The sequence below is a fragment of the Kitasatospora sp. NRRL B-11411 genome, from assembly GCF_000721345.1.
GTDB classification, from domain to species: domain Bacteria; phylum Actinomycetota; class Actinomycetes; order Streptomycetales; family Streptomycetaceae; genus Kitasatospora; species Kitasatospora cineracea.
Map to the genome: position 1 here is coordinate 57,672 of NZ_JOGH01000024.1, position 50,298 is coordinate 107,969.

39 protein-coding genes and 2 pseudogenes (1 of these 41 cut by a window edge) are annotated in these 50,298 nt (G+C 75.4%); 24 read left to right on the plus strand and 17 right to left on the minus strand.

Annotated features, from left to right (window positions below; all coding sequences use genetic code 11):
* Window positions 1–74 carry the beginning of a hypothetical protein gene (locus tag IH44_RS0114525; protein ID WP_030459944.1) on the minus strand. The gene continues 460 nt to the left of window position 1, outside the view, so 74 of the gene's 534 nt are visible here — the first part of the coding sequence; its start codon is at window positions 72–74; its stop codon lies off the left edge, out of view.
* 119 nt (window positions 75–193) lie between these two features.
* Here IH44_RS0114525 and IH44_RS0114530 point away from each other — a divergent pair, with 119 nt between their 5' ends.
* Window positions 194–1,114 (plus strand): DMT family transporter, encoded by a 921-nt coding sequence (locus tag IH44_RS0114530; RefSeq protein ID WP_030459945.1) that lies wholly within the window; start codon window positions 194–196, stop codon window positions 1,112–1,114.
* 61 nt (window positions 1,115–1,175) lie between these two features.
* Here IH44_RS0114530 and corA read toward each other — a convergent pair whose 3' ends face one another.
* On the minus strand, window positions 1,176–2,291 hold the full coding sequence (gene corA / locus IH44_RS0114535; protein ID WP_030459946.1) for a magnesium/cobalt transporter CorA: 1,116 nt from the start codon (window positions 2,289–2,291) through the stop codon (window positions 1,176–1,178).
* Between the two features lie 436 nt (window positions 2,292–2,727).
* Between corA and IH44_RS0114540 the strand changes: the two genes are divergently transcribed.
* On the plus strand, window positions 2,728–3,372 hold the full coding sequence (locus IH44_RS0114540; protein WP_232794943.1) for a suppressor of fused domain protein: 645 nt from the start codon (window positions 2,728–2,730) through the stop codon (window positions 3,370–3,372).
* Window positions 3,373–3,393: 21 nt separating this feature from the next.
* Here the strand turns inward: IH44_RS0114540 and IH44_RS0114545 are convergent, their stop codons facing one another.
* The 5 genes from IH44_RS0114545 to IH44_RS0114565 form a co-directional block, all read right to left on the minus strand.
* Complete coding sequence (locus IH44_RS0114545; protein WP_030459948.1) at window positions 3,394–4,242, minus strand: PHP domain-containing protein; 849 nt, start codon at window positions 4,240–4,242, stop codon at window positions 3,394–3,396.
* Window positions 4,243–4,336: 94 nt separating this feature from the next.
* Window positions 4,337–4,975 carry a DUF6758 family protein gene (locus IH44_RS0114550; RefSeq protein WP_014137947.1) on the minus strand — a complete coding sequence of 213 codons (639 nt, stop codon included), beginning with the start codon at window positions 4,973–4,975 and terminating at the stop codon, window positions 4,337–4,339.
* A gap of 248 nt (window positions 4,976–5,223) precedes the next feature.
* Window positions 5,224–5,367 (minus strand): hypothetical protein, encoded by a 144-nt coding sequence (locus tag IH44_RS47240; RefSeq protein WP_162869915.1) that lies wholly within the window; start codon window positions 5,365–5,367, stop codon window positions 5,224–5,226.
* Between the two features lie 429 nt (window positions 5,368–5,796).
* Complete coding sequence (locus IH44_RS0114560) at window positions 5,797–6,639, minus strand: alpha/beta fold hydrolase (RefSeq protein WP_030459949.1); 843 nt, start codon at window positions 6,637–6,639, stop codon at window positions 5,797–5,799.
* Between the two features lie 169 nt (window positions 6,640–6,808).
* Window positions 6,809–9,712: a DEAD/DEAH box helicase gene (locus IH44_RS0114565; RefSeq protein WP_030459950.1), complete on the minus strand. Its 2,904-nt coding sequence runs from the start codon at window positions 9,710–9,712 to the stop codon at window positions 6,809–6,811.
* A gap of 657 nt (window positions 9,713–10,369) precedes the next feature.
* On the opposite strand from IH44_RS0114565, the gene IH44_RS0114570 reads away from it, so the two are divergent.
* Window positions 10,370–11,095 carry a ferritin-like fold-containing protein gene (locus tag IH44_RS0114570; RefSeq protein WP_030459951.1) on the plus strand — a complete coding sequence of 242 codons (726 nt, stop codon included), beginning with the start codon at window positions 10,370–10,372 and terminating at the stop codon, window positions 11,093–11,095.
* 40 nt (window positions 11,096–11,135) lie between these two features.
* Here IH44_RS0114570 and IH44_RS0114575 read toward each other — a convergent pair whose 3' ends face one another.
* The 3 genes from IH44_RS0114575 to IH44_RS0114585 all read right to left on the minus strand — a co-directional run bounded on the left by IH44_RS0114575 (window position 11,136) and on the right by IH44_RS0114585 (window position 12,542).
* Entirely contained in the window at window positions 11,136–11,405 is a 270-nt protein-coding gene (locus tag IH44_RS0114575) for a hypothetical protein (RefSeq protein WP_030459952.1), read from the minus strand.
* A gap of 119 nt (window positions 11,406–11,524) precedes the next feature.
* Window positions 11,525–11,752, minus strand: coding sequence for a DUF3107 domain-containing protein (locus tag IH44_RS0114580; protein ID WP_030459953.1), 228 nt, complete (start codon window positions 11,750–11,752; stop codon window positions 11,525–11,527).
* Between the two features lie 142 nt (window positions 11,753–11,894).
* Window positions 11,895–12,542 carry a TetR/AcrR family transcriptional regulator gene (locus IH44_RS0114585; protein ID WP_035955088.1) on the minus strand — a complete coding sequence of 216 codons (648 nt, stop codon included), beginning with the start codon at window positions 12,540–12,542 and terminating at the stop codon, window positions 11,895–11,897.
* 240 nt (window positions 12,543–12,782) lie between these two features.
* Here IH44_RS0114585 and IH44_RS0114590 point away from each other — a divergent pair, with 240 nt between their 5' ends.
* The 5 genes from IH44_RS0114590 to moeZ all read left to right on the plus strand — a co-directional run bounded on the left by IH44_RS0114590 (window position 12,783) and on the right by moeZ (window position 19,446).
* Window positions 12,783–13,697, plus strand: a complete 915-nt coding sequence (locus IH44_RS0114590) for an alpha/beta fold hydrolase (protein WP_030459955.1) — start codon at window positions 12,783–12,785, stop codon at window positions 13,695–13,697.
* 309 nt (window positions 13,698–14,006) lie between these two features.
* On the plus strand, window positions 14,007–15,653 hold the full coding sequence (locus IH44_RS0114595; RefSeq protein ID WP_051816897.1) for a DUF3492 domain-containing protein: 1,647 nt from the start codon (window positions 14,007–14,009) through the stop codon (window positions 15,651–15,653).
* On the plus strand, window positions 15,650–16,750 hold the full coding sequence (locus tag IH44_RS42795) for a hypothetical protein (RefSeq protein WP_030459957.1): 1,101 nt from the start codon (window positions 15,650–15,652) through the stop codon (window positions 16,748–16,750). Before IH44_RS0114595 ends, IH44_RS42795 begins: the two co-directional genes overlap by 4 nt.
* Before the next feature lie 412 nt (window positions 16,751–17,162).
* Complete coding sequence (locus IH44_RS0114605) at window positions 17,163–18,107, plus strand: NAD(P)-dependent oxidoreductase (RefSeq protein ID WP_030459958.1); 945 nt, start codon at window positions 17,163–17,165, stop codon at window positions 18,105–18,107.
* Window positions 18,108–18,267: 160 nt separating this feature from the next.
* Entirely contained in the window at window positions 18,268–19,446 is a 1,179-nt protein-coding gene (gene moeZ / locus IH44_RS0114610; RefSeq protein ID WP_030459959.1) for an adenylyltransferase/sulfurtransferase MoeZ, read from the plus strand.
* A gap of 61 nt (window positions 19,447–19,507) precedes the next feature.
* On the opposite strand, the gene IH44_RS0114615 is transcribed toward moeZ, so the two are convergent.
* A complete protein-coding gene (locus IH44_RS0114615; RefSeq protein WP_035955090.1) occupies window positions 19,508–20,227 on the minus strand; it encodes a TetR/AcrR family transcriptional regulator in 720 nt (239 codons plus the stop codon).
* 153 nt (window positions 20,228–20,380) lie between these two features.
* On the opposite strand from IH44_RS0114615, the gene IH44_RS0114620 reads away from it, so the two are divergent.
* Entirely contained in the window at window positions 20,381–21,292 is a 912-nt protein-coding gene (locus IH44_RS0114620; protein WP_030459961.1) for an NAD-dependent epimerase/dehydratase family protein, read from the plus strand.
* A gap of 9 nt (window positions 21,293–21,301) precedes the next feature.
* On the opposite strand, the gene IH44_RS0114625 is transcribed toward IH44_RS0114620, so the two are convergent.
* A complete protein-coding gene (locus IH44_RS0114625) occupies window positions 21,302–24,004 on the minus strand; it encodes a lysylphosphatidylglycerol synthase transmembrane domain-containing protein (protein ID WP_081966894.1) in 2,703 nt (900 codons plus the stop codon).
* Window positions 24,005–24,146: 142 nt separating this feature from the next.
* On the opposite strand from IH44_RS0114625, the gene IH44_RS0114630 reads away from it, so the two are divergent.
* The 4 genes from IH44_RS0114630 (at window position 24,147) to IH44_RS0114645 (ending at window position 32,432) form a co-directional block, all read left to right on the plus strand.
* Window positions 24,147–24,476: an MGMT family protein gene (locus IH44_RS0114630; protein WP_030459963.1), complete on the plus strand. Its 330-nt coding sequence runs from the start codon at window positions 24,147–24,149 to the stop codon at window positions 24,474–24,476.
* A 107-nt stretch (window positions 24,477–24,583) separates the two neighbouring features.
* Window positions 24,584–27,856: an ATP-dependent DNA helicase gene (locus tag IH44_RS0114635; RefSeq protein WP_030459964.1), complete on the plus strand. Its 3,273-nt coding sequence runs from the start codon at window positions 24,584–24,586 to the stop codon at window positions 27,854–27,856.
* Window positions 27,843–31,034: an ATP-dependent DNA helicase gene (locus IH44_RS0114640; protein WP_030459965.1), complete on the plus strand. Its 3,192-nt coding sequence runs from the start codon at window positions 27,843–27,845 to the stop codon at window positions 31,032–31,034. Before IH44_RS0114635 ends, IH44_RS0114640 begins: the two co-directional genes overlap by 14 nt.
* A 198-nt stretch (window positions 31,035–31,232) precedes the next feature.
* Window positions 31,233–32,432 carry a PP2C family protein-serine/threonine phosphatase gene (locus tag IH44_RS0114645; RefSeq protein ID WP_051816898.1) on the plus strand — a complete coding sequence of 400 codons (1,200 nt, stop codon included), beginning with the start codon at window positions 31,233–31,235 and terminating at the stop codon, window positions 32,430–32,432.
* A 126-nt stretch (window positions 32,433–32,558) separates the two neighbouring features.
* Here the strand turns inward: IH44_RS0114645 and IH44_RS44260 are convergent.
* Window positions 32,559–33,404: pseudogene (locus IH44_RS44260) on the minus strand (endonuclease/exonuclease/phosphatase family protein); the annotation flags it as partial.
* 20 nt (window positions 33,405–33,424) lie between these two features.
* On the opposite strand from IH44_RS44260, the gene IH44_RS0114665 reads away from it, so the two are divergent.
* From IH44_RS0114665 to IH44_RS0114690, 6 genes are all read left to right on the plus strand, one after another.
* A complete protein-coding gene (locus tag IH44_RS0114665; protein ID WP_030459970.1) occupies window positions 33,425–34,039 on the plus strand; it encodes a PadR family transcriptional regulator in 615 nt (204 codons plus the stop codon).
* A gap of 16 nt (window positions 34,040–34,055) precedes the next feature.
* Complete coding sequence (locus tag IH44_RS0114670; RefSeq protein WP_030459971.1) at window positions 34,056–34,820, plus strand: ABC transporter ATP-binding protein; 765 nt, start codon at window positions 34,056–34,058, stop codon at window positions 34,818–34,820.
* Window positions 34,817–37,642, plus strand: a complete 2,826-nt coding sequence (locus tag IH44_RS0114675) for an FtsX-like permease family protein (RefSeq protein WP_030459972.1) — start codon at window positions 34,817–34,819, stop codon at window positions 37,640–37,642. Before IH44_RS0114670 ends, IH44_RS0114675 begins: the two co-directional genes overlap by 4 nt.
* A gap of 88 nt (window positions 37,643–37,730) precedes the next feature.
* Window positions 37,731–39,128 (plus strand): dipeptidase, encoded by a 1,398-nt coding sequence (locus IH44_RS0114680; protein ID WP_030459973.1) that lies wholly within the window; start codon window positions 37,731–37,733, stop codon window positions 39,126–39,128.
* Between the two features lie 43 nt (window positions 39,129–39,171).
* A complete protein-coding gene (gene nudC, locus IH44_RS0114685) occupies window positions 39,172–40,113 on the plus strand; it encodes an NAD(+) diphosphatase (RefSeq protein ID WP_030459974.1) in 942 nt (313 codons plus the stop codon).
* Between the two features lie 213 nt (window positions 40,114–40,326).
* Window positions 40,327–41,115, plus strand: coding sequence for a GntR family transcriptional regulator (locus IH44_RS0114690; protein WP_030459975.1), 789 nt, complete (start codon window positions 40,327–40,329; stop codon window positions 41,113–41,115).
* Window positions 41,116–41,392: 277 nt separating this feature from the next.
* Here the strand turns inward: IH44_RS0114690 and IH44_RS0114695 are convergent, their stop codons facing one another.
* Complete coding sequence (locus IH44_RS0114695; protein WP_030459976.1) at window positions 41,393–41,644, minus strand: mycoredoxin; 252 nt, start codon at window positions 41,642–41,644, stop codon at window positions 41,393–41,395.
* A gap of 169 nt (window positions 41,645–41,813) precedes the next feature.
* Here IH44_RS0114695 and IH44_RS0114700 point away from each other — a divergent pair, with 169 nt between their 5' ends.
* The 5 genes from IH44_RS0114700 to IH44_RS0114720 all read left to right on the plus strand — a co-directional run bounded on the left by IH44_RS0114700 (window position 41,814) and on the right by IH44_RS0114720 (window position 46,920).
* Window positions 41,814–44,090, plus strand: coding sequence for an ATP-dependent DNA helicase UvrD2 (locus IH44_RS0114700; RefSeq protein WP_369794947.1), 2,277 nt, complete (start codon window positions 41,814–41,816; stop codon window positions 44,088–44,090).
* A gap of 158 nt (window positions 44,091–44,248) precedes the next feature.
* Window positions 44,249–44,665, plus strand: coding sequence for a hypothetical protein (locus IH44_RS0114705; protein ID WP_030459978.1), 417 nt, complete (start codon window positions 44,249–44,251; stop codon window positions 44,663–44,665).
* A gap of 171 nt (window positions 44,666–44,836) precedes the next feature.
* Window positions 44,837–45,205 carry a WhiB family transcriptional regulator gene (locus tag IH44_RS0114710; RefSeq protein ID WP_030459979.1) on the plus strand — a complete coding sequence of 123 codons (369 nt, stop codon included), beginning with the start codon at window positions 44,837–44,839 and terminating at the stop codon, window positions 45,203–45,205.
* 164 nt (window positions 45,206–45,369) lie between these two features.
* Window positions 45,370–45,615, plus strand: coding sequence for a hypothetical protein (locus IH44_RS0114715; protein WP_030459980.1), 246 nt, complete (start codon window positions 45,370–45,372; stop codon window positions 45,613–45,615).
* Between the two features lie 234 nt (window positions 45,616–45,849).
* The gene (locus tag IH44_RS0114720) at window positions 45,850–46,920 is read left to right on the plus strand and encodes an aminoglycoside phosphotransferase family protein (protein WP_035955096.1); all 1,071 of its coding nucleotides are present in this window, start codon (window positions 45,850–45,852) and stop codon (window positions 46,918–46,920) included.
* A gap of 26 nt (window positions 46,921–46,946) precedes the next feature.
* On the opposite strand, the gene IH44_RS0114725 is transcribed toward IH44_RS0114720, so the two are convergent.
* The 3 genes and pseudogenes from IH44_RS0114725 to IH44_RS0114735 all read right to left on the minus strand — a co-directional run.
* Complete coding sequence (locus IH44_RS0114725; protein ID WP_051816900.1) at window positions 46,947–48,080, minus strand: barstar family protein; 1,134 nt, start codon at window positions 48,078–48,080, stop codon at window positions 46,947–46,949.
* 90 nt (window positions 48,081–48,170) lie between these two features.
* A complete protein-coding gene (locus IH44_RS0114730; RefSeq protein ID WP_030459983.1) occupies window positions 48,171–49,520 on the minus strand; it encodes an AarF/ABC1/UbiB kinase family protein in 1,350 nt (449 codons plus the stop codon).
* 290 nt (window positions 49,521–49,810) lie between these two features.
* Window positions 49,811–50,298: pseudogene (locus tag IH44_RS0114735) on the minus strand (ThiF family adenylyltransferase); the annotation flags it as partial.

The window sequence follows — 50,298 nt, forward strand, 5'->3', positions numbered from 1 at the left end:
GACTTCTTGGCGGCTTCCTCCACCAGGGCCCGGTCGAGGAAGTCCGTCGGGCTCGCGGTCGTCGTACGCTCCATGCCGCACAGCGTACGGCCTGGGGTGTCCGCGGCCGGTCCCATCCCCCGGACGACAGTGCCGTAACTGCCGGACAGCCCTTACCGTATAGGCCGTCCACCCCACTGCCCGAAGGAGCGCCGTGACCGCCGTCAGCACCACCGCCCCCGCCGCACCCCCGGCGCTCGGGGAACGACGGCACCTGCCGCGCACCGACCTGCTGCTGCTGGCGGTGTCGATCGCGGGCATCTCGCTGTCCGCGCCGCTGATCAGCGCGACGGCCGCGCCCGCGCTGGCGATCGCGTTCTGGCGCAACGGCATGTCGGTGGCGGTGCTCGGCCCGTACGCGCTGTGGCGGCACCGGGCCGAGCTGCGCGGCATCCCGCGGCGGGCGCTGCTGCTGGCGGTGGCGGCGGGCGCGCTGCTGGCGCTGCACTTCGCGCTGTGGATGCCCAGCCTGCGGATGACCTCGGTGGCCTCGGCGACCGCGCTGGTGACCACGACCCCGCTGTGGACGATCCTGCTGATGCGGCTGTTCGGGGTGCGGGCGCCGCGGCTGGTGTGGCTGGGCACGGGCCTGGCGTTCGCGGGCGTGCTGGTGCTGACCGGCGTCGACCTGGCGGTCTCGACGCGGGCCCTGCTGGGCGACGGCCTGGCGCTGGCGGCGGGCGCGGCGGCGGCCGGGTACATGCTGCTGGGCGCGGAGGTGCGGCGCACCGTGTCGACCACCGCGTACACCCTGGTCTGCTACGCGACCTGCGCCCTCGTGCTGCTGGCCCTCTGCCTGCTGACCGGCGTCCGGATGGGCGGCTGGTCGGCGGGCGCGTGGTGGCAGATCTTCCTGCTGATGGTGGCGGCGCAGCTGCTCGGGCACTCGCTGAGCAACCGGGTGGTGCGCACCCTGGGCCCGTCGATCACCTCGACGGCGATCCTGCTGGAGACCCCGGGCGCGGCGCTGATCGCCGCGGTGTGGCTGGGCCAGTGGCCGCCGGCCGCGGCCTACCCGGCGGTGGGGCTGATCCTGCTGGGCCTGGTGCTGGTGGCCCGGGCGGAGCGCCGCTGACGCCCCGCCCGCCCCGGGCCCGCCGCGCGCCCCGCCCGCTGCGGGCTCCCCGCCGGGCCGGTCACAGCCAGCCGTTGCGGCGGAAGCCCCGGTACATGCCCACGCAGATCAGCGCGATCGCGCCGAGCACGCTCGGGTAGCCGTACGTCCACTTCAGCTCGGGCATGTTGTCGAAGTTCATCCCGTACACGCCGGTGATCATGGTCGGCACGGCGAAGATCGCCGCCCAGGCGGTGATCTTGCGCATGTCCTCGTTCTGGGCGACCGAGACCTGCGCCAGGTTGGCCTGCAGCAGCGAGTTGAGCAGCTCGTCGAAGCCGTGCACCTGCTCGCTGACCCGGGCCAGGTGGTCGGCGACGTCCCGGAAGTACTTCTGCATGTCGAGGTCGACCAGCCGCGCGGTGGGCTCGGACAGTTGCTGCATCGGCCGCAGCAGCGGGGTCACGGCGCGCTTGAACTCCAGCACCTCGCGCTTGAGTTGGTAGACCCGGCCGACGTCCGCGCCGCGGCCGCCCTTGTTGGCGAACACGTCGTACTCGATCTCGTCGACGTCGTTCTGCAGCCGCTCGGCGACCAGCAGGTAGTTGTCCACCACGTGGTCGGCGATGGCGTGCAGCACGGCGGCCGGGCCCTTGGCGAGCAGGCCGGTGCCCTCGGCGTCGGCCTCCAGGCGGTGCCGCAGGGCGCGCAGCGAGGAGTGCGCGCCGTGCCGGACGGTGATCACGAAGTCCTGGCCGGCGAAGACCATCAGCTCGCCGGTCTCGACCACCTCGCTGGTCGGGGTGAGCTGCTCGTGCTCGACGTAGCGGACGGTCTTGAAGACCGCGAACAGCATGCCGTCGTACCGCTCGACCTTCGGGCGCTGGTGCGCGTGCACCGCGTCCTCGACGGCCAGCGGGTGCAGGCCGAAGCGCTGCGCGATGCCCTCGAACTCGGCCTCGGTGGGCTCGTGCAGCCCGATCCAGCTGAACGAGCCGGGCCCCGTCTGGTGCGCCGCCTTCACCTGCCGGGCCGCCTCGCGCGGGCTGCACGTCTCGCCCGTGCGCTTGCCCTGCTGGTAGACGGCGCAGTCCACCACGGCGGACGGGGTGTCGCCGGGCTTCGACTCGAACGCGTCGCCGACCCGGCGGCGGGCTGGACGGACGACGGCGGCGCGCAGGTTGTGCATCATCGACATGGCACGGGCTCCCTAGGGCCGGACCGGCGCGCCCCGGGGCGTACCGGGGGACACGACGGCGGAAAACACCGGTGGACACGCCGGGGCTGAGGAAGTGTCAGAAAGCCGTTCGCTGGGCGGGTTTCATCGGATCGGCCCCGGGGAAGGTGCTCTCTCGGCCGCGCGCGACGCTGCGGGGTGGTCCTGGTCAGCCGCGAGGGCGGCGGGCGAGGGTGGGCCGGAGAGAGCTGCCGGTACTGCATGGTCGACTGCTGTCCATCGTGACCACCTCCTCCACGCCGGGGCCCGCGCTGGGGCCGTGGCGGCCCTGGTTCGCATCCACAAGGCCGACCGCTCACATTAACAGCTCTTCCCGGTGCCGTGCCCGGCATTCGCCGTCCGCCGGGTAAAGCTCGCGCCAAGGTTCGACGCGGCGCGCCCGCGCTAAGGTCGCGGCATGGCGCACGACTTCCCTCACTTCGGCGACTTCTCGCAACCGGGCGGCGACCCGGGCCCGACCCGGCAGACCGTCCTCACCCTGGTCGAGGCCCGGCTGACCGGCACCTTCGGCGAACCCACCGGCCGGGCCGCCGTCACCTTCGTCGGCGCGGACCGGATCGAGGTGCTGCGGTTCGGCCCCGACGCCGACGGCCTGGTCCGGTACGCGACGCTCGGCATGGCGGCCGCCCCGATGGCCGACCCGACCTCCGCGGTCGTCGACCCGGTGCGCGGCCCGCGCGCCGAACTGGTGCTGACCGTCCGCGGCGGCCGCGACGAGGCGCACAAGGCGCTCGCGGTGTTCGCGGCCAGCCCGCAGGTCGAGGGCCTGGTGGTGGCTCCCGGCGGCTCGCTCGACCTGGGCTCCCCGCTGTGGACCGGCGCCCCGTTCACCTCGGTGCTGGCCGCCGAGCCCGGCGGCCTGGTCGAGGACCTCGAACTCCCCGAGCCCGCCGACCCGGTGCGCTTCCTGCCGCTGCTGCCGATGACCCCCAACGAGGCCGCCTTCAAGCGCGTCCAGGGCGCCGAGGCCCTCCAGGAGCGCTGGCTCCAGCACGGCACCGACCTGCGCGACCCCGGTCGCCGCGGCGTCCCGCTGGACTGACCGCCCGCCGGGCGGCGGGGGTCAGCCGGTGACCGGCGCCGCCCCCGTCGCCTGCGCCAGCAGCTCCTCGTACGCGGCCGGGTCGGTGGTGTGCTCGCCCAGCCGGACGGTCTTGCGGCTGCCGTGGTAGTCGCTGGAGCCGGTGGTGAACAGCCCCAACTCGGCCGCCAGGCCGCGCAGTCGGGCCCGCGCCCGGTCGTCGTGGTCGACGTGGTCGACCTCCAGGCCGCCCAGCCCGGCCGCCGCCAGCTCGGCGATCACCGCGTCCGGCACCGTCCGCCCGCGCTTGTCCGCCGCCGGGTGCGCGAACACCGGCACCCCGCCCGCCGCCCGGACCAGCCGCACCGCCACCGCCGGGTCGGTCTCGTGCTTGCGGACGTCCGCCCGCCCGCCGTTGGCCAGCCACTCGGGCGTGAACGCGTCCGAGACGCTCGCCACCACACCCGCCTCCACCAGCGCCGAGGCGATGTGCGGACGGCCCACCGAACCGTCGCCCGCGATCCGCTGCACCTGCTCCCAGCTGATCGGCGCGCCCAGCTCCCGGCAGCGCTCCACGATCGCCCGCCCGCGCCGGAACCGGTCGGTGCGCACCAGTTCCCGCTCGGCCGCGAAGGCCGGCTCCGCCGGGTCGAACAGGTACGCCAGCAGGTGCATGCTGATGCCGTCCACCTGGCAGGACAGCTCCGCGCCCGGCACCAGCACCAGCCCCGTCCCGGCCACCGCGGCCGCCGCCTCCCCGTACCCGGCCACCGTGTCGTGGTCGGTCAGCGCCACCACGTCCAGCCCGGCGGCCACCGCGTTGGCCACCAGTTCGGCGGGGGAGTCGGTGCCGTCCGAGGCATTGCTGTGGGCGTGCAGATCGATGCGCATGCCGCCAAGGATAGGGAGCCGCCGCGGCCCGGGCGCCGGACGGCCCGTCAGGGCGGGCCCGAGGCCGGCGAACTCGACTGCGGGACGGGGGAGTTCAGCCCAGCAGGCGGGGAGTGAGCGCCCCGCAGGGCAGCAGGCCGAGTTCGGCGCCCGCGTCCCGCAGGTCGGTCAGCACCAGTTCGTCGTGCATCAGCAGCGCCGACTGCTCGGGCCAGGCGATCGCCCACAGCCACAGGCCGCGCGCCTCGCCGACGTACACCGCGCGGTCGTCCGGCGCGCCCGGCACGTGGAACATCGGGGTGGGGCGGCCCGCCGCCATCAGCTTGGCGTCGGCCGGCTTGTACAGCGCCACCGAGTCGCCCGGGTCCGGCCCGTCCAGCCCGGCGTAGCGGGCGCCCAGGCCGATGCCCAGCTCCTCGGCCACCAGCACCAGTTCGCCGAACCCGCCGAGCGGCGCCGGACCGGAGCAGGCGACGGCGGTGGCCCGGGCGCCGGACAGGTCGTCCCCCGCGTGCGCGATGCCGGTGAACAGCCAGCCCACCGGCAGCGGCCAGGGCAGCCAGACCGGTACCTGGGAGCGGTTCACCGCCACGTTCAGCGCCTCGATGCTGGGGGGCAGCACCGGCTGCATCGGGTGCACGGCACCGTGCAGGTCGCACTGCCAGGTGTCGGAGAAGAGACCGGGGGCGCGGACCCGACCGGCGCACCTCGGGCAGCTTGGCTCGCCCCTCATAACCGACAACGGTCCTCCCTCCGGACTGCTGCGTCAAGGACGATCACCCGTAAGGAGTGCGTCACGAGTCGCCCCGGCAACGGCCCGGGTCCGGCAGAGGTGATGTCCCGGGCGGAGCACCGTCAAACCCCCGCAGGTCGGGGTGCCCGAACACACTGACGCCCCGTCCTCCCAGGGGTCTCCTGCGGTGACGGGGCGTCAGCCGGGTATCGGAACGTCGGACGACTCGGAGGTCGGTCCGCGTCCGCTCACACGGCCTTGCACGGCCGGATGTACAGGCGTTCGCCGGTCTGTGCGGCGGCCTTCAGGTACTCGGAGACGGTCTCCGCGTCGGCGATCAGCCGGTCGGTCTCCGTTCCCGCGTGATCCAGGCGGAGGATCTCGAAACGCATGGGCCTCTCCCTTCCCGTCCTCGGGCTCCGAGGCGGACTCGGCCGACGGTCGGCCACCGGCAGGTGGCTCGTCGGCGTTGACTGGGTCGGACGTCCGGCAGGTGCAGTCACCCGTCGTTCCCCCCACTCTCAAGCAGGACTAGTTCAGCGGCACTTTCCCTAGCGGCACTGGAGGGGGGCTGTAGTGCCCCGTTGACCCACCGTGCCGCGACGCTGCTACCCGGCGGTTGCCCGCGGGTAAATCCGTGGTTTCGGCAGCCGGAGGAGGGTGCGGCCGCCGGAGGGTGTTGATCCCGGACGAAATCAAATATTACCCGAGCTAACGATTCTTGTCGCGTGAAAACCGGGGCCGACTTCTGAATGGACGTCAGGAGACCCGCCCGTGGCCCGGATCCGGCCGGAAACTCCCGCCGGCCCCGGCCGGGCCGCTCAGGCGGACCAGAACGCGGCCAGCGCCGCCGCCGTCTCGGCCGGCCGCTCCGCGTTCGGGGAGTGGCCCGCACCGGCCACCGTCCGCCGCACCGCGCCCAGCCGCTCCGCCATCAGCGACTGCTCCGGGACCGGCCAGGCGTAGTCCCGCTCGCCGGACAGCACCAGCTTCGGCAGGCCGACCGCCGCCAGCTCGTCCACCCGGTCCGGCGCCGACACCAGGTGCGCGGCCATCGCCTTCAGCGCCAGCGGGTGGTTCGCCAGCCAGCGGCGGTGCAGGAAGTCCGCGACCTCCGGGTCCAGCGGCGGCACCCGCTCGCCCTCCATCTGCCGCATCACCTGCCAGATCGACTCCAGGTCCATCGAGTCCAGCGCCTCCAGCAGCAGCGCCGTCCGGGCCGCCTCCGCCGGGTCGATCGCCCCCGGGCCGGTCGACATCAGCGTCAACGACTCCCACGGCAGGTCGTCCGGGTCCGCGAGGACCGCCTCGCGCGCCACCTGCCCCCCGAACGAGTGCCCCAGCAGGTGCACCGGCCCGGACGCCCCCAGCCCGGCCGTCACCGCCCGCACGTCCGCCCCCAGCGCCGCCACCGCGTACGCGGCCGGGTCGTCCGGGCCGTCGGACTCGTACTGGCCGCGCTGGTCCACCGCGACGGTCCGGAAACCGGCCTCCGCGAGCGGCTCCAGCAGCGCGATGAAGTCCTCCTTGCTGCCGGTGAACCCCGGCACCAGCACCGCCGTCCCCCGCACCGCCCCCGCGGGCTCCCCGCACAGCGCGGCCAGCCCCGCCACCCGGACCGTCCGCACGCACGACGGCAACTTCAAGAACGGCGGCGTACTCATCCGCTGCGGCCCCTCGTCTCTCCAGGTCGACCCGACACCGGCGCTCAGCCTACGGCCGCGGCACGGGCACCGGCGCCGACGCGCGAAGCGGGCCGCCCGGAGAGCCGCCCGAACGCCGCAGGGGAGGGACGACACGTGCGGTCGTCCCTCCCCTGCGGTGCGGTGCGGGTTACTTCTCGACGGCCTTGCGGGTCCGGCGCGGGGCCGGGATCTCCTCGGCCGTGGCGGCCGTGGCCTTCTTGACGGCCCGCTTGCGCGGCGCCGGGGCGGTCGCCTCCTCGACGGCCGGGGCCTCGGCGGCAGCGGCAGCCTTCTTGGTGACCCGCTTGCGCGGCGCCGGAGCGGTAACGGCCTCCTCGACGGCGGGCGCCTCGGCGGCGACGGCCTTCTTGGTGGCCCGCTTGCGCGGAGCCGGGGCCTCCTCGGCCGTGGCCTTCTTGACGGCCCGCTTGCGCGGCGCCGGGGCGGCCGCCTCCTCGACGGCCGGGGCCTCGGCGGCAGCGGCAGCCTTCTTGGTGACCCGCTTACGAGGCGCCGGGGCCTCCTCGGCAGCGGGCGCCTCGACGGCGACGGCGGCAGCCTTCTTGGTGGCCCGCTTGCGCGGTGCCGGGGCGGCGGCGGTCTCCTCGACGGCGGCGGGGGTCTCGACGGCGGCGGCCGGGGTCTCGACGGTGGTGGCGGCCTTCCTGACGACCCGCCGACGCGGCGCCGGGGTGGCAGCGGTCTCCTCGACGGTGGCCGGGGCTTCGACGGCGGCGGCCGGGGTCTCGACGGTGGTGGCGGCCTTCCTGACGACCCGCCGACGCGGCGCCGGAGCGGCAGCGGTCTCCTCGACGGCGGCCGGAGCCTTGGCAGCGACCGGGGCCTCCACGACAGCCGGGGCCTCGGCGGCGACGGCGGCAGCCTTCTTGGTGGCCCGCTTGCGCGGTGCCGGGGTGGCAGCGGTCTCCTCGATGGCGGCGGGGGTCTCGATGGCGGCCGGGGTCTCGACGGTGGTGGCGGCCTTCCTGACGACCCGCCGACGCGGTGCCGGGGTGGCAGCGGTCTCCTCGACGGCGGCCGGGGCTTCGACGGCGGCGGCCGGGGTCTCGACGGTGGTGGCGGCCTTCCTGACGACCCGCCGACGCGGCGCCAGAGCGGCAGCGGCCTCCTCGACGGCGGCCGGAGCCTTGGCAGCGACCGGGGCCTCCACGACAGCCGGGGCCTCGGCGGCGACGGCGGCAGCCTTCTTGGTGGTCCGCTTGCGCGGCGCCGGCGCGGCCGGGGCCTCCTCGACCGGGGCCACCAGGGACAGCACCGGCTTGCGGACGGCCCGTCGCTGCGGCGTCCGGGAGCGGATCACCGGCTCGGCGGCGTCCACCACCGGCTCCGCGACGGCCGCCACGGGGGCAGCAGCCTCGGCCATCGGCTCGGTCACCGGCTCGGCGACCGTCTCCACGGCCGGGGCGGCCGCCTTGCGGGTGCGCTTGCGCGGGGTGCGGGCGGGGGCCTCGGCGGTCGGAGCCTCGGTGACCGGGGCCTCCACCACGGCCGCGGCGGCCTCGACCGTCTCCACGGCCTCCACCGCGGCGGCGGCGCCGCCCCGGCGGTTGCGGTTGCGGCGGCGCGAGCTGCGGCCCTCCACCGGGGCGGCCGCGGGGCCGGTACCGGTGGCGGCGGGCTGCTGCTCGACGGCCGGGGTCCGGGTCTCGGGGGCGACGGTGCCCGCCGTGCCGACCGCGCTGCTGCCGCCACGGGTGCGGCGGCGCTCGCGGGAGCGGCGGGACGGACGCTCGGCGGGAGCCGGGGTCTCGGGGGCGACGCCCCGTCCACCGCGGCTGTCCCGACCGTCCCGGCTGTCCCGACCGTCCCGGCCGCCGCGCCCGCGCTGGCCGCGGCCGCCGGTCTCGCCGAGGTCCTCGACCTCTTCGGCGGCCAGGCCGGCCCGGGTGCGCTCGGAGCGGGGCAGGACGCCCTTGGTGCCGGGGGCGATCCGCAGCAGCTCGTAGAGGTGCGGCGAGCTGGAGTAGGTCTCCTCCGGGTCGTTGAACGGCAGGTCCAGCGCCTTGTTGATGAGCTGCCAGCGCGGGATGTCGTCCCAGTCGACCAGGGTGACGGCGGTGCCCGAGGCGCCGGCCCGGCCGGTGCGGCCGATCCGGTGCAGGTAGGTCTTCTCGTCGTCGGTGCACTGGTAGTTGATGACGTGCGTGACGCCCTCGACGTCGATGCCGCGGGCGGCGACGTCGGTGCAGACCAGGACGTCGACCTTGCCGTTGCGGAAGGCGCGCAGCGCCTGCTCGCGGGCGCCCTGGCCGAGGTCGCCGTGCACCGCGCCGGCCGCGAAGCCGCGCTTGGTGAGCTGTTCGGCGACGTCGGCGGTGGTGCGCTTGGTGCGGCAGAAGATCATCGCCAGGCCGCGGCCCTCGGCCTGCAGGATCCGGGAGACCATCTCGACCTTGTCGAGCGAGTGCGCACGGAAGATGTGCTGCTCGATGTTGGCGACGGTGGTGCCGGTGTCGTCCGGGGCGGCGGCGCGGATGTGGGTGGGCTGGCTCATGTACCGGCGGGCCAGCGAGATGACCTGGCCGGGCATGGTGGCGGAGAAGAGCAGGGTCTGCCGCTTGGCGGGCAGCATGGTGATGATCTTCTCGACGTCCGGCAGGAAGCCCAGGTCGAGCATCTCGTCGGCCTCGTCCAGGACCAGCGCGCGGACCTTGGACAGGTCGAGCTTGCGCTGCCCGGCCAGGTCGAGCAGGCGGCCGGGGGTGCCGACCACGATGTCGACGCCCTTCTTCAGGGCCTCGACCTGCGGCTCGTACGCGCGGCCGCCGTAGACGGCCAGCACCCGCACGTTGCGGACCTTGCCGGCGGTCTGCAGGTCGTTGGTGACCTGGGTGCACAGCTCGCGGGTGGGGACGACGATCAGTGCCTGCGGGCTCTCGGAGAGCTGCTCGGCGGTGGCCCGGCCGGCGGCGACGTCGGCCTGGACCACGACCCGCTCGATCAGCGGGAGGCCGAAGCCGAGGGTCTTGCCGGTGCCGGTCTTGGCCTGGCCGATGACGTCGTGGCCGGTCAGTGCGACCGGCAGGGTCATCTCCTGGATCGGGAACGGGTGGACGATGCCGACGGCCTCCAGGGCCTCGGCGGTCTCCGCGAGGATCCCGAGTTCGCGGAAGGTCGTCTTGAGGGGTTCGGCGGTGGTGGACAGGGTGCTGCCTCTTCCGTGTGGAGGGGCCGAGTGAACGCGTCCTGCCGTGCCCGGGCAGCCCCGTGGGGGGCGTGTCGGGCGGGCGGCGCGGGGGAGGGCGTCCCGTTGACGGGTCGTGCGGCGCGCTGTCGGCGCGGTCCGCGGCGGCCCTCGCTCGGCCTGATGCGGTGCCTGGGCCCGAGGCTCGGGCCAGGTCGGAGCCGATCGGGTCTCCGACCGGGCATCCGCGTACGTGAGCGCCGGGTGCCGCACCGGGCGGCCGAACGCCGCCGGGCACGACTGCGCGGCCTGCCGTTGGAAGGACGGGCCGCGCGGGTTCACACCTGGCCTCACTACCTACCATACAGTCAAGCGACGACTCGAACACGTGACGGCGGCTACTCCGACCGGCCGCGCCCGGGTGGCGGGGCGCCCGGAGGGCGGATCCGGCGGGCGGACGGGAGCTCGGACCGGCCGGCGGACGGAGGTCGGCGCCGCGTGCCGACGGCTCTCGCCCGCTCCTTCTCCCGTCCTCCGTTCGCCGGTCGGTCTAAGGTCGTCGGCATGGAGACTCAGGAACCCACCGACGGCCGCACCGACTCGATCGGGCCCTGGACGGCCCGGGCCGCCGACCCGCAGTACCGGGCGGCCGTGCTGGACCTGCTCGGCGCCCTCGCGTACGGCGAACTGAGCGCCTTCGAGCGGCTGGCCGAGGACGCCAAGTTCGCGCCCGGCCTCACGGAGAAGGCCGCGCTGGCCCGGATGGCCTCCGCCGAGTACCAGCACTTCCAGCTGCTGCACGACCGGCTGGTCGAGGTCGGCGCCGACCCGGTCGCGGTGATGGAGCCGTTCGTCGAGCCGCTGGAGAACTTCCACCGGATGACCGCCCCGGCCGACTGGCTGGAGGGCCTGGTCAAGGCGTACGTCGGCGACGCGATCGCCACCGACTTCTACCGCGAGGTGGCCGTCCGGCTCGACGACGACACCCGGGACCTGGTGCTGCGGGTGATGTCCGACACCGGGCACGCCGAGTTCGCGGTCGAACGGGTGCGGCAGGCGATCGCCGAGGACCCGCGGGTCGGCGGGCGGCTGGCGCTGTGGGGGCGGCGGCTGATGGGCGAGGCGCTCAGCCAGGCGCAGCGGGTGGTCGCCGAGCGCGACGCGCTGTCCAACCTGCTGGTCGGCGGGGCCGAGGTGCAGGGCTTCGACCTGGTCGAGGTCGGCAAGATGTTCAACCGGATCACCGAGACCCACACCAAGCGGATGGCGGCGCTGGGCCTGGCCTCCTGAGGCCGCCGGCGCCCCGGCCGGGCCGCGCCGGCCCGGCCGCTCAGCCGTGCCGGTGCCGCCCGCGCGGCAGCAGGTCGGGCCGGGCCGGCACCGTCACCAGCAGGACCGCCGCCACCACGGAGACCGCCAGCTGCACCGGCGGCAGCTGCCCGTCCAGCACGTAGCGGCTGATCCGGCCCGCCAGCACCGCCGCCACCAGGGCGGTGCCCACCGGCAGCGACCGCGGGCCGGGGAACAGCTCCGGCCGGGCCAGCAGGGCGCCGAACCCGACGGCCAGCCCGATCAGCACGAACGCGGTCGTCTCCCACACGGCTGCCTCCCGGGGCGTGCGCTGCTGCGACAGCAGTCCGCCTACCCGCCCGGGCCCGCCGGTACGCACAGCGCGGCGCCCCGCCCCCCGGGCGGGGGACGGGGCGCCGCGGCACGGGCTCAGAGCGTGCCGAAACCGACCTTGCGGACGGACGGCTCGCCGATCTCGACGTACGCCAGCCGCTCGGCCGGCACCAGCACCCGGCGGCCGTGCTCGTCGACCAGGGTGAACAGCTTCGAGGTGCCGTCCAGGGCCTTGGCGACCGCGTCCGCGACCTCTTCGGCAGATTGCGCGCTCTCCAGGACGATCTCCCGGTTCGCGTTCTGCACGCCGATCTTGACCTCCACGGCTTCCGTCCCTCCGGTAGCTGGCCGCGCGCGCCCCGACCGCGGTTCGCGGTGGGCGCGCCGTACGGGCATCACCTTAAGGCAGCGACCGGGCCGGGAGGCGAAGGTCGGGGTCCGGTCCGCTCAGGGCCGAATCCGCCGGTCAGTCGGCCTGCTCGGCCGAGCCCTCCTGGGCCGGGTGCATCGGGAAGCCCTTCAGGCCGCGCCAGGCCAGGCTGGCGACCAGCCGGACGGCCTCGTCGCGCGGGATCTCGCCGTCCTGGGTGAGCCAGTACCGGGCGGTGATCTGGGCCAGGCCGCAGACGCCGACCGCGAGCAGCTTCGCCTCGGCCTCGGGCAGGTCGGTGTCCTCGGCGATCACCTTGGAGACCAGGGTGGCGCTCAGGTCGGTGGCCCGGTCGACCCGCTCGCGCACCGCCGGGTCGTTGGTCAGGTCCGATTCGAAGACCAGCCGGAACGCGCCGGACTCGCTGGAGACGTAGTGGAAGTACGCCTCCATGGTGGCGGCGACCCGCTGCTTGTTGTCGTTGGTCGCCTCCAGCGCGGCCCGGGTGCCGTCGACCAGGGCGTCGCAGTGCTTGTCGAGCAGCGCGAGGTAGAGCTCGAGCTTGCCCGGGAAGTGCTGGTACAGCACCGGCTTGCTGACCCCGGCGCGCTCGGCGATGTCGTCCATCGCCGCGGCGTGGTAGCCCTGGGCGACGAACACCTCCTGGGCGGCTCCGAGCAGTTGCTCACGGCGGGCGCTTCGCGGCAGGCGGGCGCCGCGCGGACGCTCCTGCGCCTCTTGCATGGCCGTCACGGCGCTCCTCACTTCACGATCTGCGGTGGACTGGCACGGTGATTGATTCTACTTTTCGGTAACCCGTGCGTGCGCGGGTGAAGCCGAGTAAAGCGCACAACCGCCCTTGTCGGGACCCCACAATACGACCCGGGCCTCCCCTGTCCACAGGTCGAGACGGGCCCGTGACAGCACCACCACGGCCCCGTGACCAGGCCCGGCGGCCCGGCCCCCTCACTACCATCGTGCTCCATGAGCGCCCAGTACCCCCTCGCCGCCCTGGAGCCGCACCGCACCGTCGAGGTGCCCGGAGCGGCGCTGGCCGTCAGCCGCCACCGCGAACCCCGGGCCGACCTGCCGCCCGCGCTGTTCGTGCACGGGCTCGGCGGCTCCGCCGACAACTGGCTGGAACTCCTCGACCAGCTCGCGGACGACGTCGACGGCGAGGCCGTGGACCTGCCCGGCTTCGGCCACTCCGCCCCGCCGCTGGACGGCAACCTGTCGCTCTCCGGGCACGTGAGGGCCGTCATCGGGTACCTGGAGGAGACCGACCGGGGGCCGGTGCACCTGTTCGGCAACTCGCTCGGCGGCGCCGTCGCCGTCCGGCTCGCGGCGCTCCGGCCCGACCTGGTGCGCAGCCTCACCCTGATCTCCCCGGCGCTGCCCGAACTGCCCCCGCAGCGCACCGCCTGGCCCACCGGGCTGCTGGCGGTGCCCGGGGTGGCCGAGCTGGTCCGCCGCCGCGGCCACGGGGCCGACCCGGAGAGCGCCACCGCCGACCTGCTGCGGCTGGTCTACGCCGACCCGACCGGCATCCCCGCCCACCGCCGGGCCCGCGCGGTCGACGAGTACCGCCGCCGCACCGCGCTCCCGTACGCGCTGGGCGTGCTGGCCGCCTCCGCGCGCGGGATCGTCAGCGCGTACACCGAGCGCGGCGAGCAGTCGCTGTGGCGGCAGGCCGAGCAGGTGCCGGTGCCGGTGCTGCTGGTCTACGGGCTCAAGGACAAGCTGGTCTCCTACCGCTCCGCCCGGCGGGCCTGCGCCGCGTTCCGGGACGCCCGGCTGCTGGTGCTGCCCGACTCCGGGCACGTGGCGATGCTGGAGCACCCCGAGCCGGTGGCCCGCGCGGTGCGGGAGCTGCTCGCGGAGGTCGACGGGCGGGGCTGAGCGGCGGGCCCGGGAACGGGCCCGACCGGGCGCACGCGGGGCGCACGGGGCGCGAAGGCGGAAAACGGAACGGGGACGCGCGAGGTCACGGGCGTTCACTCGATGGTGTGGCAAGCCGGGCCGGGCCCCTAGGGGGCTCGGCCCGGCGCTCTACCTTCGTGTTGTCGGACCGAACAGGTGTGGGGGGCGAGACGGCGAGGGCGGCGGCCGCGGGGAGCGGGCGCCGGCCGGACGGCCGTCGAGCACGGACGCACTCCCCTGTGTCGTAGGGCCGTGAACCCAGTCGAAACGCTCTGTCCTGGAGGCGTCGTGCGCATCGCTCTGCTCACCGAGGGCACCCTCACCACCGCGCAGCGTGGCGAAGGGGGCTGGTGCGGCCGCCTGGTCGACGGCCTGCCCGAGCACGAGTTCCGGCTCTACCGGCTGCTGCCCGCCGACCGCCCGGCCCCGCCCAGCGGCGTCCGCGGCCTGCACGGCGTCCACGAACTGCCCATGTGGGGCCGCCGCCCCGGCGGGCGCGGGCCGACCGCGCTGCGCCGCCGGGCCTACCTCAAGGCGTACGAGGAACTGGTCCGCGCCCTGGTGACGCCCGGCGAGCGGGCCGGGTTCGGGCCCGCGCTGTACCGGCTGGCCGCGCTCGGGCGGGAGGACGAGGCGCTGCCCGCGTTCCTCGCCTCCGGCCACGCGCACCGCGCGCTGGAGCGGATCTGGCGGATGCCCGGCGCCGACACCGCGGGCGGCCAGCCGCTGGTCTGCGACGTGCTGGTCGCCGCCGACCTGCTGGAGCAGTGCCTGCGGCCGCTCTCCGCGCCCTGGTACGGCACCGGCCCGGCCGGGCTCGGCGGCGCCGACCTGTGCCACGTGGTCGGCGGCGGCCCGGCCGCGCTGCCCGCGCTGGCCGCCCGCGAACTGCACGGCGTGCCGTTCGTGGTCACCGAGCACGGCCTGCACCTGCGCGAGCAGTACCGCGGCTACCGCAGCGCCCCCTACCGCTGGCCGGTGCGCGCGCTGCTGCTGTCCTTCTTCCGGCAGCTCACCGAGGAGACCTACCGGCGGGCCGCGGTGCTCACCCCCGGCAGCGACTACGACCGGCAGTGGCAGCAGCGCTGCGGCGGCGACCCGGCCCGCACCCGGATCGTCCACGAGGGCACCACCGCCACCGGACGGCCCGCCGCCGGACCGGAGCCCGCCGCGCCCACCCTGGTCTGGGCCGGCGCGCTGGAGCCCGGCCGCGACCCCGAGCTGATGCTGCACGCCTTCGCCCGGGTCCGGGCCGAACTGCCCGCCGCCCGGCTGCGGATGTACGGCGAGGAGGGCGCGCCCGGCTACCTCGCGCACTGCACCGCGATCGCCGAACGGCTCGGCGTCGCGGAGGCCGTCGAGTTCGCCGGGCGGCCCGCCTCCACCGCCGCGGCCTGGGCGGCCGGCAGCGCCGTGGTGTTCAGCGCGCTCGCCCAGCGCAGCCCCCGGCCGCTCGCCGACGCGATGCTCAGCGGCCGGGCGGTGGTCGCCACCGAGGTCGGCGTCGCCCGCGAGGTGCTCGGCCCCACCGGGCTGCTGGTGCCGCCGCGCAGCCCGCGCGCCCTGGCCGCGGCCTGCCTGGCCCTGCTCACCGACCACGAGCGGCGCTCCCGGCTCGGCCTGGCCGGCCGGCTGCGGGCGCAGGAACGCTTCGCCGTGGAACCCGTGGTCGGCGCCTTCCGCGAGATCTACCTCGACCTGGTCTCCCGCTACCCCGCCTTCCCGGCCCGCCCCGGCGCGCCGGTCCGGCCGTTCGCCCGCCCCGCCGAGTACTGGGTGGCCGGGACGGCCGGCGCGGCCGGCGGGGAGACCCCGGTGCCGGTCGCCGAGACCCCGGCCGAGCGGACCGGGCAGACCAGGCAGACCGGGCAGACCGGGCGGCCCGAACGGACCGTGCGGGCCGCCGCCGGGCCGGCCCTCGCGGAGGCGCTGTGACCGGCACGCCCGCCGACCCCGTCCGCGAACTCCTGGACGCCAACCGGGACTTGTGCGAGCAGGCGGTCGACCCGCTGGAGATCGCCGCCGCCCTGGAGGACTCCGGCCTGGCCACCGACGGCGCCGCCCGCTACCGGCACGCCGACGTCTTCGGCCTCGCCGAGGAGCTGTACGCCCGGGTCCCGCGCCGCCCGCCGGTCCGCGAACCGCTGCCGCCCGCCGAACCGCTGCGCGCCCTGCCGCTCGCCGCCCTGCGCGGCGCCGGCGCCCACCTGCTGCCGCTGCTGCCCGCGACCGTCCCCGGCGGACTGGCCGGCGGGGCGCTCGCGGTGCTGGCCGGTGCGGGCGCGGGCCTGCTGACGGCCCGCGGCGGCCGGGCCCTGGACGGCTGGGGGACGGACGGCTGGAACGCGGAAAGCCGGGCCCTGGACGGCTGGGGGACGGACGGCTGGAACGCGGAAAGCCGGGCCCCGGACGGCGGGACGTGCACGGCGGAGAGCCGGGCCCCGGACGACCCCGGGACGGACGGCGGGGCGGTGGGGCGGGCGTCCGGGCGGGGGCCGTTCCCGTGGGCCGCGCTGGGGCAGGGGGCCGGGACCGGCCTGCTGCTGGCGCTGCTCGCCGCCGCCGCTCCGGGCGCGGCGCCGGCCGCCGGGCTCGGCGGGGCCGCCGCGGGCTGGGCGGCGGCCTGGCTGCGCCGGTTCGGTCAACGGCAGGGTGCGGCCGCCACGCTGGGGGAGTTCCGCTCCCGGCTGCGGTTCGCGCTGCCGCTGGCCGTGCTGGCGCAGCTGGCCGTCCTCGCCGGACTCGGCCGGGCCGTGGCCGGCGGCACGTCCGCCACCGGGTGGGCCGCGCTGCTGGTGCTCGGCACCCTGCCGCTGCTGGCCGGGGTGGTCCGCGACGCGGGCCGCCCGGGCACCGCCGCGGTCGCGGTCCTCACCGCGGCCGCGGGCGCCGCGCTGCTGGCCCTGCCCGGCCCGGCGCGCTGGCTGGACGCCTCGCCGTCCGGCGGGCTGGCGGCGGCGGCCCTCGGGCCCGCCCTGCTGCTGGCGGGCTGCGGCTGGCCGCCGTCCACCCGGCCGGGGGCGTACCGGTGAGGGCCGGGCCGGCGGCGGGCGGGGCGGCTGCTCGCCGCCGGGCCTGCTCGCCGCGGGGTTCCGTTCGGCGGGTCGCTGCTGTCGGCCGCCGGGTCGGTCCGTCGCCCGGCTCCGTCCGGCGGGCTGCTGTCGGCCGTCGGGTCGGTCCGTCGCCCGGCCCCGTCCGGTGGGCTGCTGTTGGCCGCAGGGTCGGTCCGTCGTCGGGGCCGGGTCGGCGGGCTGCTGTCGGTCGCCGGGCTTGCTCGCCGCGGGGTTCCGTTCGGCGGGTCGCTGCTGTCGGTCGCCGGGTCGGTCCGTCGTCGGGGCCGGGTCGGCGGGCTGCCGGTGGGCGGGTGGCGCGGGTGTTCCGGTGTGTCGATCAGATTTCGTTCCGCCCGGCGGGTGCCGGGCCTGAGGGAAGGACTTGGACCCGATGAGGGTGCTGCTGCTGGGGGCCGACGGGTTCATCGGCCGGCGGGTGGCCGACCGGCTGCTGGCGGAGGAGGGGCTCCAGGTGACCGTGCTGGGCCGGGGCGATTCCGCCGACATCCGGTTCGACCTGGCCGCGGGGAGCCCGGGCGCGCTGGCCCGGTTCCTGGACGCGGTTGCCGCCCAGGTGGTGATCAACTGCGCGGGCGCCACGTACGGGACGTCACGGGCCCTGATCCGGTCCAACACGCTCGCGGTGGCCACGGTCTGCGAGGCGATCCGGCGCAGCCGGGAGCCCGCGCGGCTGGTGCACGTGGGCTCGGCGGCCGAGTACGGGCCGGCGCAGCCCGGCGGGCCGATCCCGGAGAGCGCGGAGCCGCGGCCGGTGGGCCCGTACGGGGTGTCGAAGCTGGCGGGCACCGAGCTGGTGCTGAACTCCGGGCTGGACGCGCTGGTGCTGCGGGTGTTCGACGTGGTGGGGCCGGGCGCGCCGACGGCCTCGCTGTTCGGGCGGCTGGCGGAGGGCCTGCGGCGGGCGCTGGAGCAGGACGAGAGCCAGGTGCGGATGCCCGACCTGTCCGGCTACCGGGACTTCGTGGACGTCCGGGACGTGGCGCGGGCGATCCAGGCGGCGGCGGTCTCGGCCGCCACCGGGGTGATCAACATCGGCTCCGGCCACGCCGTCCGGGCCCGGGACGCGGCGCACCTGCTGGTGCGGGCGTCCGGCTTCGAGGGCACCGTCACCGAGGACGCCCGGCAGGTGGTGCTGCCCGCGCAGCAGGCGGGCGCGGAGGGGCTGCGGGCGGCGGAGGCCCGGACGGTGGTGGAGCCGGTGCAGTGGCGGCAGGCCGACGTCCGGACCGCCCGGGACCGTCTCGGATGGCGGACGCAGGTGCCGCTGGAGGAGTCGCTGGGGGACGTCTGGCTGGAGACCGCCTGCCGGGTGTGATCCGGAACGGCCGGGCCTGACCAGGGGGTTGGCCCGGACGGCGGGGGTCTCGGCATCCGGTGTCGCGCATCTCACCCACTGGACCCGCTGTCTTGGAATACCCCGGGCGCGTGACACTGTTGGCGTAGTCGAACAGAACCTGACGACCATCGGAGTCCCCGTGTCGCTGCCACCCCTGGTCGAGCCCGCCGCCGAGCTCACCGTCGAAGAGGTCCGCCGGTACTCCCGCCACCTGATCATCCCCGACGTGGGCATGGACGGGCAGAAGCGGCTGAAGAACGCCAAGGTGCTGTGCGTCGGCGCCGGCGGCCTCGGGTCCCCGGCCCTGATGTACATGGCCGCCGCCGGTGTCGGCACGCTCGGCATCATCGAGTTCGACACGGTCGACGAGTCGAACCTGCAGCGCCAGATCATCCACGGCCAGTCCGACATCGGCCGCTCCAAGGCCCAGTCCGCGCGGGACTCGGTCAAGGAGATCAACCCGCTGGTCGAGGTGATCCTGCACGAGGAGCGCCTGGACAACGACAACGTGATGGAGATCTTCTCCGGCTACGACCTGATCGTCGACGGCACCGACAACTTCGCCACCCGGTACCTGGTGAACGACGCCGCGGTGCTGCTCGGCAAGCCGTACGTGTGGGGTTCGATCTACCGCTTCGACGGCCAGGCCAGCGTGTTCTGGGCCGAGCACGGCCCCTGCTACCGCTGCCTCTACCCGGAGGCCCCGCCGCCGGGCATGGTCCCGTCCTGCGCCGAGGGCGGCGTGCTCGGCGTGCTGTGCGCCTCGATCGGCTCGATCCAGGTCAACGAGGCGATCAAGCTGCTGGCCGGCATCGGCGAGCCGCTGGTCGGCCGGCTGATGATCTACGACGCCCTGGAGATGCAGTACCGCTCGGTGAAGGTCCGCAAGGACCCGAACTGCGCCCTCTGCGGCGAGAACCCGACCGTCACCGGCCTGATCGACTACGAGTCGTTCTGCGGCGTCGTCTCGGAGGAGGCCAGCGCGGCCGCCGTCGGCTCCACGATCACCTCCAAGCAGCTCAAGGAGTGGATCGACAACGGCGAGGCGATCGACATCATCGACGTCCGCGAGGTCAACGAGTACGAGATCGTCTCGATCCCGGGCGCCCGCCTGATCCCGAAGAACGAGTTCCTGATGGGCAACGCCCTGCAGGACCTGCCGCAGGACAAGCGCATCGTGCTGCACTGCAAGACCGGCGTGCGCTCCGCCGAGGTCCTCGCGGTGCTCAAGTCCGCGGGCTTCGCGGACGCGGTGCACCTGGGCGGCGGCGTGATCGGCTGGGTCAACCAGATCGAGCCGGAGAAGCCCGTCTACTGACGGATGCCTGCGGTCGAGACCGCCCGGTCGGGGAGCTCCCCGACCGGGCGGTCTCGTGCGTTCAGGGGGAGGAGGCGGCGGGGGAGGCGAGGCCGAGCAGGGCGCCGGTGCGGTGCATCAGGTGGTCGAAGTACGCCCCCGGGTCGGTGGTGATCCGGGCGAGGTGGCCGAACAGCTCCAGGGCGAGCGCGCCCAGCAGGTCGCTCCAGGCGGCCAGGGCGGAGACCACCAGGTGCGCGGGGGTGCCGGGGGGCAGCCGGTCCAGCAGCGGGGCGAGCGCGGCCCGGGCCGGGGCGGGGACGGCCGGGTCGCCGAGCGGGCGGTAGGCGCCCGCGGCGGCGGCCTCCTGGAAGAGCCGGCCGATCAGCAGCGGCAGCCGGGTGCCGGGCCCGGTGGTGTCCTCGGGGGCGGTGTAGCCGGGCACGGGGGAGCCGTGGACCAGCGCGAACTCGTGCGGGTGGGCCAGGGCCCAGTCGCGGACGGCCCGGCAGACGGCCAGCCAGCGGCCCGCGTGGTCGGTGCCGTCGAACGGGTCGGCGGCGGCGTCCGCGGCCCCGCCCAGCGCGTCGTAGGCGTCCGCGATCAGCGCGGTCAGCAGGGCGTCGCGGCCCGGGTAGTAGCGGTAGAGCGCGGAGGCGGAGACCAGGCCCACGTCCTTGGCCAGCGTCCGCATGGAGAGGCCGGCGGGCCCGTGCTCGGCCAGGTGGCGGCGGGCGGCGTCCTTGATCTCGCGGGTGAACTCGGCGCGGACCCGCTCGCGGGGGGTGGGGGCCTTCGGCATGCCGGCCATCCTCCCAGCGGGCGAGAACGGGCGCAACATTCGAGTACGTCGTTCTCATTCGAGAACAGTGTTCTTGACAGTGGGTGCGGCGAGGCGCCAGGCTGTGGAGCGAGCGAGAACACGGTTCTCCCCGACTCCGAGCGGAGCGTTCCCATGAGCAAGCACCTGATCGTCGGCGCCGGCCCGGTCGGTTCGGCCGCCGCCCGCCTGCTCGCCGACCGCGGCGAGGAGGTCGTGGTCGTCACCCGCACCGGAGCCGCCGCCGGCCCGCTCGACGGCGTCCGCCGCCTGCACCTGGACGCCGCCGACACCGCGGCGCTCACCGCCGCCGCCGAGGGCGCCACCGCGCTCTACAACTGCGCGAACCCGCCCTACCACCGCTGGGCCGAGGTCTGGCCGCCGCTCGCCGCGTCCCTGCTGACCGCCGCCGAACGGACCGGCGCGGTGCTCGCCACCGTCTCCAACCTGTACGGCTACGGCGCGGTGGACGGCCCGATGGGGCCCGACAGCCCGCTGCGGCCCAACTCGGTCAAGGGCGGGGTCCGGGCCGCGATGTGGCGCGAGGCGCTCGCCGCGCACCGGGACGGCAGGGTCCGGGCCACCGAGGTCCGCGGCTCCGACTACCTCGGCCCCGGCGTCACCGCCGCCCTGGACGGCCGGGCGTTCGGCCGCGCGCTGGCCGGCCGCACCGTCCAGGTCCTCGGCGACCCGGACGCCCCGCACAGCTGGACCTCCCCCGCGGACGCCGCCCGCCTGCTGGTCACCGCCGCCGCCGAGGAACGCGCCTGGGGCCGGGCCTGGCACGTGCCGAGCAACCCGCCGCGCAGCCAGCGCCAGGTCGTCGCCGACCTGTGCGCGGCGGCGGGCCGCCCCGCCCCGAAGGTCACCGCGATCCCCGGCCCGGTGCTGGCCCTGCTCGGGCTGGTCAACCCGACGGTCCGCGCCGTCCGCGAGACGGCCTACCAGTTCGAGCGGCCGTTCGTCATCGACGACACCGCCACCCGGGAGGCGTTCGGACTGGAGCCGCGGCCGTGGGAGCGGATCGTCGCCGAACTGCTCCCGTAGCACCCCCGGTCAGAGGGCGCCCTTGCGCTGGAGCACGTTGTAGGCGACCCAGCCCGGGACGACCGGGAGCCAGAAGGTGAGCAGGCGGTAGAGGAAGACGGCGGGGGTGGCGGCGGTGGCCGGGACGCCGGCCACCGTCAGGGCGGTGATCAGGGCGATCTCGACCGGGCCGATGCCGCCGGGGGTGGGGATCGCCGAGCCGGCCGCGTTCGCGGTGAGGAAGACCACCGCGACGGCCGCGTAGGTGACGTTGGCGCCGCCGCCGAACGCGTGGACCGAGGCGTCCAGGCAGGCGGTGAAGGACAGCGTCAGCAGGAGGATGCCGCCGAAGCCGGTGACCAGCTTGCGCGGGGTCTGCATCAGGTCGAGCATCCGCGGGATCACGCCGAACAGCAGCGAGCGGACCCGGGTCACCACGAAGCGGCGCAGCGGGGCGACCGCGGCCACCACCAGGGCGAGGACCGCCGCGGTGAGGACGCCGATGATGACGGCCCGGGACGCGCCGAGGTCGCCGTTGGTCTGCGAGCCGGTGATCAGGCCGAAGGCGAACAGCAGCAGCAGGTGCCCGCCGAGGCCGGCCAGCTGGGAGGCGCCGACCGAGGCGACGGCCTGCACCGGGCGGATGCCGGCCTTCTGCAGGTAGCGGGTGTTCAGCGCGATGCCGCCGACCGCCGCCGGGGCGACCAGCTTCACGAAGGAGCCGGCCAGCTGGGCGGCCACCGTGCGCCAGAACGGGAGCTTCTCCGGGACGAAGCCGGTCAGGCTCATCGCGGCGGCCACGTACGAGAACGCCGAGGCGGCCAGCGCGACCGAGGCCCAGGCCCAGTTCATCTGGGAGACCTTGAACTGGTCCGGCCGGATGGTGGTCAGCGCCAGGTAGGCGGCGAAGGCCAGCGCCACCACCATGATCAGCGTCTTGGGCTTGAGCCGCTCCAGCTTGGCCGGGGCCAGCGGCGCCTCGGGGGCGATCTGCAGGATCTGCGCCCGGATCCGGGCCAGCAGGTCCTCGCCGGCCCGGGCGATGTCCTCCTCGGCCTGCTGCTGGGTGCGCTCCCCGGCGGCGACCTGCTTGAGCGCCAGCGCCTGCGCGGCGGTCTTCCGCTCCTTGGTCATCCGCTGCAGGTCGCCGCGGGTCTGCCGGCTCAGGCCGACCGGCTGCAGCAGCGGCAGCGCCTCGGCGATCCGGGTCGGGCCGAGCACGGCGGTGGCGACGGCCACCGCGCGCTCCGGGCCGGTGCGCAGGGCGAAGGTGGTGAGCAGCTGGGCGACGTCGATGCGCAGGGTCAGGTCGCCGGCCGCGATGTCGCCGCCGGAGAGGTTGACCAGGCAGCCGGTCTGCTCGTCGACCACCAGCAGGGACTCGCCGGTGAGCCGGCGGTGCGCGATCCGGCGCTCGTGCAGGGTGGAGACGGACTTCCAGAACGAGGCCATCACCGCGTCGGTGACCTCCTCGTCGGCGAGGTCGTCCAGGGTCCGGCCGGCCACGTTCTCGTAGACCAGGATCGCCGCGTCCGGGCCGAGCTCGGAGGTGGCCACCAGCTGCGGGGCGCGGGCCCCGGAGGCGGCGGCCGCGTACGCGATCAGCGCCTCCTGCTCCAGGGCCTGGCGCAGCGACTGGGGGCTGCGGCGGACCGCGACCGAGCGCAGCCGCAGCCGCCGCCAGGCGCGGTAGAAGAAGCCGGACGCCTGCTGCTCGCGGTCGATGATGTGCACGTCCAGCAGCGGCCCGGTCTGCTGGGTGACCAGGTAGCGGCGGGTGCCGCCGGGCGCGGCCGGGGCCAGGTGGGCGGCGGACGGGACGAAGCCGACCTTGCGCAGGCCGATCATCAGGTGCTGCCCGGTGGGGCGGATGTTCGGCGAGCCGATCGCGTACAGCGTGCCGTACGCCACCGACCAGCCGATCAGCACGGTGAGGACCAGCGAGAGCGGGGTGGTGTTGCCGTTGATCAGCTCGGCGGTGCCGGAGAGGATCACCACCACCCACAGGGCGACCCGCCAGCGCGGGCGGCTCGACATGCCGACCGCCGTCATGTAGGCGATCACCGGGGCCAGGTAGCCGTGCACCGGGTCGGTGAGGGTGTCGCTGCCGGGCGAGCTCTGGGTCAGCGCGTTGCGGATCTCCTCGGGCGCGGCGGCGGCCACCCACCAGTCGACGCCCAGCGAGACGCCGTACGCCAGCACCGAGGCCAGCACGCCGTCGGCGACCCGCAGGCCGTCGCGCTTGATCAGCCGCTCGACCGCGAAGGCCAGCGGCACGGTCAGCACCGCGATCGAGGAGACCAGGGCGGAGATCTTGGACAGCACGCCGGGGATCCGGTTGGCGTTGACCGTGATGTCGTTCTCGATGCCGGTGGTGGTGGAGACCGCGACCTGCGCCAGCACGAACACCGCGATGATGCCGAACAGCCCGGCCAGGAACCGCAGCAGGTCGGACGGCCGGTGCGCGCGCGGGGCGAGCAGCGGCTCGTCGACGGCCAGGTACTCGCCGGCCGGCTCCTCGGGCTGCGCGTCGTCCGGCCCGTAGGGCCCGTCAGGTCCGTCCGGGGGCCGGTCCGGCCCGCCGTCCGGCGGCAGCTGTGCGGCCACCGCTTCCTCCCCCGTGTGGTGCGCGTCCCGCGCCCGGTGGCGCAGGTCGACCGGCCGTTCGGCGAAACCGTCGGTGGCGGGCTGCTCGGAGCCCTCGTCCACGCTCAATTCGGCCGTCCCGGTCATCTGGTCTTCGTCCTCGTGTGTCGCACTGCCCCGAAGATGCTGCCATGCCCGCCACCCGGGTGCGGTCCAGGGGCGGCATCCCGCGCGCCGGGTCGCCCGCACGGGGTGCTGGAAATCGACCGGATGGGGAAGAATGCGTCGGATGACCGAGCCCGAGGACGCCGCCGAGATCCCGCCGTACGCCGAGGCCGTGCTCGACCTCGCCGAACGCATCCCGCCCGGCAAGGTCATGACGTACGGGGACGTCGCCGAGTACCTGGGCCGCGGCGGACCTCGGCAGGTCGGCCGGGTGATGGCGCTGTACGGGGCGCCGGTGCCCTGGTGGCGGGTGATCCGGGCGGACGGGCGGCCGCTGCCCGGCCACGAGCACCGGGCGCTGCCCGAGTACCGTTCCGAGGGCACCCCGCTGCGCACCGTCGGCGGCGAGCCCCGGGTCGACCTGCGGGCCGCCCGCTGGGACGGCACCCCCTGACCAGGGCAGGTGCGCCGGAGGGGTCTGTGGGTGCAGGATCGTAGGCTCGTCGCGGCGAGCCACCCCCCTCGGCCCGCCGCTGAACCGCCGTACGACCATGGACCGCAGTGACCTCACCGTTCCGCCTGGTGCGCAGCCCCCTCGCCCAGCCCGACCCGCCCCAGCTGGACGCCTTCCAGCAGGCGGTCGTCGAGCACGCCTCGGGGCCGCTGCTGGTGCTCGCCGGGCCCGGGACGGGCAAGACCACCACCCTGGTCGAGGCGGTCGCCCGGCGGGTCGCCGACGGCACCGCGCCCGACCGCGTCCTGGTGCTGACCTTCAGCCGCAAGGCCGCGATGGAACTGCGCGACCGGATGACCGCCCGGATCGGCGCCACCGCCCCGCAGGCCACCACCTTCCACTCGTTCTGCTACGCCCTGCTGCGCGCCCACCAGCCGCCCGAGGAGTACGCCGAGCCGCTGCGCCTGCTCTCCGGCCCCGAGCAGGACGTGATGGTCCGCGAACTGCTCGCGGGCGGCGCCGAGGACGCGAAGGCGGGCGTCGGCACCATCAGCTGGCCGCTCGACCTGCGGGCCTGCCTGACCACCCGCGGGTTCGCCGACGAGGTGCGCGCCGTGCTCGCCCGCAGCCGCGAGCTCGGCCTCGGCGAGGCCGAGCTGGAGCGCTTCGCGGCGGGCGTGGACCGGCCCGACTGGGCCGCCGCCGCGCACTTCCTGGCCGAGTACCTGGACGTGCTGGACCTGCGCGGCGTCCTCGACTACGCCGAACTCGTCCACCGCGCCGTGCTGCTCGCCGAGCGGGCCGACGTCGCCGCGGGGCTGCGCGAGCGCTACGACGTGGTGTTCGTCGACGAGTACCAGGACACCGACCCCGCCCAGGTCCGGCTGCTGCAGCGGCTGGCCGGCGGCGGCCGGGACCTGGTCGCGGTCGGCGACCCGGACCAGTCGATCTACGCGTTCCGCGGCGCCGACGTGAACGGCATCCTGGAGTTCCCCGACGCCTTCCGGCACGCCGACGGCCGGCCCGCCGAGGTCAAGGTGCTGCGGGTCTCCCGGCGCTCCGGCGCGGTGCTGCTGGCCGCCTCCCGCGAACTGGCCCGCCGGATGCCGATGGGCCGGCTGCCCGCCGACAAGCTCGCCGCGCACCGCGCCCTGCTCCCCTCCCGCGAGGGCGGCGCCGTCGAGGTGTACACCTACCCGACGCCCGGTGCCGAACTCGACTCGGTCGCCGACCTGCTGCGCCGCGCCCACCTGGAGGACGGCGTCCCCTGGGGCGAGATGGCCGTGCTGGTCCGGGCCGGCTCCCGGACCATACCGGCGGTGCGCCGCGCGCTGGCCGCCGCCGGCGTCCCGCTGGAGATCGACGGCGACGACCTGCCGCTGCGCGAGGAGAGCGCCGTCGTCCCGCTGCTGCTCGCCCTGCGGGTCTGCGCCGAGGGCCCCGGCGCGCTCACCGCCGACCTCGCCCACACCCTGCTCACCGGCCCGCTCGCCGCCCTCGACGGCTCCGACCTGCGCCGCCTGGGCCGCACCCTGCGCGAGGAGGAGCGCCGGGCCCTGGCCGCCGACGGCGCCCCCGGCGTGGTCCGGCCCGCCGAGGAGCTGATCCGCGAGGCCCTGGAGCAGCCCGACCAGCTCGCCCTGGTGGACGCTCCCTACGCCCGCCGCGCCCACGAACTGGGCATGCTGCTGCGCAAGGTCCGCGAACTGCTGGCCGGCGGGGCGAGCGCCGAGGACGCGCTGTGGGAGCTGTGGGACGGCTCCCGGCGCTGGCGCGAACGCCTGGAGCGGGCCGCGCTGCGCGGCGGGCCCGCCGGGCGCAACGCCGACCGGGACCTGGACGCGCTGTGCGCGCTGTTCGAGACCGCCGCCCGCGCCGAGGAACGGGTCACCGGCCACCGCGGCGCGCTCGACCTGCTCGCCGAGGTCGAGGCCCAGGACATCGCCGCCGACACCCTGCACGTGCGCGCCGTGCGCCCCGACGCCGTCCGGCTGATGACCGCGCACCGCTCCAAGGGCCTGGAGTGGCGCCTGGTCGTCGTCACCGGCGTCCAGGAGGGACTCTGGCCCGACCTGCGCCGCCGCGGCTCGCTGCTGGAGGCCGACCGGATCGGCCGCGACGGCCTCGCCGAGCCGCTGTCGGCGGCCGCGCTGCTCGCCGAGGAGCGCCGGCTGTTCTACGTCGCCGCGACCCGGGCCAAGGACCGGCTGGTGGTCACCGCCGTCAAGGCGCCCGCCGAGGACGGCGACGAGCCCTCCCGCTTCCTGCGCGAGCTCTACCGGGAGACCGTCGACCCGCGCACCGGCCGGGTGCTGGAACGCGTCCCCCGGGTCAAGGTCGCTGACGTCACCTCCCGGCCGCGCCGCCCGCTGTCGGTGCCCGCGCTGGTCGCCGAACTGCGCGCCGTCACCGTCGACCCGGACCGCTCCCCGCAGCTGCGCCGGGCCGCCGCCGAACGCCTCGCCACCCTGGCCGCCGCGCTCGACGAGGACGGCCGCCCGCTGGTCCCCGCCGCCCACCCCGACCAGTGGTGGGGCCTGGACGACCCGACCGCCGCCCCGCAGCCGCTGCGCGAGCCCGAGCAGCCCGTCCGGCTCTCCGGCAGCGGCCTGGAGCAGCTGGAGTCCTGCGCGCTGCAGTGGTTCCTGGAGAAGGACGTCAGGGCCGGCACCACCGCCTCCGCCGCCCAGGGCTTCGGCAACGTGGTGCACGCCCTCGCCGACGAGGTCGGCTCCGGCCGCACCCCCGCCGACCTGGCCGTGCTGATGGAGCGCCTGGACACCGTCTGGGACGCCCTCGCCTTCGACGCGCCGTGGAAGTCCACCCAGGAGAAGGGCGAGGCCCGCGACGCCCTGGAGCGCTTCCTGCGCTGGCACGTGCTGGAGCGCGAACGCGCCACCGTCGCCACCGAGCACGGCTTCGACCTGACCCTGGACGTCGGCGGCGTCGCGGTGCGCCTGCGCGGCTCGATGGACCGGGTCGAGGCCGACGCCGCGGGCCGGGCGTACGTCGTCGACTTCAAGACCGGCAAGACCCCGCCGCCCAACAGCTCGCTGCCCGAGAACCGCCAACTCGCCGTCTACCAGCTCGCGGTGAGCCGCGGCGCGCTCGACGGGCTGCCCGGCTTCGAGGACGGCGCCACCCCCGGCGGGGCCGAACTGGTGCACCTGCGCGAGCCGGACCGGAAGGACCCCGAGGCGCCCAAGGTGCAGCGGCAGCTGCCCGAGGAGAGCACCCCCTGGATCGAGGGCCTGCTGGTGGAGACCGCGGGCAAGGTGCTCGCCGAGAAGTTCACCCCCACCGCGGGCGAGCGCTGCGGCCGCTGCGCGTTCCGCGGCAGCTGCTCCGCGCAGCGGGACGGCCGGCATGTCGTCGACTGAGCCGCTGCAGCACCCGGCCCAGCTCCGCGAACTGCTCGACATCCCGTTCAACGACGAGCAGTTGGCGGCCATCGGCGCACCCATGGAACCCGGCGTGATCGTGGCCGGCGCGGGCTCCGGCAAGACCACCGTGATGGCCGCCCGGGTGGTCTGGCTGGTCGGCTCCGGCGCCGTGCGCCCCGAGCAGGTGCTCGGCCTGACCTTCACCAACAAGGCGGCCGGGGAGCTCGCCGAACGCGTCCGGGCCGCCCTGCTGCGCGCCGAGGTCCGCGAGCAGGACGAGGACGCCCTCGGCGAGCCGCAGATCTCCACCTACCACGCCTTCGCCGGGACGCTGCTCAAGGAGCACGGCCTGCGCCTGGGCATAGAGCCCGACGTGCGGCTGCTCGCCGACGCCACCCGCTTCCAGCTCGCCGCCCGGGTCCTGCGCCAGGCCCGCGGCCCGTTCCCGGCGCTCACCGGCACCTTCAGCTCGCTGGTCGCCGAGATCGTCGCGCTGGACTCCGAACTCGCCGAGCACCTGGTCGAACCCTCGCAACTGCGCTCGTACGACGAGGAGTTGCTCGACCGGCTGGCCACCGTCAAGCTCACCAACGAGGACCTGCGGGCCGTCCCGAAGGCCGCCCGCGGCCGGCAGGAACTGCTGCACCTGGTCGAGGACTACCGGGCCCGCAAGCAGAAGCTCGGCCTGCTCGACTTCGGCGACCAGATCGCCGCCTCCGCCCGGCTCGCCACCCAGCGCCCCGAGGTCGGCACACTGCTGCGCGAGCAGTACCGGGTGGTGCTGCTGGACGAGTACCAGGACACCTCGGTGGCCCAACGCCTCATGCTGGCGGGCCTGTTCGGCGGTTCCCGGGGCGCGGGCCACCCGGTCACCGCGGTCGGCGACCCCTGCCAGGCGATCTACGGCTGGCGCGGCGCCTCGGTCGCCAACCTGGACGACTTCCCCCGGCACTTCCCGCGCGCCGACGGCAGCGGTGCGCACCGCTTCGCGCTCAGCGAGAACCGCCGCAGCGGCGGCCGGCTGCTCGACTTCGCCAACCGCCTCGCCGCCCCGCTGCGCGCCATGCACGAGGGCGTCGAGGCGCTGCGCCCCGCCCCCGGCGCCGAACGCGACGGCTACGCCCGGATCGCGCTGCTGCCCACCCACGCCGAGGAGGTCGACTGGCTGGCCGACTCGATCGCCCACCAGGTGCGCACCGGCACCGCGCCCGGCCGGATCGCCGTGCTCTGCCGGGCCGGCAGCTCCTTCCCCGACATCCACGCCGCGCTGGTCGCCCGGCAGGTCCCGGTCGAGGTGGTCGGACTCGGCGGGCTGCTCCAACTCCCCGAGGTGGCCGACCTGGTGGCGCTCTGCGAGGTGCTCCAGGACCCGACCGCCAACGCCGCCCTGGTCCGGCTGCTGATCGGCCCGCGCTGGCGCACCGGCCCGCGCGACCTGGCCCTGCTCGGCCGCCGGGCCGCCGAACTCGTCCGCACCGCCCGCTCCGGCGAGCAGGACGCGCTGAGCGCCGCCGTCGCCGAGACCGACCCGACCGAGGTGGTCTCGCTGGCCGACGCGCTGGAGACCTTCGTCGACGCCGAGCAGCCCGACGACCTGCCGTTCTCGCCCGAGGCCCGGGTGCGGTTCGCCCGGTTCGCCCGGGAGATCCGCGAACTGCGCCGGGCGCTGGCCGAACCGCTGATGGACGTCCTGCACCGGGTGCTCACCGTCACCGGCCTGGAGGTCGAACTCTCCGCCTCCCCGCTGGCGCTGGCCGCCCGCCGCCGCGAGACGCTGCACTCCTTCCTGGACATCGCCGCCTCCTTCGCCGACCTGGACGGCGACCCCGGCCTGGCCGCCTTCCTGGGCTTCCTGCGGGCCGCCCAGGAGTACGAGCGCGGCCTGGACGCGGGGCTGCCCGGCGGCGAGGACACCGTCAAGGTGCTGACCGCGCACAAGTCCAAGGGCCTGGAGTGGGACGTGGTCGCCGTCCCCGGCCTGGTCAAGGGCGGGTTCCCGTCCGGCCAGGGGCGCGAGCGCTGGACCTCCACCCGCCGGGTGCTGCCGCACGCCCTGCGCGGCGACGCCGCCACGCTGCCCGGCGAACCGGCCTGGAACGCCAAGGGCATCGGCGCGTTCAAGAAGGAGATGGCGCAGCACGGCGAGGTCGAGGAACTCCGGCTCGGCTACGTCGCGTTCACCCGGCCGCGCTCGCTGCTGCTGGCCTCCGGGCACTGGTGGGGGCCGTCCCAGAAGCGCCGCCGCGGGCCGTCCGACTTCCTGCTGCAACTGCGCGCGCACTGCGAACGCCCCGACGGCGGCGGCGAGATCGAGCGCTGGGCGGCCGAGCCCGGGCCGGAGGAGCAGAACCCGGCGTTCGACGTCTCGGTGGAGACCCCCTGGCCGCTGCCGCTCGACCCGGCCGCGCAGCACGCCCGCCGCCGGGTCGCCCGGGTGGTGCGGCAGCGGCTGGCCGGCGCCCCCGCGCCGGAGGCCGAGCCGATGGCCGTCGAGGACCAGCGGCTGGTGGCCTCCTGGGACCGCGACCTGACCGCCCTGCTCGGCGAGTTGGAGCGCTCCCGGCGCACCACCCGGGACGTCGCCCTGCCCGCCTCGCTGTCCGCCACCCAGCTGATGCGGCTGGCCGCCGACCCGGACGGCTTCGCCCGCGACCTGGCCCGCCCGATGCCCCGCCCGCCCGCGCCCGCCGCCCGTCGCGGCACCCGCTTCCACGCCTGGGTGCAGTCCCGCTACGACCAGCCGCTGCTGCTCGGCCCCGACGCGCTGCCCGGCCTGGACGCCGAGGAGATCGAGGACGAGCGCGACCTGGAGCGGCTCAAGGAGGCGTTCCTGCGCGGCCCCTACGCCCGCCGCACCCCGCACCGGGTCGAGGCGCCGTTCCAACTGGTGCTCGCGGGACGGGTGGTGCGCGGCCGGATCGACGCGGTCTACCGGGACGCGGGCGGTGGCGCAGGGTCACCGCGCTACGAGGTGGTCGACTGGAAGACCGGCCGGGAGGACTCCGGCGACCCGCTGCAGCTCGCGGTCTACCGGCTGGCCTGGGCCGAGCAGGCGGGCGTTCCGGTGGAGCAGGTCACCGCCTCGTTCTGCTACGTGCGCTCGGGCCGGATCGAAACCCCGTCAGGACTTCCCGGCCGAAAGGAGTTGAGCGATCTTCTGATCGGGAATAGGTAGAAAAGAGTCACTCAGAGCATCCAACCCGTCACGAGATCACGCGAAACCTGTGCGCCCTGCACGTTTCGTGCCTATTGTGGGGTCGGTAACCGGTCATCCCTCGTACTCCGGCCGCCGTCAGGGCTCCCGACCCCCTGACCTCCCGTCAGACCCGCAGGTGCCGAGCAGCACCCGCACCTTCCGCTGGAGAGACCGACGTTGAGCGCGACCGGATGGATCAGGGACGTCCTCCACGGCCCCACCCCAGGCCCGGTACCGGGCACCGTCACCGGCACCTGGCCCAGGACCTCGCACGCCCTGCCGCTGATCGGCATGCTGCTGATCGTCTCCCTCGACCTGCTGACCAACAGCCAGGTCACCGTCGAGCCCGCCCTGACCGCCGTCCCCGCCCTCGCCGCCGTGGTCTCCCGCCGCGCCTGGTACCCGCTGCTGACCGGTGCGCTGGCCGAGGCCTGCGCGTTCGGCATGGCCTGGTACAACGAGGTGCTGGGCCAGTCCGTGCACACCGCCACCGTCGCCGCGATCATCATCATCGCCGGCATCGGCCACCTCAGCGTCAACCTCCGGCTGCGCCAGGAACTCGCGCTCGCCGAAGCCCAGTTGGTCGCCGAGATCGCCCGTCGGGTGCTGCTGCGCCCGATCCCCGAACGGGTCGGGCCGGTCCGCGCCGCCGTCCGCTACGCCGCCGCCGCGGCGCACGCCTCGATCGGCGGCGACCTCTACGAGGTGGTCAACACCCGGCACGGCGTGCGCGCCGTGATGGGCGACGTCCGCGGCAAGGGGCTGGCCGCCGTCGAGACCGCCGCCGCCGTGCTCGGCGCGTTCCGCGAGGCCGCCCACCAGGAGCCCGCGCTGGAGAAGGTGGCCGGCTGGCTCGCCGTCAGCCTCGACCGGGCCCTGCACGAGAACGACCACCCCGGCGTGGAGGAGGAGTTCGTCACCCTGGTGCTGGTCGGCGTCCGCCCCGACGGCGCCCTGGAGATCGCCAACTGCGGCCACCCGCCGCCCGTCCTGCTCCGCGGCGAGGACGCCCCGCGGCTGCTCGCCGCCGACGAGACCGTCCCCCCGCTGGGCGTCCTCGACCCCGAGGACGTCTGCCCGCCGCTCCAGCTCGTCCCGGTCGAGCCCGGCGACCGGATCCTGCTCTACACCGACGGCGTCATCGAGGCCCGCGACCACGGCGGCGCCTTCTACCCCCTCACCGACCGCCTCCCGCTGCTCGCCGACGACGGCCCCGGCGACGTCCTGCAGCGCCTGCACGACGACGTGGTCCGGCACGTCGGCCACAAGCTCGGCGACGACGCGGCGATGCTGCTGCTCCAGTTCGACCCGGTCGTGCTGCCCGCGCAGGCCGCCCCGCGCGACGAGGCCGCCGTCCCCGGGCGCCTGGAAGGCTAGTGCCGCACCAGGCAACCTTCGCCCGTCGCGGCGCCCGGCACGCCCTCTCGCCGCACCGGCCGAAAACCCAAGTACACCCAGTACGAAGGCTTCCGGCCGGCACGCCGTGTGGTCGAACTGCACGGTCGGCCGGTGCGAGGGGTACGTCGGGGTGCGGGCGAGGTCGTACCAGCCCTGCAGCCTGGTCCGCCGGGCGGTGCGCACGCGCTCGCGCTTGGCGGTGCGCTGGATCGCGTGCGCCGAGCCGAGCACGGTGCGCGGCACCGCGCCGATCAGGTTGAAGTCGCCGAGCACCAGGTAGGGCTGCGGCAGGTCGGCGATCCAGCGCCGGATCGCGGCCAACTGCCCGACGTTCCAGCCCGGCACGAAGGACAGGTGCGCGGCCACCACCGTGAACTCCCCGCCCGGCCCGGCCAGCACCGCGGCGAGCGCGGCCCGCGGCTCGTCCGGCACCGGCGTCAGCCCGCGCCGCCCGGCCACCCGCAGCGGCAGCCCGAACGGCGCCGGGGCGAACCGGCGGGCCCGCCAGTGCAGCACCGGCAGCCGGGTGAGCAGCGCGGTGCCGTACGAGGGGCGGGAGTCGTCGGCCAGGTCGGCCGGCCCGTAGACGGCGAGGCCGGGCCGCTCCGGGTCGGCGATCCAGCCCGCCGAGGGGGCGGGGGTGCCGTGCAGGGCGGCGGCGAAGCGCCAGTCGGTGGCGCCCGCGGCCTTCGCGGCGAGGGCCGCCTGGTCGGTGCGGCCGGAGCGCTCCTGGTACCGGTCGACCTCCTGGAGGGCCAGCACGTCGGCGTCGAGCGAGGCGACGGCCTCGGCCAGCGGGGCGCCCGGCTCGGCCGGGAGGGGCGCGGGGCTGCCGTCGGGGGCGAGCGGTTGGCCGTGCAGCAGGTTGTACGTGGCGATCCGCAGTGTGGTCACGCCGTCGACCGTACCGGGCCGAGGTGAACGCGACGGCGGCTTGAGCCGGGGAACCATACCGGGTATACATACTGAGTATGTCGATCCGTCACGGCCTGCTCGCCCTGCTCGACCAGGGCCCGCGCTACGGCTACCAGCTGCGATCCGAGTTCGAGGCCAGGACGGGGGCGACCTGGCCGCTGAACGTCGGACAGGTCTACACCACGCTGGGCCGCCTGGAGCGCGACGGGCTGGTGGAGGCCGCCGGCGAGGACGACGAGGGCCACCAGTTCTACTCCGTCACCGACGAGGGACGCGCGGAACTGCGCCGCTGGTTCGACACCCCGGTGCCGCGCACCAACCCGCCGCGCGACGAACTGGCGATCAAGCTGGCGATGGCGGTGGCCATCCCGGGGGTGGACGTGGCCGCGGTGGTGCACGGCCAGCGCCGGCACAGCATGCAGGCGCTCCAGGACTACACCCGGCTCAAGGGCCGGGCCCTGGCCGCGGACGACGGCTCCGGCAAGGACCTGGCCTGGCTGCTGGTGCTGGAACAGCTGATCTTCCAGACCGAGGCGGAGATCCGCTGGCTGGACCACTGCGAGTCCCGGCTCGCCCAGCACGCCGAACGCACCGCCGCCACCCCGTCCGAACCCGCCGCCGCGCCGCCCGCCCGGCGCGCCGCCAAGAGCCGCGACCGCGGCCGCATCTGAACCTCCTGGGGGAGCGATGACCGAACAACTCAAGCCGGCCGAGCCCGTGCTGCACCTCGACCAGGTGAGCCGCACGCACGGCCACGGCGCGGCCGAGGTGCACGCGCTGCGCGCCGTCGACCTACGGGTCCACCCCGGCGAACTGGTCGCCGTGATGGGGCCCTCCGGCTCCGGCAAGTCGACCCTGCTGACCCTGGCCGGCGGCCTGGACAGCCCCACCGGCGGCCGGGTCGTCGTCGAGGGCACCGTCCTGGGCGAGCTGGACCGCAAGAAGCTGGCCGCCGTCCGCCGCCGCTCGGTGGGCTACGTGTTCCAGGACTACAACCTGATACCCGCGCTCACCGCCGCCGAGAACATCGCGCTGCCCCGGGAGCTCGACGGCGTCTCCGCCCGGGCCGCCCGCCGGGAGGCGCTCGCCGCGCTCGAGGAACTGAACATCGCCGAACTCGCCGACCGCTTCCCCGACGACATGTCGGGCGGCCAGCAGCAGCGCGTCGCCATCGCCCGCGCCCTGATCGGCGACCGCCGCCTGGTGCTCGCCGACGAACCCACCGGCGCCCTCGACTCCACCACCGGCGAGTCCGTGCTCTCCGTGCTGCGCGCCCGCTGCGACGCCGGCGCCGCCGCCATGATGGTCACCCACGAGGCCCGGCACGCCGCCTGGGCGGACCGGGTGGTGTTCCTGCGCGACGGCCTGCTGGTCGACGAGACCACCCGGCAGGACGCCGGCAGCCTGCTGGTCACCGCCGCCGCCAACGCGCGGAAGGACGGCCAGCCGTGAAGCCGACCGCCTGGCGCGCCGCCCTGCGGATCGCCCGCCGCGACGCCGCCCGGGCCAAGGGCCGCAGCGCCCTGGTGCTGGCGATGATCGCGCTGCCGGTGCTCGGCGTGGCCGGCGTGGACGTGATCGCCCGCAGCGCCCAGCTGGAGCCCGCGGAGAAGGCCGCCCGCGCGATGGGCACCGCCACGGCCGCCGTCACCATGTCCTCCCGCGGCGCCACCGAACTGCAGACCCCCGACGGCAGCGAGAACACCGCCCGGACGCCCGCGGAGGGCCAGGCCAAGACCCCCGAGCAGCAGCGCAGCGCCGACACCGACCCCGCGCAGCTGCTCACCGAACTGCTGCCCGGCGCCGTGCTGGTGCCGGACGGCATGTACAAGAGCACCTCGGCCACCACCGCCGAGGGCCGGATGACGGTGATGGCCGGCGAGGCCGACCTCACCGACCCGGTCTGGCACGGCAAGCTGAACGTGGTGGACGGCACCGCCCCCACCCGGCCCGACCAGATCGCCGCCACCCGCGGCTTCCTGAAGCGCTCCGGCCTGCGGATCGGCGACCGCACCGCCTTCCGCGGCCTGGAGGCCAGGCCCTACACCATCACCGCCGTCGCCGAGGACCCCGCCCGACTGGACCAGGTCATGCTGTACGGCCGCCCCGGCGCGGTGGTCCAGCCGCTGGTGCAGGCCGACACCGGCGGCGCCGACAGCGAGCCGCGCAACGGGGACAGCTGGCTGGTCACGCTGCCCGGCGGGGCCCGGATCGACTGGGCCGGGGTCAAGCGGCTCAACGACTACGGCTTCACGGCGGTCTCCCGGGACGTCCTGCTGCACCCGCCGGCCCGCGCCGAGGTGCCCTACTACGCGGAGCAGTCCCAGTACCCCTCCTACGTGAACAAGAGCGTGCTGGCCGTCGCCGCGCTGGTGCCCGGCATGGCCCTGCTGGAGATCGTGCTGCTCGCCGGACCGGCGTTCGCGGTCGGCGCCCGCCGCTCGCGCCGCCAGCTCGGCCTGCTCGCGGCCGGCGGCGGCGACCGCTCGCACGTCCGGGCCGTGGTGCTGGCCGGCGGCGCGGTGCTCGGCGCCGGCGGCGCCGTGCTGGGCCTGGTCGGCGGCGTGGGCCTGGTCGCGGTGCTGCGCGAGCAGCTGGAGGGCTACGGCGGACAGCGCTTCGGCCACTTCGACGTCCAGCCCCTCGACCTGCTCGGCGTCGCCCTGGTCGGCCTGGTCACCGGCCTGCTCGCGGCCGTGGTCCCCGCCGTCCAGGCCTCCCGGCAGGACGTGGTCGAGGCGCTCACCGGCCGCGGCGGCAGCAAGCCCGCCAACCGGATCATCGCGGTGCTCGGCGCCGTGATGGTGGCCGGCGGCACCGGACTGGCCCTGCTCTGCGCGGTCACCAACACCGCCCCCGTGCCGGGCCTGCTCGGCGGCTCGGTGATCGCCGAACTCGGCATGCTGCTGTGCACCCCGCTGCTGATCGGCCTGTTCGGGCGGCTCGGCCGCCACCTGCCGCTCAGCCCGCGGCTCGCGCTGCGCGACTCGGTGCGCAACCGCGGCCGCACCGCCCCCGCCGTGGCCGCCGTGATGGCCGCCGTGGCCGGCGCCGTCGCGGTGGGCATCTACCACGCCAGCGACGTCGAACGGCAGCGCCAGGACTACCGGCCCAGCCTGCCGGCCGGCGCGGTCGCGCTGCTGGAGGGCGGCCGCGCGGACGGCGACGCGAGCCGGTACGCCGCCCTGCGCGCGGCGGTCGAGAAGGACCTCGGCGCCCTCGGCGAGCACGCCGACGTGCTGAGCCCCACCGCCGTCCCCGGCGACTGCCGGGTCAGCTACAAGTGCGGGTTCGTCCAGGCGCTGAAGACCCCGGACAAGCGCTGCCCGGCCCAGGACGCCACCACCGACGAGCAGCGCCGGCAGGCGATGGCCGACCCCCGGTGCGTCGGCATGCGGGCACTGCCCACCGACCTGACCAGCATGTTCGGCGACGTCCTGATCGGCGACGGGGTACTGCTGCGCAACCTGCTCGACGTCCGCGACCCGGCCGCCGAACAGGCCCTGGCCGCGGGCAAGGCCCTGGTGTTCCGCCCCGACCACGTCGCCGACGGGAAGGTCGCGCTGCGCGCCGAGGAGCAGCCCACCCAGGCGCAGATCGACGCCAACGACTACCGGGGCAAGACCCGGGACGTCACCGTGGACGCCGTCGAGGTGCACTCGCCGCTCCCGTTCGCCACCGTCGTGCTGAGCCGGCAGGCCGCCCAGCGGGCCGGGCTGGGCGTCCGCTCGGAGGGGACGCTGTGGAAGCCCGCCGCGGCGCCGTCCGACGGTCGGGTCCAGAAGGCCACCGACCACCTCTCCAAGCTCGACGACACCGTCTACCTGGATGTCGAGCAGGGCTTCAAGCCGCAGCGCGACGTCGTCACGGTCGGCTTGACCGCCTTCGCCGCCCTGGTCGCGCTCGGCGCGGCCGGCATCGCCACCGGCCTGGCCGCCGCCGACTCCCAGCAGGACCTGGCCACGCTGGCCGCGGTCGGCGCGTCCGGCGGCATCCGGCGGCGGCTGTCCGGCTTCCAGTGCGGGGTGATCGCCGCGATGGGCTCGGTGCTCGGCCTGCTCTGCGGGACCGTCCCGGCGGTGGCGCTGCGGCTGCTGGAGGCCCGCAACGCCACGGTCTGGATCAACGGCGTGCCGGCCGGCCACGAGAAGGCGGTCATCGCCGTCCCGTGGCTGAACCTCGGCGGCCTGCTGGTCGGCCTGCCGCTGGTCGCGGTGCTGCTGGCCGCGTTGCTCACCCGCTCCCGGATCGGCCTGACCCGCCGGGCCGGCTGACGGCGGGGAGGGACGGGACGGGTGACCGTGCTCACGGCCGGGGGAGGCCGTGGGCACGCACCCGTCCGGGCGAACTAAAGTCGTCCGTATGACGAAAACGCCGGACAGCGCCGTCCGCTCCTTCATCGACCAGCACGAGGACGCCTTCCTGGCCGAGCTCGCCGACTGGCTGCGCATCCCCTCCGTCTCCGCCGACCCCGGCCGGGCGGGGGAGGTCCGCCGCTCCGCCGAGTGGCTGGCCGACCGGCTGCGCGCGACCGGCTTCCCGGTCGCCGAGGTGTGGGAGACGGACGGGCTGCCGGCGGTGTTCGCCGAGTGGCCCTCCGGCGACGAGGGCGCGCCGACCGTGCTGGTCTACGGCCACCACGACGTGCAGCCCGCCGCCCGCGAGGACGGCTGGGACACCGACCCGTTCGAGCCCGCCGTGGTCGGCCGCCGGCTGTACGCGCGCGGCGCCGCCGACGACAAGGGCCAGGTCCTCTTCCACACCCTGGGCGTGCGCGCCCACCTCGCCGCCACCGGCCGCACCGCGCCCGCCGTCAACCTCAAGCTGCTGGTCGAGGGCGAGGAGGAGTCCGGCTCGCCGAACTTCGCCGCCCTGGTGCGCCGCGAGGCCGAACGCCTCGCCGCCGACGCGGTGTTCATCTCCGACACCGGCATGTGGTCCGAGACCACCCCGACCGTGTGCACCGGCATGCGCGGCCTGGCCGACTGCCAGATCGACCTGTACGGCCCGGACAGCGACATCCACTCCGGCTCCTTCGGCGGCGCCGTCCCCAACCCGGCCGGGGTGGCCGCCGAACTCGCCGCCGGCCTGCACGACGCCGACCGGAAGGTCGCGGTGCCCGGCTTCTACGACGGCGTCGTCGAACTCACCGACGAGGAGCGGGCGCTCTTCGCCGAACTGCCCTTCGACGAGCAGCGGTGGCTGGAGGTCGCCAAGTCGCACGGCACCCGGGGCGAGGCCGGCCACACCACCCTGGAGCGGGTCTGGGCCCGGCCGACCGCCGAGGTCAACGGCATCTGGGGCGGCTACACCGGCCCCGGCGGCAAGACCATCGTCCCGGCCGAGGCGCACCTCAAGCTCTCCTTCCGGCTGGTCGCCGGGCAGGAGGTGGAGAAGGTCCGGGAGGCGGTGGCCGCCTGGGTTTCCGCCCGCGTCCCGGAGGGCATCCGGTACGAGATCGTCTTCCCCGGCGCGACCCGCCCCTGCCTGACGCCGCTGGACCACCCCGCGCTCCGGTCCACCGTCCGGGCCATGGAGCGGGCCTTCGAGCAGAAGGTCCTGTTCACCCGCGAGGGAGGCTCCGGACCGGCCGCCGACCTCCAGGACGTGCTGGGGGCGCCGGTGCTGTTCCTCGGGATCTCGGTGCCCTCGGACGGCTGGCACTCGATCAACGAGAAGGTGGAGCTCGACCTGCTGCGCAAGGGCGTCGAGACCTCCGCCTACCTGTGGGGCGACCTCGCGGAGAACTTCCGACCGTGACGACGAGCCCCGCACCTGCCGTACTGAAGCGAAGCGAACGGGGATGGACGAGTTGAGCAGCGGACCCGACACCAAGCAGCTGGCGCTGGCCCAGGCCGGGGTGGACCGGGCGGCGCACCGCCGGCTGGACGAACCCTGGCTGGCCGCGGCCTGGAGCCACCCCACCACCCGGGTGCTGCCGATCTCCGGCGGCGAGGCGTTCGTGGTGGACACCGCGGAGGGCACCCAACTGGTGCTGCTGCCCTCCTTCGAGGCGCCCGAGACCGGCCACCGGTACTTCCTGGGCACCGACGAGGACGGCACCCACTACTTCGCCCTGGACTGCGAGTCGCTGCCCGGCCGGCTCGACGGCGACGCCCGCCCGGCCGGCCTGCGCGAGGTCGGCGGCAACCTCTCCGACCGGGACTCCGGGCTGCTGGTGCACGCCGTCGCCCTGCAGCACTGGCACCGGCTGCACTCCTTCTGCTCCCGCTGCGGCCACCCCACCGAGAAGGCCGGGGCCGGCCACCTGCGCCGCTGCACCTCCTGCGCGGCCGAGCACTACCCGCGCACCGACCCGGCGGTGATCATGCTGATCACCGACGCCGAGGACCGCTGCCTGCTGGGCCGCCAGGCGCTCTGGCCGGAGGGCCGCTGGTCCACGCTGGCCGGGTTCGTCGAGCCCGGCGAGTCGATCGAGCGGACGGTCGTCCGCGAGGTGCAGGAGGAGGCCGGCGTCAAGGTCAGCGAGGTCGAGTACGTGGCCAGCCAGCCCTGGCCGTTCCCGTCCAGCCTGATGCTCGGCTTCCTCGGCCGGGCGCACCCCGACGGCACCGAGATCACCGTGGACGGCGAGGAGCTGTCCGAGGCCCGCTGGTTCACCCGGGAGGAACTGCGGGCCGGGATGGCCGCCGGGGAGATCCTGCCGCCGTCCGGCATCTCGATCGCCCGGTACCTGGTCGAGCTCTGGTACGGCGAACCGATGCCGGCCGCGGCCCGCTGGTGACGCCCGGGCCGGCCGCCCGGTGATTTCCGCGACGGGGGCGTACGGAGTGATCCGTACGCCCCCGTTGTGCATCCGCCGGAGGCCCGGAGCCGGGCCACCGGAAAGGTTCGGGTCCGCCCGGAACGTTCCGCCGGGGTTTCCCGGACCCGGGTTCCGGGCACGGTTGGCGCATTCCGCTGAAACCGCCCGAGCCCACTGGCTACATTCACTCGCGTGACGATCCCGCGCGGCACCGCCCCTTCGCCCAAGTACCAGCAGCTCGCCGCCGACCTGCGCCGGCGCATCGAGGCCGGCGAGTGGGCGGGCGGCGGACGGCTCCCGGTCGAGACCGAGCTGGAGGAGCACTACGGGGTGGCCCGCAACACCGTCCGGCTCGCGGTGGACGTGCTGGTCAACGAGGGCCGGGTGGCGCGCGTCCAGGGCAAGGGCACCTACCTGCGCGAGCCCTCCCGGCACGACCACCGGGTGTACGCCCGCCCCGCCCGCCCGGCCCGCCGCGAACCGCTCGCCCCCAGCGGCGAGGTGTACGCGGCCGAGGCGGCGGCCGCCGGGCGGCGGCTCACCGTGGACTTCGAGGTGGCCGTCATCCGGGCCCGCCGCGACATCGCCGCCTGGCTCGGACTGCGCCCCGAGGAGACCGTCATGATGCGCCGTCAGCTCTGCCGGGTCGACCAGGAGCCCTACGCCATCGAGGAGAGCCACTACCGGGCCGGGCTCGCCGCGGGCACCCCGCTGATGAACGACCGGCCCGTCCCCGGCGGCGACGAGCGGATACTGGTGCAGCTCGGCCGGACCGAGACCGCCGCCACCGACCACCTCACCGCCCGGATGCCCGCCCCCGCCGAGGCCGCCTGGTTCGGCCTCGGCCCCGGCGTGCCGCTGCTGGTCAACACCCGGATCAGCAGCGACCGGCGCGGCCCGATCCGGGTGGTGGAGACCCGCTACGCCGCCGACCGGGCCCGGCTGCTCTACGAACTCGGCGACGGCGCGGCCAACGGCTGAAGGGCCGGAGGGCCGAGCGGGCCGGACAGCCGAGCGGGCCGGACAGCCGAGCGGGCCGCGGGCCGCGGGGGAAACGCCGCCGCCCGGCCCGCGGGAAACGGGGCCGGGCGGCGGCGGAATGCGGACCGGCGGATTTCCGGCCCCGCGGACCGGCCCCCCGATCGGCCGGGGCGGAATTCGGACCGGAACCGATCGGACCCCGGACGGAATGCGACCGGAATTCGAGCGGATTCGGACCGCGCCGGACCGGACGGGACCGCGGCGGCGCGGATCCGGGTCAGACCAGCGCGGCCTGGACCTGGCGCAGGCTCGGGTTGGTCATCACGCTCTGCTCGCCGGAGGCGGAGACCACCACGACCGTCGGCACCGTCTGGTTGCCGTCGTTCACCGACTCCACGTAGGACGCCGAGGCCGGGTCCTGCTCGATGTTGACCTCGCTGTAGGCGATGCCCTCGCGGTCCAGCTGGCTCTTGAGGCGGTTGCAGTAGCCGCACCAGGTCGTGCTGTACATCGTGACGGTGCCGGACATGGCGAGGGACTCCTTCGGTCGACGGACGGTGGCCGGACGGCCGCCCGGTGCAACGCCCGGCGGCCCGGACCCATTCCGGGACGGACAACGGTGTGACGATCCGACCACCACCGGCCGCCTGTGGACAACCCCGTCCGAACTGTCCGGAGCGCCTGCGAGGATGGAGGGCATGCAGGAAGACCTCCTGGGGTTCGACGACCCCCACGCGCAGTACGGCCCCGCCCCCACCGGAGCGGACGCGGTGCTGGCCGGGCTCGACCCCGAGCAGCGCGCCGTGGCCACCGCCCTGCACGGCCCGGTCTGCGTGCTGGCCGGTGCCGGCACCGGCAAGACCCGCGCCATCACCCACCGGATCGCCTACGGCGTGCGCAGCGGCGTCTACCACCCCTCGCAGGTCCTCGCCGTCACCTTCACCGCCCGCGCGGCCGGCGAGATGCGCGGCCGGCTGCGCCAGCTCGGCGCGGACGGCGTGCAGGCCCGCACCTTCCACTCCGCGGCGCTGCGCCAGCTCCAGTACTTCTGGCCGCGCGCCGTCGGCGGCGAGCTGCCCCGGCTGCTGGAGCGCAAGGTCCAGCTGGTCGCCGAGGCGGCCGGCCGCAGCGGCCTGCGCGTCCAGCGCACCGAACTGCGCGACCTGACGGCCGAGATCGAGTGGGCCAAGGTCACCCAGGTCGTCCCCGACGACTACCCCGCCGCCCTCGCCAAGTCCGGCCGCGAGGCCCCGCGGGACCCGGCGGAGACCGCCCGGGTCTACGCCGCCTACGAGGACGCCAAGCGCCAGCGCGGCCTGATCGACTTCGAGGACGTGCTGCTGCTCACCGCCGCCATCCTGGAGGACCGCCCGGAGATCGCCGACCGGGTCCGCTCCCAGTACCGGCACTTCACCGTCGACGAGTACCAGGACGTCTCCCCGCTCCAGCAGCGCCTGCTGGAGCAGTGGACGGGCGGCGACGGCGGCGCCAGCCTCTGCGTCGTCGGCGACGCCAGCCAGACCATCTACTCCTTCACCGGCGCCACCCCCGACCACCTGCTCGGCTTCCGGCACCGGCACCCCGGTGCCACCGTGGTCAAGCTGGTCCGGGACTACCGCTCCACCCCGCAGGTGGTCCACCTGGCCAACGGGCTGCTCTCGCAGGCCCGCGGCCAGGCCGCCCAGCACCGGCTGGAGCTGGTCTCCCAGCGCGAGGCCGGCCCCGAGCCGGTCTACCGCGAGTACCAGGACGAGCCCACCGAGGCCGAGTCCACCGCCCGCCTGATCCGCGACCTGCTCGGCACCGGCGTGCGGGCCAGCGAGGTCGCCGTGCTGTTCCGCACCAACAGCCAGTCCGAGGTGTACGAGCAGGCCCTGGCCGACCTCGGCATCGCCTACCAGCTCAAGGGCGCCGAGCGGTTCTTCGAGCGCCCCGAGGTCCGCGAGGCCGGCGTGCTGCTCAAGGGCGCCGCCCGGGCCGCCGACGACCCGCTGACGGCCGGGGCGCCCGACCTCGCCGCCCAGGTCCGCGCGGTGCTCGCCACCCGCGGCTTCGCGGCCACCCCGCCGGCCGGCTCCGGCGCGGTCCGCGAGCGCTGGGAGTCGCTGAACGCGCTGGTCCGGCTCGCCGGGGAGTTCGAGGCCGCCCGCACCGCGGCCGGCGAGCGCGCCGACCTCGCCGCCTACGTCGCCGAGCTGGACGCCCGGGCCGCCGCCCAGCACGCCCCCGCCGTCGAGGGCGTCACGCTGGCCTCGCTGCACGCCGCCAAGGGCCTGGAGTGGGACGCGGTGTTCCTGGTCGGCCTGACCGAGGGCACGCTGCCGATCATCTACGCCAAGACCGACGAGCAGATCGAGGAGGAGCGCCGGCTGCTGTACGTCGGCGTCACCCGGGCCCGCCGCTTCCTCACCCTCTCCTGGTCGCTCTCCCGCTCCCCGGGCGGCCGCGCCTCCCGCAAGCCCACCCGCTTCCTGGACGGCCTGCGCCCCGGCTCCGGCAGCCCCGGCGCGCGCACCCGCGGCGGGCGCGGGGGCGTCGAGCCGGGCGCGGAGCGCTCCGCCGCGCGCCGGGTGCGCGGCCCGGTCAAGTGCCGGGTCTGCGACCGCACCCTGACCGACGCCGTCGAGCGCAAGCTCCGCCGCTGCGAGGGCTGCCCGTCCACGATGGACGAGGCGCTGTACGAGCGGCTGCGCGAGTGGCGCTCGGTCAAGGCCAGGGAACAGGGCGCCCCGGCCTACGTGGTGTTCACCGACGCCACCCTGACGGCCATCGCGGAGGACGTGCCGGGCAGCCTCGCCGAGCTGTCCAGGATCTCCGGAGTGGGCGCCATGAAGCTGGACAAGTACGGCGCCGACGTGCTCTTGTTGTGTGCGGGGGAGAGTCCGGAACCGGTCGGGGAGACCGACCGGGAAGCGGAGTCCGCCCCGTCCGAGGGCGAAGCCGACAACGAGGCTGAGAACTCGCCGGAAAAATAGTTTGCGCGCCGCATGGACGGCGCAATAGCCTGCCGGAGCGGTCAAGGGGACGAGACCGCAAAGCTCGCAGAGGGCTTGTTTCTGCGTGCGCGACCATCAACCAGATATCGGAGTCCGGGCGACCGGACACCGCGAGACGCCGAGAGGAGGCGAGTTCAGTGGAGACCAAGATGATCACCAAAGTGACCGACCTGATGACCACCCTCGCCATGCCCTCGCGCGTCAGCGCTTCGGTTCTGGGTCTTGGCACGGCCGGCGGCAACGCCGAGCGCCTGCTGTCCGAGCACTGCCTTGTCAGTGATCTGGGCAATGCTGTGGGCACCCGTGTCGAGGCAGGTCTCTCCCGTGACTGGGCGACGTTCGGCGGCGGCATTTCGCTGTCCGACGAGCGACCGACCAAGGCATCGAAGGCAGTAGCGGCAGAAGCCCTGCATGGGCGCTATGCGGCCGCCGTCGGTGCCGGAAGCAAGAAGCAGGACCAGCAGATCTCCCTGGCCGAAGCCGCCGTCCGCGGCGCCGAGGCCGGCCGGCAGCAGGCTTTCCGCGGGCCTGGACCCTGGAGCGAACGACCCTGACTGAAACAGTCACGGGCGGTGCCTCCAGGGCCGCGGAAACCCAGCCACCGGGTTCCGCGGCCCTTCTGTTTTGTCCGGTACGCAAGACCCACCCAGGCCCCACGGGGCCTCCGGACCGCTCCGCACCACGGAACGGCCGGATCCACATCGAAGACGAGGAAGACGCCCACAGTGTCCACGGTCATCACACCGCCGCCCCTCCCGTCCGTACCGACCGACAAGACCGTCAAGGCCAACCAGGCCGACCCCCCGGAGGTAACACTCATGCAGCTCACCGCCATCGACGAGGCTGACTCGCTCGGGCTCCCCATCCCGTGCCGGGCCTTCGACCCGGAGGTCTTCTTCGCGGAGACCCCCGCGGACGTCGAGTACGCCAAGTCGCTGTGTGGCACCTGCCCCGTCAAGGCCGCCTGTCTCACCGGTGCCCTCGAGCGCCGCGAGCCGTGGGGCGTCTGGGGTGGCGAGCTCTTCGTGCAGGGCGTCGTCGTCGCCCGGAAGCGCCCGCGTGGCCGTCCGCGCAAGACCGAGGTCATGGCGTGAACCCCGCAGCCAGGACCGACCGCAGCGGCACCGGAGCCGTCCGCAGGGGAGAGCAGCCCCCGCTGGACACCGCTCTGCGCCACTCGGTACGCATCGCGGCCGCCAAGGCCGACGCAGCACTCACCCGCCCCTTCCCGACGACGCACCACGAGCAGGACCACCACATGAACCCCGCCGGCATCGATCCCACCGTCCGCTCCGAGCAGACCACCGAACTCCAGATCCAGAACAGGACGCTCGAAATGAATCTCCTCCAAGAATCCCTGGCTCGCGCGCATATGCAGCAACGCCTCCACGAGGCCGAGGAACAACGCCTCGGCCTGCGGGTGCTGCGCGCGGCGCGACTGCGCCGCCGGGCCGAACGTGCCTCGCTGCGCGCCCGCAAGGCCCTCGCCGTCGCCCTGATGTGACGGATGCTCCACCCCCGCCGGCCGGCCGCGAGGCCCCGCCGGTGACACACCCCTGAACGCCGACGGCCGACTCCCCACCCCCGGGGAGCCGGCCGTCGGCGCGTCCCGGTGCCTGCCGTCCGACCCCGCCTGCCCGGTTCCGCCGCATTCATGCCCGTCCGGGCCCGCCCGGCCCAACTCCACCGCTCCGCACTGCTGTTCGCCGCTCGAACGGGTCGTGCAAGGATGGCCCCCATGTGGTCCTCCCTCCCGCTCGGCGAGCGGCTGCGCACCGAACTCGGCCCGCCCCGCAAGGTCCGCCGCCTGGTCAGCAGCCCGCGCTCCCGGGTCTGGCGGGCCGAGCTCGCCGGCCGCCCGGTGGTGGTCAAGCAGCTGGTCGACTCGCCCGGGGCCGCCGACCGCTACGCCCGCGAGGCGGCCGCGCTCTCCCTCGCCGCCCGGCCCGGCAGACCCGGCCGCCCGGTGGTGCCCGCCCTGCTCGGCACCGACCCGGCCGCCCGCCTGCTGGTGCTGGAACGCCTGGAGGACCGCACCCCGGGCCCCGGCTGGCAGCAGGACTACGCCACCGCGCTGGCCGGGCTGCACGCCAGCGCCCCCGCCGACCTCCAGGACCTCGCCGGGACGGCCCCCGGCACCGACCTGCCCGCCTGGACCGGCCCGACCGGACGCGACCTCGGCTGCTTCATCGCCCTGGCCCGGATCCTCGACGTCCCCGCCCCGCCCGGCGCCCGCGCCGAGGCCGAAGCCCTGCTCGACCGGCTCTCCGCCACCCCCGTCCGGCACGCCCTGCTGCACGGCGACCCCTGCCCCGGCAACGACCTGCACACCGCCGACGGCGTCCGGTTCGTCGACTTCGAGCAGGCCTCGCTCGGCCCCGGCGCGGTCGAGTTCGCCTACCTGCGGATCGGCTTCCCCACCTGCTGGTGCTCCACCGCCCCGCCCGCCCCCGTACTGGCCGAGGCCGAAGCCGCCTACCGCACCGCCTGGCGCGCGGCCACCGGCACCGAGGCCGCCACCCCCGCCGAACTCGCCGACGCCTGCGCCGGCTGGCTGCTGCGCGGCGACGCCCTCGTCCCCAAGGCCGAACGCGGCACCGCCGACCACCTGTCCCGCCTCCACCACGGCGACTGGACCTGGGGCAACGCCACCGCCCGCCGCCGCCTCCTGCACCGCCTCCGCGCGGTCGCCGAACTCGCCGGCCCCGACACCGCCCTCCCGGTCTTCGGCCGCTTCTGCGCCACCCTCGCCACCCGCGCCCGCACCGCCTGGCCCACCGCGGGCCCGCTCCCCGTCGAACGGACCTGACGCCCCGGCCCCGGCCCCGACACCGGTCAGGCCCGGACGACCGTCACCCCGTCCCGCTCCAGCTCGCGGGCCAGCTCCTCCGGGTAGCCGAGCCCGGTCGCCGGGTCGCGGTCCGCGGCCAACTCCTCCTCGGTGGCGGCGAAGTCGTGCCAGACCAGGGTGAACGGCGGGACCAACCCGAAGCCGCCGCCCAGACAGTCGCGCAGACCGTTCCACTCCCGCCCGTAGTAGCCGCCCGGCCCGTTCACCGCCTCACCGATCGCGCAGTGCAGGCCCGTGACGTCCTCCACCTCCCTGCCGTCCAGGTGGTACTCGCCGCCGGAGCGGTCCGGCCCGGGCTCGCGGAGGTACAGCGCCAGCGTCTGCCAGGTCTCCTTGGCGGCAGTGCCCAACCCGCGCCAACTGCCCGCCTGCCGCGGCGGCCCGGCCTGCCACTGCCGCCAGACCGTGCGGGCCGCCGAACCGGGCAGCTGGTCGGGGGAGACCGACAGCAGCACGTCTAGTAGGCCGCCGCCGAGTACCGACGGCCAGGTTCGGCCGACGGCCAGCCCGGTCGGGACCCGGCACAGCACCCGGCCGGTGTCGTCCAGCGCCCACAGCTCGGTGTACGCGGGCCAGCCCCGGTAACCGCTGTCAAACCGTGCCCGCAGCGGACCGGTCAGCTCGCAGCCGACCAACTGCACCGGCAACCGCCCGGGCCCCTCACGTTCCACCAGCAACCCGGTGACCTCCGCGCCCACCGCGAGCGGCTCCGGTCCGGACCTGCTCGCCGTCAGTTCGAAGCGCTCACCAGGATCCCGTGCGAACCGGAAGTCCTCCACCGCGCCGACGGCTGCCCCGACCACCACGTCGACCAGCGCCGGACCGGCGGCGTGCGGTACGACCGCGAGCACCTCGGCGTCCAGCAGATCCCACCAGTACTCCCGCCCGGAGGCCGACCGGCCGGTGATCAGGGCGGGTCCGAGCCACCCGACCGCCGCCCCCGGCGCGCAGCCGCGCAGGACCAGGACCTCGCGCGGTGGCGGGGCCGGGTCGGTGAACAGGCCCTCGACGGCGGCGCACCGGCCCAGTAGCAGTTCCTCGCCGTTCTCGTCCTCGCCGACGATCAGGTACCGCACCGGGAACGGCCGCTCCCACTCTCGATGGCCCACCGGCTGCACGCCCGTCCTCCTTCGTCCGCGCCCAGCGTGCAGCGCGCGCCCCGGCCGGGGCAAAGCGTTTTGCGGGCCGGGGCGCGCGGGGCGGTCGGCTCAGTCGGCCAGGTCGGCATCCGGCTCGGCGAAGCCGGGGAGCCAGCGGAGGAGTTCCTCGTGCAGGCGGACGGTGGCGCCGAGTTGGCACAGGACGCCGATGGTGGAGAGGGTGACGCGGTGGATCAGCAGATAGGAGGGCGGGAGGTTGAGCTGCTTGCCGAGGTTGTAGGCGGGGGAGCGCGGGTCGGCGATCCGGGCGGCCTGGGTGCGCATCCAGGGGCGGCTGAAGGTGAACTGCTCGGCGCGGGTGGGCTCGATGATCGGGAGCAGGTAGTCGAGCACCGCGTCCGGGTCGAGCGAGATGCCGGGGCGGACGAAGTTCTCCTGCCGGAGCAGGTCGTACACCGCCCCGGCGTCCCCGGCCAGGGCCAGGCGCAGGGAGGTGCCGATCGGGCGGGGCAGGCCGCCGGGGAGGCGGTCGACGGTGCCGAAGTCGAGCACGCCGAGCTTCCAACTCGCGGCGCTGCGGCCGGTCTTGACGAGCCGGAAGTTGCCCGGGTGCGGGTCGGCGTGCAGCAGGCCGGTGCGGCTCGGGCCGGCGAACAGGAAGCGGGCCAGGAGCTGGCCGGCCCGGTCGCGCTCGGCGCGGGTGCCGTCCGAGACGACCTGGGAGAGCGGCTTGCCCTCCAGCCACTCGGTGACCAGCACCCGCCCGGACTGGGCGACCACCCGGGGCACCAGGATGTCGGCGTCCCCGGCGAACTCCCGGGCGTGCAGCTGCTGGGACTCCGCCTCCAGCCGGTAGTCGAGCTCCTCGGTGACCCGCTCGCGCAGTTCGGCGATCAGCGGCTTGATGTCCACGCCCGGGATCAGCGGGCCCAGCATCCGGGCCAGCCGGGAGAGCTGGCTGAGGTCGCTGAGCAGGGCGTCGCCCGCGCCCGGGTACTGGATCTTGACCGCGACGTCCCGTCCGTCCTTCCAGACGGCGCGGTGCACCTGGCCGATCGAGGCGGCGGCGGACGGCTGGTCGGAGAAGGAGCGGAAGTTCTCCGCCCAGCCCTCGCCGAGGTCGGCCGCGAGCACCGCGTGCACGGTGCGGGTCGGCATCGCCGGGGCGGACTCCTGGAGTTTGGTGAGCGCGGCCCGGTAGGGGCCCGCGACGTCCTCCGGGAGGGCGGACTCGAAGACCGACATGGCCTGCCCGAACTTCATCGCACCGCCCTTCAACTTGCCGAGGGTGGCGAAGAGTTGCTCCGCGGTCTGGGCCTGGAGCTCGGCCGCCACCTCCTCCGCCGGCCGCCCGCCCAGGCGCTTGCCCAGGCCGAGGGTGGCCCGCCCGGCGAAGCTCAGCGGCAGGGCCGCCAGCCGGGCCGTCCGGGAGACCGCCTTGCGCGGCATCTCAGACATCCCCCGCCCCCGTCCGGACGGCGCGGCCGGTGGCGGCCGGGGCCGCCCCGGCACGCGGTCGGGCGACCGGCCGGGCCGTGCCGGTCCTTGCCTTGCGCGGTAGATCGCTCACCGGACCTCCTGATCCTCCGGACCGACCGGCGCCCCGCCGGCGGTCGGTACAGCGGCACTCCCGGCACCCGCCCGGCGCGCCCCGGACCCGACGGGCCGCCGCCCGCCCCCGGAAGCGGTGCACCGGGCGGGTGGCGACGGATCGGGCGCGGGCTGCCGAACGGGCCCCAGGGGTCGTCCTAGGCCATTGTGCCCGTTCGCCCCGGTGCGGCGGACTGCCAGAGGCAACCGCAATCCGGGTGGCTGCGCAGCCGCAGCCGCCGCACCATGCCGTCGGCGGCGGACAGCTCGCACCAGCCGTCCACGCTCGGTGGCAGCACCCCGTCCAGGTACAGCTGGGCGTGCAGCGCGGCGAGCCCGGCGACCGAGGTGGCGACCGCGCCGTCGCAGGCCGGGACGCGGGCCCGGCCGGGGCCCTCGTCGATCAGCTGGGCCAGCAGCCGGGGCCACGCCTCGTCCTCGTCCCGCCGGGCCAGGGTGGCGCAGCTGCCGCAGGCGGAGGCGCCGGGGACGACCAGCGGGCCGACCACGCCGAGGTGCTCGAGCACCCCGGTGTACAGGTGCGGGATGCCGGCCCGCATCAGCTCCTGGGCGTCCACGGCGGCCCCGGTGTACGCGGCGGAGCCGTCCCGCGGGGCGAGCACCACCAGGGTGGGCGGCGGGGGAG

Bases quoted from the DNA above. Each gene is read 5' to 3' on its own strand.
- IH44_RS0114695 (WP_030459976.1), bottom strand. From the start codon at position 41,644: ATGTCCGGCACCGTCACGATGTACAGCACGACCTGGTGCGGCTACTGC.
- IH44_RS0114670 (WP_030459971.1), top strand. From the start codon at position 34,056: ATGACCGAACAACTCAAGCCGGCCGAGCCCGTGCTGCACCTCGACCAG.
- nudC (WP_030459974.1), top strand. From the start codon at position 39,172: ATGGACGAGTTGAGCAGCGGACCCGACACCAAGCAGCTGGCGCTGGCC.
- IH44_RS0114620 (WP_030459961.1), top strand. From the start codon at position 20,381: ATGAGCAAGCACCTGATCGTCGGCGCCGGCCCGGTCGGTTCGGCCGCC.
- IH44_RS0114720 (WP_035955096.1), top strand. From the start codon at position 45,850: ATGTGGTCCTCCCTCCCGCTCGGCGAGCGGCTGCGCACCGAACTCGGC.
- IH44_RS0114630 (WP_030459963.1), top strand. From the start codon at position 24,147: ATGACCGAGCCCGAGGACGCCGCCGAGATCCCGCCGTACGCCGAGGCC.
- IH44_RS0114605 (WP_030459958.1), top strand. From the start codon at position 17,163: ATGAGGGTGCTGCTGCTGGGGGCCGACGGGTTCATCGGCCGGCGGGTG.
- IH44_RS0114565 (WP_030459950.1), bottom strand. From the start codon at position 9,712: ATGACCCTGCCGGTCGCACTGACCGGCCACGACGTCATCGGCCAGGCC.
- IH44_RS0114715 (WP_030459980.1), top strand. From the start codon at position 45,370: ATGAACCCCGCCGGCATCGATCCCACCGTCCGCTCCGAGCAGACCACC.
- IH44_RS0114615 (WP_035955090.1), bottom strand. From the start codon at position 20,227: ATGCCGAAGGCCCCCACCCCCCGCGAGCGGGTCCGCGCCGAGTTCACC.
- IH44_RS0114540 (WP_232794943.1), top strand. From the start codon at position 2,728: ATGGCGCACGACTTCCCTCACTTCGGCGACTTCTCGCAACCGGGCGGC.
- IH44_RS47240 (WP_162869915.1), bottom strand. From the start codon at position 5,367: ATGCGTTTCGAGATCCTCCGCCTGGATCACGCGGGAACGGAGACCGAC.
- corA (WP_030459946.1), bottom strand. From the start codon at position 2,291: ATGTCGATGATGCACAACCTGCGCGCCGCCGTCGTCCGTCCAGCCCGC.
- IH44_RS0114680 (WP_030459973.1), top strand. From the start codon at position 37,731: ATGACGAAAACGCCGGACAGCGCCGTCCGCTCCTTCATCGACCAGCAC.
- IH44_RS0114585 (WP_035955088.1), bottom strand. From the start codon at position 12,542: ATGCAAGAGGCGCAGGAGCGTCCGCGCGGCGCCCGCCTGCCGCGAAGC.
- IH44_RS0114700 (WP_369794947.1), top strand. From the start codon at position 41,814: ATGCAGGAAGACCTCCTGGGGTTCGACGACCCCCACGCGCAGTACGGC.
- IH44_RS0114545 (WP_030459948.1), bottom strand. From the start codon at position 4,242: ATGCGCATCGATCTGCACGCCCACAGCAATGCCTCGGACGGCACCGAC.
- IH44_RS0114625 (WP_081966894.1), bottom strand. From the start codon at position 24,004: ATGACCGGGACGGCCGAATTGAGCGTGGACGAGGGCTCCGAGCAGCCC.
- IH44_RS0114665 (WP_030459970.1), top strand. From the start codon at position 33,425: ATGTCGATCCGTCACGGCCTGCTCGCCCTGCTCGACCAGGGCCCGCGC.
- IH44_RS0114730 (WP_030459983.1), bottom strand. From the start codon at position 49,520: ATGTCTGAGATGCCGCGCAAGGCGGTCTCCCGGACGGCCCGGCTGGCG.
- IH44_RS0114560 (WP_030459949.1), bottom strand. From the start codon at position 6,639: ATGAGTACGCCGCCGTTCTTGAAGTTGCCGTCGTGCGTGCGGACGGTC.
- IH44_RS0114550 (WP_014137947.1), bottom strand. From the start codon at position 4,975: ATGAGGGGCGAGCCAAGCTGCCCGAGGTGCGCCGGTCGGGTCCGCGCC.
- IH44_RS0114570 (WP_030459951.1), top strand. From the start codon at position 10,370: ATGGAGACTCAGGAACCCACCGACGGCCGCACCGACTCGATCGGGCCC.
- IH44_RS0114590 (WP_030459955.1), top strand. From the start codon at position 12,783: ATGAGCGCCCAGTACCCCCTCGCCGCCCTGGAGCCGCACCGCACCGTC.
- IH44_RS0114640 (WP_030459965.1), top strand. From the start codon at position 27,843: ATGTCGTCGACTGAGCCGCTGCAGCACCCGGCCCAGCTCCGCGAACTG.